This is a genomic window from Piscibacillus halophilus (assembly GCF_900110685.1).
Lineage (GTDB): Bacteria > Bacillota > Bacilli > Bacillales > Alkalibacillaceae > Piscibacillus > Piscibacillus halophilus.
Genome location: NZ_FOES01000019.1, coordinates 1 through 47,822 on the forward strand (window position 1 = coordinate 1; position 47,822 = coordinate 47,822).

Annotated in this window: 48 protein-coding genes; 38 read left to right on the plus strand and 10 right to left on the minus strand. The window is 37.3% G+C overall.

The window, feature by feature from the left end:
* From BMY57_RS09465 to BMY57_RS09480, 4 genes are all read right to left on the minus strand, one after another.
* On the minus strand, positions 1–241 hold a 241-nt coding region (locus tag BMY57_RS09465), incomplete at its 3' end, for a transposase (protein WP_143063817.1).
* A 140-nt stretch (positions 242–381) separates the two neighbouring features.
* A complete protein-coding gene (locus tag BMY57_RS09470) occupies positions 382–1,005 on the minus strand; it encodes a BMQ_0737 family morphogenetic spore coat protein (RefSeq protein ID WP_091773778.1) in 624 nt (207 codons plus the stop codon).
* 276 nt (positions 1,006–1,281) lie between these two features.
* Positions 1,282–1,737, minus strand: coding sequence for a M67 family metallopeptidase (locus BMY57_RS09475; RefSeq protein WP_091773779.1), 456 nt, complete (start codon positions 1,735–1,737; stop codon positions 1,282–1,284).
* A 211-nt stretch (positions 1,738–1,948) separates the two neighbouring features.
* Positions 1,949–2,449, minus strand: a complete 501-nt coding sequence (locus BMY57_RS09480) for a hypothetical protein (protein ID WP_091773780.1) — start codon at positions 2,447–2,449, stop codon at positions 1,949–1,951.
* A 170-nt stretch (positions 2,450–2,619) separates the two neighbouring features.
* On the opposite strand from BMY57_RS09480, the gene BMY57_RS09485 reads away from it, so the two are divergent.
* The 3 genes from BMY57_RS09485 to BMY57_RS09495 all read left to right on the plus strand — a co-directional run bounded on the left by BMY57_RS09485 (position 2,620) and on the right by BMY57_RS09495 (position 4,264).
* Positions 2,620–3,177, plus strand: coding sequence for a hypothetical protein (locus BMY57_RS09485; RefSeq protein WP_091773781.1), 558 nt, complete (start codon positions 2,620–2,622; stop codon positions 3,175–3,177).
* Positions 3,174–3,470, plus strand: coding sequence for a hypothetical protein (locus BMY57_RS09490; protein ID WP_091773782.1), 297 nt, complete (start codon positions 3,174–3,176; stop codon positions 3,468–3,470). Before BMY57_RS09485 ends, BMY57_RS09490 begins: the two co-directional genes overlap by 4 nt.
* A 68-nt stretch (positions 3,471–3,538) precedes the next feature.
* Entirely contained in the window at positions 3,539–4,264 is a 726-nt protein-coding gene (locus BMY57_RS09495) for a hypothetical protein (protein WP_091773783.1), read from the plus strand.
* Positions 4,265–4,359: 95 nt separating this feature from the next.
* Here BMY57_RS09495 and BMY57_RS09500 read toward each other — a convergent pair whose 3' ends face one another.
* Both BMY57_RS09500 and BMY57_RS09505 read right to left on the minus strand, forming a co-directional pair.
* On the minus strand, positions 4,360–5,625 hold the full coding sequence (locus BMY57_RS09500; protein WP_091773784.1) for a metal-dependent hydrolase family protein: 1,266 nt from the start codon (positions 5,623–5,625) through the stop codon (positions 4,360–4,362).
* Between the two features lie 13 nt (positions 5,626–5,638).
* On the minus strand, positions 5,639–6,811 hold the full coding sequence (locus BMY57_RS09505; protein ID WP_091773785.1) for a hypothetical protein: 1,173 nt from the start codon (positions 6,809–6,811) through the stop codon (positions 5,639–5,641).
* Positions 6,812–7,111: 300 nt separating this feature from the next.
* Here BMY57_RS09505 and BMY57_RS09510 point away from each other — a divergent pair, with 300 nt between their 5' ends.
* From BMY57_RS09510 to BMY57_RS09535, 6 genes are all read left to right on the plus strand, one after another.
* Positions 7,112–7,417 carry a rhodanese-like domain-containing protein gene (locus BMY57_RS09510; RefSeq protein WP_091773786.1) on the plus strand — a complete coding sequence of 102 codons (306 nt, stop codon included), beginning with the start codon at positions 7,112–7,114 and terminating at the stop codon, positions 7,415–7,417.
* Positions 7,418–7,569: 152 nt separating this feature from the next.
* Positions 7,570–8,517: a LipP1 family hormone-sensitive lipase gene (gene lipP1 / locus BMY57_RS09515; protein WP_091773787.1), complete on the plus strand. Its 948-nt coding sequence runs from the start codon at positions 7,570–7,572 to the stop codon at positions 8,515–8,517.
* Positions 8,518–8,655: 138 nt separating this feature from the next.
* On the plus strand, positions 8,656–8,877 hold the full coding sequence (locus tag BMY57_RS09520) for a WYL domain-containing protein (protein ID WP_091773788.1): 222 nt from the start codon (positions 8,656–8,658) through the stop codon (positions 8,875–8,877).
* Positions 8,878–8,918: 41 nt separating this feature from the next.
* A complete protein-coding gene (locus BMY57_RS09525; protein WP_091773789.1) occupies positions 8,919–9,872 on the plus strand; it encodes a P1 family peptidase in 954 nt (317 codons plus the stop codon).
* 67 nt (positions 9,873–9,939) lie between these two features.
* Positions 9,940–10,185, plus strand: coding sequence for a YkuS family protein (locus BMY57_RS09530; protein ID WP_091773790.1), 246 nt, complete (start codon positions 9,940–9,942; stop codon positions 10,183–10,185).
* A gap of 118 nt (positions 10,186–10,303) precedes the next feature.
* Positions 10,304–10,984 carry an RluA family pseudouridine synthase gene (locus BMY57_RS09535; protein WP_091773791.1) on the plus strand — a complete coding sequence of 227 codons (681 nt, stop codon included), beginning with the start codon at positions 10,304–10,306 and terminating at the stop codon, positions 10,982–10,984.
* On the opposite strand, the gene BMY57_RS09540 is transcribed toward BMY57_RS09535, so the two are convergent.
* Positions 10,981–11,502 carry a metal-dependent hydrolase gene (locus BMY57_RS09540; RefSeq protein WP_091773792.1) on the minus strand — a complete coding sequence of 174 codons (522 nt, stop codon included), beginning with the start codon at positions 11,500–11,502 and terminating at the stop codon, positions 10,981–10,983. The genes BMY57_RS09535 and BMY57_RS09540 overlap by 4 nt on opposite strands.
* A 279-nt stretch (positions 11,503–11,781) precedes the next feature.
* Between BMY57_RS09540 and BMY57_RS09545 the strand changes: the two genes are divergently transcribed.
* The 21 genes from BMY57_RS09545 to BMY57_RS09645 all read left to right on the plus strand — a co-directional run bounded on the left by BMY57_RS09545 (position 11,782) and on the right by BMY57_RS09645 (position 33,902).
* Positions 11,782–12,981, plus strand: coding sequence for an iron-containing alcohol dehydrogenase family protein (locus BMY57_RS09545; RefSeq protein WP_091773793.1), 1,200 nt, complete (start codon positions 11,782–11,784; stop codon positions 12,979–12,981).
* Positions 12,982–13,080: 99 nt separating this feature from the next.
* Positions 13,081–13,842 carry an SDR family NAD(P)-dependent oxidoreductase gene (locus BMY57_RS09550; protein WP_091773794.1) on the plus strand — a complete coding sequence of 254 codons (762 nt, stop codon included), beginning with the start codon at positions 13,081–13,083 and terminating at the stop codon, positions 13,840–13,842.
* Positions 13,843–13,851: 9 nt separating this feature from the next.
* Entirely contained in the window at positions 13,852–14,307 is a 456-nt protein-coding gene (locus tag BMY57_RS09555) for a MaoC family dehydratase N-terminal domain-containing protein (RefSeq protein WP_439895795.1), read from the plus strand.
* Positions 14,304–14,708 (plus strand): MaoC/PaaZ C-terminal domain-containing protein, encoded by a 405-nt coding sequence (locus BMY57_RS09560; protein WP_091773795.1) that lies wholly within the window; start codon positions 14,304–14,306, stop codon positions 14,706–14,708. Before BMY57_RS09555 ends, BMY57_RS09560 begins: the two co-directional genes overlap by 4 nt.
* 60 nt (positions 14,709–14,768) lie before the next feature.
* Positions 14,769–15,932, plus strand: coding sequence for an acyl-CoA dehydrogenase family protein (locus BMY57_RS09565; RefSeq protein ID WP_091773796.1), 1,164 nt, complete (start codon positions 14,769–14,771; stop codon positions 15,930–15,932).
* Between the two features lie 69 nt (positions 15,933–16,001).
* Positions 16,002–16,565 carry a TetR/AcrR family transcriptional regulator gene (locus BMY57_RS09570; protein WP_091773797.1) on the plus strand — a complete coding sequence of 188 codons (564 nt, stop codon included), beginning with the start codon at positions 16,002–16,004 and terminating at the stop codon, positions 16,563–16,565.
* Between the two features lie 58 nt (positions 16,566–16,623).
* A complete protein-coding gene (locus BMY57_RS09575; protein ID WP_091773798.1) occupies positions 16,624–17,598 on the plus strand; it encodes a quinone oxidoreductase family protein in 975 nt (324 codons plus the stop codon).
* Between the two features lie 12 nt (positions 17,599–17,610).
* Positions 17,611–18,492, plus strand: a complete 882-nt coding sequence (locus BMY57_RS09580) for a 3-hydroxyacyl-CoA dehydrogenase family protein (RefSeq protein ID WP_091773799.1) — start codon at positions 17,611–17,613, stop codon at positions 18,490–18,492.
* 70 nt (positions 18,493–18,562) lie between these two features.
* Positions 18,563–19,792, plus strand: coding sequence for an acyl-CoA dehydrogenase (locus BMY57_RS09585; RefSeq protein ID WP_091773800.1), 1,230 nt, complete (start codon positions 18,563–18,565; stop codon positions 19,790–19,792).
* Positions 19,782–20,555 carry an SDR family oxidoreductase gene (locus tag BMY57_RS09590; RefSeq protein WP_091773801.1) on the plus strand — a complete coding sequence of 258 codons (774 nt, stop codon included), beginning with the start codon at positions 19,782–19,784 and terminating at the stop codon, positions 20,553–20,555. The genes BMY57_RS09585 and BMY57_RS09590 overlap by 11 nt, the downstream gene beginning before the upstream one ends.
* 26 nt (positions 20,556–20,581) lie before the next feature.
* Positions 20,582–21,751 (plus strand): thiolase family protein, encoded by a 1,170-nt coding sequence (locus tag BMY57_RS09595; protein WP_091773802.1) that lies wholly within the window; start codon positions 20,582–20,584, stop codon positions 21,749–21,751.
* 22 nt (positions 21,752–21,773) lie between these two features.
* Positions 21,774–22,838, plus strand: a complete 1,065-nt coding sequence (locus BMY57_RS09600) for a phosphotransferase family protein (protein WP_091773803.1) — start codon at positions 21,774–21,776, stop codon at positions 22,836–22,838.
* Between the two features lie 12 nt (positions 22,839–22,850).
* Entirely contained in the window at positions 22,851–23,621 is a 771-nt protein-coding gene (locus BMY57_RS09605) for a 2-phosphosulfolactate phosphatase (RefSeq protein WP_091773804.1), read from the plus strand.
* 22 nt (positions 23,622–23,643) lie between these two features.
* Positions 23,644–24,396, plus strand: a complete 753-nt coding sequence (locus BMY57_RS09610; protein ID WP_091773805.1) for an SDR family NAD(P)-dependent oxidoreductase — start codon at positions 23,644–23,646, stop codon at positions 24,394–24,396.
* Between the two features lie 91 nt (positions 24,397–24,487).
* Entirely contained in the window at positions 24,488–26,074 is a 1,587-nt protein-coding gene (locus BMY57_RS09615; RefSeq protein WP_091773806.1) for a long-chain-fatty-acid--CoA ligase, read from the plus strand.
* 21 nt (positions 26,075–26,095) lie between these two features.
* Positions 26,096–26,962, plus strand: a complete 867-nt coding sequence (locus BMY57_RS09620; protein ID WP_091773807.1) for a branched-chain amino acid ABC transporter permease — start codon at positions 26,096–26,098, stop codon at positions 26,960–26,962.
* Positions 26,959–27,969 carry a branched-chain amino acid ABC transporter permease gene (locus tag BMY57_RS09625; protein WP_091773808.1) on the plus strand — a complete coding sequence of 337 codons (1,011 nt, stop codon included), beginning with the start codon at positions 26,959–26,961 and terminating at the stop codon, positions 27,967–27,969. Before BMY57_RS09620 ends, BMY57_RS09625 begins: the two co-directional genes overlap by 4 nt.
* 1 nt (position 27,970) lies before the next feature.
* Positions 27,971–28,744 carry an ABC transporter ATP-binding protein gene (locus BMY57_RS09630; RefSeq protein ID WP_091773809.1) on the plus strand — a complete coding sequence of 258 codons (774 nt, stop codon included), beginning with the start codon at positions 27,971–27,973 and terminating at the stop codon, positions 28,742–28,744.
* Positions 28,728–29,435, plus strand: a complete 708-nt coding sequence (locus BMY57_RS09635; protein WP_091773810.1) for an ABC transporter ATP-binding protein — start codon at positions 28,728–28,730, stop codon at positions 29,433–29,435. The genes BMY57_RS09630 and BMY57_RS09635 overlap by 17 nt, the downstream gene beginning before the upstream one ends.
* Positions 29,436–29,501: 66 nt before the next feature.
* Positions 29,502–30,680, plus strand: a complete 1,179-nt coding sequence (locus BMY57_RS09640; protein WP_091773811.1) for an ABC transporter substrate-binding protein — start codon at positions 29,502–29,504, stop codon at positions 30,678–30,680.
* A gap of 252 nt (positions 30,681–30,932) precedes the next feature.
* Entirely contained in the window at positions 30,933–33,902 is a 2,970-nt protein-coding gene (locus BMY57_RS09645; protein WP_091773812.1) for a S8 family peptidase, read from the plus strand.
* Positions 33,903–33,947: 45 nt separating this feature from the next.
* Here the strand turns inward: BMY57_RS09645 and BMY57_RS09650 are convergent, their stop codons facing one another.
* Entirely contained in the window at positions 33,948–34,781 is an 834-nt protein-coding gene (locus tag BMY57_RS09650) for a MerR family transcriptional regulator (RefSeq protein WP_091773813.1), read from the minus strand.
* A gap of 100 nt (positions 34,782–34,881) precedes the next feature.
* Between BMY57_RS09650 and BMY57_RS09655 the strand changes: the two genes are divergently transcribed.
* From BMY57_RS09655 to BMY57_RS09670, 4 genes are all read left to right on the plus strand, one after another.
* The gene (locus BMY57_RS09655) at positions 34,882–36,090 is read left to right on the plus strand and encodes an MFS transporter (protein ID WP_091773814.1); all 1,209 of its coding nucleotides are present in this window, start codon (positions 34,882–34,884) and stop codon (positions 36,088–36,090) included.
* 107 nt (positions 36,091–36,197) lie between these two features.
* Positions 36,198–37,250: an NAD(P)/FAD-dependent oxidoreductase gene (locus tag BMY57_RS09660; RefSeq protein ID WP_091773815.1), complete on the plus strand. Its 1,053-nt coding sequence runs from the start codon at positions 36,198–36,200 to the stop codon at positions 37,248–37,250.
* Between the two features lie 89 nt (positions 37,251–37,339).
* Complete coding sequence (locus BMY57_RS09665; RefSeq protein ID WP_091773816.1) at positions 37,340–38,923, plus strand: peptide chain release factor 3; 1,584 nt, start codon at positions 37,340–37,342, stop codon at positions 38,921–38,923.
* A gap of 623 nt (positions 38,924–39,546) precedes the next feature.
* Positions 39,547–41,079 (plus strand): AbgT family transporter, encoded by a 1,533-nt coding sequence (locus BMY57_RS09670; protein WP_091773817.1) that lies wholly within the window; start codon positions 39,547–39,549, stop codon positions 41,077–41,079.
* A 146-nt stretch (positions 41,080–41,225) separates the two neighbouring features.
* Here BMY57_RS09670 and BMY57_RS09675 read toward each other — a convergent pair whose 3' ends face one another.
* The gene (locus BMY57_RS09675) at positions 41,226–41,828 is read right to left on the minus strand and encodes a hypothetical protein (RefSeq protein WP_091773818.1); all 603 of its coding nucleotides are present in this window, start codon (positions 41,826–41,828) and stop codon (positions 41,226–41,228) included.
* Between the two features lie 204 nt (positions 41,829–42,032).
* Between BMY57_RS09675 and BMY57_RS09680 the strand changes: the two genes are divergently transcribed.
* Positions 42,033–43,130, plus strand: coding sequence for an NAD(P)/FAD-dependent oxidoreductase (locus BMY57_RS09680; protein WP_091773819.1), 1,098 nt, complete (start codon positions 42,033–42,035; stop codon positions 43,128–43,130).
* A gap of 39 nt (positions 43,131–43,169) precedes the next feature.
* Here the strand turns inward: BMY57_RS09680 and BMY57_RS09685 are convergent, their stop codons facing one another.
* Positions 43,170–43,610, minus strand: coding sequence for an Hsp20/alpha crystallin family protein (locus BMY57_RS09685; RefSeq protein ID WP_091773820.1), 441 nt, complete (start codon positions 43,608–43,610; stop codon positions 43,170–43,172).
* 152 nt (positions 43,611–43,762) lie between these two features.
* Here BMY57_RS09685 and BMY57_RS09690 point away from each other — a divergent pair, with 152 nt between their 5' ends.
* The 3 genes from BMY57_RS09690 (at position 43,763) to glyA (ending at position 47,424) form a co-directional block, all read left to right on the plus strand.
* Complete coding sequence (locus BMY57_RS09690) at positions 43,763–45,316, plus strand: BCCT family transporter (protein ID WP_091773821.1); 1,554 nt, start codon at positions 43,763–43,765, stop codon at positions 45,314–45,316.
* A gap of 104 nt (positions 45,317–45,420) precedes the next feature.
* Positions 45,421–46,074, plus strand: a complete 654-nt coding sequence (locus tag BMY57_RS09695; protein ID WP_091773822.1) for a GntR family transcriptional regulator — start codon at positions 45,421–45,423, stop codon at positions 46,072–46,074.
* A gap of 15 nt (positions 46,075–46,089) precedes the next feature.
* Positions 46,090–47,424 (plus strand): serine hydroxymethyltransferase, encoded by a 1,335-nt coding sequence (gene glyA, locus BMY57_RS09700; protein WP_091773823.1) that lies wholly within the window; start codon positions 46,090–46,092, stop codon positions 47,422–47,424.
* Positions 47,425–47,822 lie beyond the last annotated feature (398 nt).

Here is a 47,822-nt window from a genome sequence, read left to right on the forward strand (position 1 = left end):
GTTCCAATTCTCTCTCAGATCGAATCCCATAGAAATAACCTACAAACATCATCTTGAATAATACGAGTGGGTCGAGCGAAGGTCGACCATTATCTTCAGAGTAATATGAACGAACTTTTTCTGGAATGAAAGAAAAGTCTATGTATCGATCTATTTTTCTTAATAAATGATCATCAGGGACAAGCTCATCAATTGTAACCATTTCTATTTCCATTTGACGCTCTTTATTACTATTAAACATGGGAACACCGCCTTTTATTAATCTAACTATATTATAACAAATTAACGCGGTGAATTGTTAAAGTTTAGGCAAAAAATATAGGCTGTCGAGACTTTCTCGACAGCCTGAGGATCTGACGTTTAGTCAGATCCTTTATCCTTTTAAAACCCGTTTTCTGCATTATTTGGGAAGATAACCGGGCACTGAGGTGGAATTTCTGGAACTGGGCAAGGAGGTAACTCGAGCTGTTCACGTGGTTGACAGAAGTCCGCCACTAATTCTAGTGTGACATCGAATACAGATTGGATACTTTGACATAGACGTACTTGAAGCGCAATATCTAATGTTAAAGCATCCTCATCACAGTCAAGGCTAACAATTGTACATTCTTCTTCTGTGAATTCAACGTTAATGTCAGTTCCTTCTGGAGCACATAAGATCACTTGCTCTGTTCTGCTTAATACTTGAACAATGACTTCAACTCCATCTAGGACTGGGATTTCAATTTCAACTTCAAATGTCTTACGAATCGTTACCAATTGTAAAGTAATTTCTACACCGTCAATGACGAATTCACGATCTTCACGATCAAGAATTTCAACTGCTTGAGGTATAATATTACATGTAATCTCTAATTCGTCAATAAGATCACATGTTACACCAATTGGTAGAGTTAGTGCAGCAAGGTTGATCTCGAATGTTTCTTCATTAAAAATCCAGTCATAGACTTTTTCTGTATTAATACATAATAGTTCTTGCCCACCTGATATATGATTAGGTTTCATTAAAGCAAACACCTCTCTCTTTTCTTTGCAGTAGTTTTGTAAGTCCTTCTAAACTATTGAAGTTCTTACACTGATAGAATATGCTTTAGCCATGAAGTGATGTAGTGAGAGAGCATATTTTAATCATATTTTTTATATAATTATGATGAACGATTATATTAAAAAGGCTCTTTAGTATTTAACCATTATACTAAAGAGCCTCTATTATTTTATTTGCCACAACCACAATTCTTTTTCTTTTTGGTAGATTTTTTTTTCACATTTGTTGGAGTAGCTTTAAACTTTTTTCCCATTTTCATTCACTTCCTTTCCCGAACCATTGTCAATAATTAAAGGACATTCCTTATAATCAAGGTGGTTTAAAATTTCATAACATTTTACAGTTGGTTTTAAATGTTTTAAGGAAACGATGATCATTTTAACATCGGTATCCATATGATTTCTTAAATCAAGAGATGAAGGGACCGCACGTGTGGAAGGGTGTGAATGGTAAATAGCAACCACCTCTTGATTTATGAATGATACCGCTGATAAAACCCGTTCTAATTGCTTAGAAGTGATTTTAAACTGATTTTCATCTTTTGACTCATTAATCAAAGGTAAAAATGTTTGAATTTTCCTTTTCTGACCGATCAATAATCCGCAACCCTCAGACGGTAAAGAATATGTGGCGTGCTCTATCATTTCATTTAATACGTGGCGCTTGATTGTAATTGGATCAGCATGTGTCATTTTTTCTTCCTAAAGAAAGCAGAATTGAGTAGTTGTTCTAATGGTGATTTGGTCTCATTTTTCTTTGAGTTAATAAGAGAATTCCTGTTTTGGGAGGTTTGTTCTTTCGTTTCTGTTTTTTCTACATCAACCTGTTTATCGTTCTTTTGTTTTTGAGGTTGTTTTTCCTCTGATGGTTTAGGATTATTTTTAGCTTTAACATGATATCTATTTACCGTTTTTTTTTATATTGTTGAACAGATCTTGACGAGTTGAAAATTTGTTGTAACTGACTATATCCAGATGCTCTGCTAGGGCGATGTACTTGAGTGTTCATTGATCGGTTTTGGGGTACAGGCTGTTGTTGATTCATCGGCTGGGTAGTTGGTGGTGTTTGATTAACTTCATTTTGTTCTGAAAGTAATTGTTTTATATCACTAAGATCTTGTTGCATGGTTAAGAAAATAGATTTTAATTCTTTTAATTCTTGTTGAATGGAAGGTGACTGATTATCTACATTCTCTACACGCTCCTGTTGATCTTCATTCAATTTCTGTACAGCTCCTTCTATATGATTTATTTTTTTAATAAGTGACTTGAGGTCAGTCTTAATATCCGAATTAATTTGTTGATTGTTTTCTTCTTTTAACATCTTTAGCATTTGATAGGATTCACTTAATTTAGCCTTTAATTGTTCTACATCATTCTTTTCATGGAATTCATGTTTTCCCAACTAGACTCACCTCTTAACATTATTATCATATTGTACATTTAATAGATTGGTGCATTTATAATCTATAAATGTATTTTTGTCATAGATTACAGTCTATTTCATAAACAAATGCCATACGCATAAATATAAAGTAGCGCTTAATCTTAATCTATGAAGGAAGTGTCTTAATCATGAGTGATCATTCGGTTAAACGCTTGAAAAATCAATTAGATTTAGTTGAAAAACAGACGGATGAGTTAATCGGAATTTTAAAAGAAAAAAAGCAAGTACAGACAAAAGGTGTTCAACTCATTAGTTATTTTTCTTATTCGGTTAATATCATGTACGATGGTGGCGAACATCTTTTGCTAGGGAATTTTACTATTCAAAATCTTGGATCTGAGGACATAACCAATCCTTATATTTGTATAAAATTACCTGAAAATGGCTTATTTCAGTTAAATGGGAAAATAGTTAATCCTGAACATAAAAATAAAGCTCAAGTAGATGGTTGGGAACGGTTCACTGAAGAAGGGGAATCGCAAGATTATTGGTTAAGACCAATCAAACATCAAAGAATCACTCCAGAAGAAAACCTTGTATTTTCAAACTTTCAAATCAAATGGCAACCTGAAGCTTCTTACCAAGCAGCTGTTTTAGCTTACGTTTATAGTGACCAAACACCAAAAGGTATTCCCGCGCTTAATTCTATTAATATAAGCGGACAACTAAAAGGAGGAAGCTCATGACTCAAGATCGAAACCTTCTAATTAAGAAGTTGTTACATCAAACGTTAAGTGAACAGGTTGAGAAAATGAAGGAGAATGAGGATCCCGATCAAAGTTTTATTTACTTAGAAGGCGAAAGCATGCATTTATTATTGATGTATTTACTGCTTGGTTTGGAAGATAAAGTGAATGATCAAGGTGTAACCCCACAGTCGGCTCAAGAAATTGAAGAAGTCGAACCTCTTAACGAACAACTAAACCGAATCCATGAAAAAATAAATAAAGCGATTCAAGAACATACGAACCCTAACTAATTAAAGAACTTCTCCTTTGATCAGGGCATATACATAAGTAGCCAGGATGTCAGAAGGGGAGGATGTTTTTGTCTAGAAAAGTACAAGACCCTATTCAATTACAACAAAAACTCATCCATGTTCAATCAGAATTGAAAAAGCAACAAAAGCGATTAAATAATTATAAACAAACCTATAAATATCAGATGATTGAGCAATTAAAACAAGAAAATGCGATCCTTGAATCTGATAATGAGGAGTTAGAAGAGCATTTATATTCATTAGAGGAGAAATTAGATAAGTATAAAAGTCATTTGGATGTTGCGAATATAAAAGTCCATATGTATCAGCAGGCTTTAGAGAAAATGAATCACGAGTATAGTCAGTTAAAGGATGATTACCAAGATTTAAAAAATGACTATAAGAAGCTACAAGATCATTTATTTCATGCTCAATCCTCTAAGCAACAGATAAAAGAGGAATTAGTGAATAAGAATAAAGAAGTCGAACGGTATGTTCAATATAAAGTTCAATATGAACATCGAGTTGAACAATTAGAGACTCAGCATAACGTATTAAATAAAGAAAACGATCACTATCAAAATATGAATGTGATGTTAAAGAATCAAAATCGACGTTTAGAAGAGAACTATAAAAAGTTTTTAATTCGTTATTTGGTTAAACAGTTATTAGCGATCCGTGGTGCGAAACAAATCGCAACCCAACGTGAACCATCATCTAAAGAGCGTTTGATTTTTGAGCTTGAGAAAAAGTTAAATGACATATCGAATGAAATACAAGAACTTGAAAATTAGTACGAGAAAAGTGTAAATCTAAGGTAGTTAATTAAAAAAGTGCTGTCCCAATTCGTCACTTTATATGACTTTGGGATAGCACTTTTTAAATGGTTTTAAGAAACAACTTTTTCTTTGGTATGAAGTAAATCTTTTTCCACTTGGCCATCTTTAATAACATATTGAATTTGATCGTTGTCAGCTAATGAGTATATATTTTCAAGAGGGTTTCCTTTTACAACAACTACATCTGCCATTTTACCTTCTTCAATCGTTCCTATTTGATCTACCCATCCTAAACATTCAGCAGCTGTTTTCGTCGTCGCTACAATGGCATCCATTGGCGTCATGCCAGCATCGACCATTAAACCTAGTTCGCGTAAGTTGGTACCATGTTTCATGACACCTGCATCTGTGCCCATAGCAATTTTAACTCCTGCTTGATAAGCCTTGGTAAAACTAGCTTTGTGCTGTTCAATCACCTCTTTAGATTTATCGACGGCAGATTGTGGCATTCCTTTTTCATCTGCTGTTTCTAAAACGGATACCGGAGCTAGTAAGGTTGGAACAAGGTATGTTCCGTTTTCAAGCATAAGTTCAATTGCTTCATCATCAATAAAGATTCCGTGTTCAATCGAGTGAATCCCAGCTCGAACCGCATTTTTAATCCCTTCAGAACCTTGGGCATGGGCCATGACTTTAACCCCTTTACGGAACTTTCCTTCCTCGACAATGGCTTTTAATTCTTCAAGTGAGAACTGAGTGAATTCAGGGTGGTCTGTAGGGCTAAGGACTCCACCTGTGGCATGCACTTTAATGACTTCAGCACCAGCTCGTAGCATTTCGCGTGTCTTCTTTCGAACCTCAGCGACTCCATCACAACGTCCATCTGGCATGCCGCGATGTCCAGAAGGGAGGATGTCTAATACATCCCCGTTTAATTGTGTCCCATCCCCATGGCCGCCTGTAATGGTTAAGGCGTTAATACTTAGCTGCATTCTTGGACCTTTTATCAAACCTTCTTCTATTGCTTTTTTAACACCTAAATCCGTTCCAAGAGCATCACGGACCGTCGTTACACCAGCATTTAATGTGTTCTTTAAATATTTTTGAGCTTCAAAGTACATGTAAGAAAAAGGTTTAGTCAGACGTTCTGATAAAGGTGAATACTCCATCATCATGTGTACGTGCGTATCAATTAGTCCTGGAAGAATGGTTCCTCCTTGAGCATCCAGTACTTTTTCATTTCCTGTTGCATTATATTCAGATTCAGGACCTACGTAGACAATATGTTGATTTTCTATAACTACGACTTGATCGGATTGAGGGTCACCACCATTTCCATCGATTAATAAACCATTTTTAATTAATGTTTTTGCCATTTGTAAAACCTCCTCATAGAGTTTGAATTAAAATACCTGCAATGATGACTGAAGCCACTGTTACGGTGGTAAAGCCACCAATTAACATAGGTGTTAAAAGCTCATCAAAAATCATCTTTTCTTCTTTTTCATTACGAGCCACACTTCTACTTACTTCTTCACAAAGGATGTAATCTCCTGGAAATCCGAATAATGCTGTTAGTGCAACTGGCATTCCTTTGTATGGATGCCATTTAACTAATTTAGATCCGATAAATCCACCAAGAGCAATACCAAAAGTACCGAGTAATAAAATGGTTAAAATAGCCGGTAAATTATCTAAAACTTGTTGAGGCGTCACATCTGCCATCGTACCAATGACCACGAAGATAATCCCGATCATGGTTAAGGTAAAAGAATTTGCTTTGTTTAATGATTCATTTTCTAGTAAGCCAATTTTTACTGATAGAATTCCGAGACCTAAACACCATAAGCTATAATGAACACCTGTTATTTCACCTAAGATGACTCCAATTGCACCAACAACAAACACTAGGAAAAGTTTAATGGTAGGACTAGAACGTAAAGGACCTTGTTTCTGTTGATCTAGAGGTTGTTTTAGTGCATTTCCATTCATAGGAACAAAAGTCCCATCATCAATTCCCTTGATCATCTTAGCGGCATAGCGTCTCATAAAGTTTAACGCTAATGGCATCCCTAATACTCCTTGGAAAGCAACAATTAGAGCTGGAACCACAATAATGGTGAAAAGGCCAATTTCGGTTAGTTTCTCCTGTGTAATTAATAAAGCCACCACACCACCACTAATGGGGCCGATCCCAGCGACGGCTGTTTCATAATTAAATACAAATGTTACAACGGATAACACGAGGATTCCAGAAATTATAATTCCACTTAAACCAATAATGACAGCTTTATATTGACTTTTTAATACAGTTAATGGGATTAAAGTTCCCATATGAACAATAGCTGGACCAATTAGAATAGAACCCAATAAAGCGAATTGTGAGCGATCCATGATGTCTTCTGGGAAAATCCCAGTCCACGACAGGATTAGGAAGCCCACCATAGCAGTTAATAACATTGGAACTCTAGCTTTCGTTACAATCGATACCCATTCACCGAATGCGATTAAAGTGAAAATGAGTACGGTTGCAATCAATGGGTTATGAAGTAATTCTGTCATTCCTAATCCCTCCTTAGAAAATTTAATAATCACTATAGCACCGGGTTAATGTACTGTCTAGACCTAATTTCTGATTATTTTTTCAAGTTAGAATAATATTAATAATGTTATGGAAGCGATTTATTCATGAAGGTGTTCAAAAAGGAAACGGTTACAAGGGAAGAGGTTTGAACCGCTTACAAAATAATAAAATTTTTTTAATTTACATCTAAATCTAATGGTGTTTGATACCATTACTGTATAAATTAAGATAATAGTAGAAAATTAAGGTAAGAATAATGTTAAAGGAGACACCTAATTATGGCTCATAAACAAATGACACCTGATGAAGTAAGAAAACGATTAGAAAATAACGAAAATTTAAGTATTATTGATGTACGTGAAGATGATGAAGTGGCAGAAGGTATAATACCTGGAGCAGCACATATCCCTTTAGGAGAGCTACATTTACGTTTAAACGAAATCAATCAAGGTGAAGAACACATTATGGTTTGTCGTTCAGGTGGTCGCAGTGGTAAAGCAACCGATTTTTTATTGAGTAAAGGTTTTAAAGTAAAGAACATGCCAGGTGGAATGCTGGAATGGGACGGGAAAGTTGAAAGATAAGCCTAGCCACAATTAAGTAGTTGTTATTATAGTCAAAAACATCTATAAATCTATAAAAAAACGGATGAAGTTAGGTATATCGTATATATTTTAACTTCTAAATAAGGACAGACACCAATATAATAAAACAAATCTAGAAAAGGATGGTGTCTATGGCTAACCTGAATGAACAATCTAAAGTTTATTTAGAGATGTTTAAAGCAATGCCAGACTTGTCAACAATGGAGCCTAACGAGGTTCGAGCATTGTTTAAACAGATTCCAATTGTTGGTGAAAGGCCAGAAGATGTTAAAGAAGTAGACAATAGAACAATTCCTTCGAAAGATGCTTACGAGATTCCAATTCGAATTTATAAACCTGAAGGGCAAGGCCCCTTTCCAGTGTTTATTTATTATCATGGTGGAGGCTGGGTATTAGGTGATTTAGATTTAGTCGATGCAACCTGTCGGATTCTAACGAATGAAACCAAACGGATCGTAGTGTCAGTTGATTATCGTTTAGCTCCAGAATTCCGGTATCCAACTCCATTGGAAGATTGTTATAACGCTTTAGAATGGGTGTATGCTAATCCAATCGAAATTGACGGTGATGTGACGAATATGACGGTTGGAGGCGATAGTGCTGGTGGTAATTTAGCAGCAGCTGTCTCAATGTTGGCAAAGGATCGGGAAGGTCCCCCAATTAAGGCTCAAGTATTAGTTTATCCAGTGACCAATTTATCCTATGATACATCGTCATATCATGAGTTTGCTAAAGGGTATGGATTAGATCGTAGTTTAATGGAGTGGTTTGGTCAGCAATATATAAGAGATGAAGACGATTATTATAATCCCTATATAGCTCCTTTAACGTGTGAGGATTTAAGTGGTCTCCCTCCGGCAATTGTTTTTGTAGCTGAAAATGATGTGTTACGGGATGAAGGGTTAGCGTATGCTAGACGATTAAAAGAAGCTGGGGTTAAGATGGATGCTAAATTAGAATTAGGAATGGTTCATGGTTACTTCACGAATGTTGTCTTATTTGAAGATCGAATTCGTTCGACGATTAAAAAGATGAATCATTTTCTAGAAGAGGTTAGTGATAAAGCATTAGAGAAATAATTGGCATGCCCAGTATTTATGAACTGCTGGGCATTTTTTAGTATATTTAGTTTCCAGTTATTGGGTTATACAAAATGCTTATAGTTCGATTATTAATGTGATATAATACGAACAAACGTTCTTATTTGGAGGTTTACGATGGAACAGATCCTTCAGAGGGCACTAGAGCAAAAACAACGTCTAGAAATGATTTATATAAGTGAACAAGGCGAATATAGTCAACGGATTATTCTTTTAGTTAAAAATAATGAATATGACTTCTTAGCTTATTGTTATACAAAACAAGCAGTCAGGCGTTTTAAAAAAGATCATGTATTATCGATTTTACCTTATAAAAAGGGAAAACGTTTTGAAGCATAGAAAAGCATAACCAAGGTTGTTTATACCTAGGAGGTGCTTGAATGAGTTTTGATAATATTACGGATGTCCCAGGTGTAAAAGTAGGACATATAGAAGATTTAAATGCTCTAACAGGTTGTACGGTCATTTTGACTGAACAAGGCGCAGTAGCGGGAGTTGATGTTCGAGGAGCAGCACCTGGAACAAGAGAAACGGATTTACTTCATCCTGTTAATATGGTCCATGAAGTTCATGGAATTTGCTTAGCGGGAGGAAGTGCATTCGGTTTAGATGCAGCGAGTGGCGTGATGAAATTTTTAGAGGAGAATGAAATCGGACTAGATGTAGTTGTTGCGAACGTTCCAATAGTTCCATCTGCTATATTATTTGATTTAGCTGTTGGTGACTCTAAAGTGCGCCCAAACGCTGATATGGGTTACAAAGCGGCTGAAAAGGCTGCTAGAGGAATCTTCCAACAAGGAAATGTTGGAGCAGGGTGTGGGGCAACAGTAGGAAAAGTAATGGGATTTGAGCATTGCATGAAAGGTGGATTAGGCAGTACGGCGATTTCATTAGAGAATGGTTTAGTCGTTGGAGCAATTGTTGCGGTGAATGCCTTGGGAGACATTCGTGACCCTAAGACGGGTTCAATCTTAGCAGGTGCGATTAATCCAGAAACAGGTGATCTTGTTGATAGCGAACAATTTATGAGAACACAAGTCGAGTCCTTTGGTCGAGTTGGTCAAAATACTACGATAGGCGTGATAGCTGTAAATGCTAAACTGTCAAAGGCAGAGGCAACAAAGGTCTCACAAATGGCGCATAATGCTATAGGACGTACGATTTATCCAGCTCATACGATGTTTGATGGAGATACGATATTTACGGTGGCAACAGGTGACAGACAGTACTCTCTAGACTTAATTGGAAGCTTAGCGACTCAAGCATTAGAGAAAGCGATTATCAGGGCTGTTACAGAGGCTGAGTCGATTCAAGATATAAAAGCGTACCAATAACTCAACTCACTTGTATAATTTTCCTGTGACTGTAAAAACTAAGTCAGGGAAAATGGAGGTGAAGTTGATGGCAAAAGTAGGAGTAGAAGACACTCTAACTGATGTAAAGGAATTGCTTCAAGAAAATGGTCATGAAGTTGTCACATTAACAGGTGATAATGCAGCTGAGTGTGATTGTTGCTGTATATCGGGACAAGATCAAAACGTCATGGGAATGAGTGAGACAACATCAGATGCATCAATTGTTAACTGTGATGGAATGACAGCTGAAGAAGTACTTAATGAAGTGAATGAAAAACTACAACAAAGATAGTTTGAAAGCTCCTTACATAACTAGTAAGGAGCTTTATTAGTTATTAACTTAAGCATGAAAAGTAAATCCTGAATGTGATATTCTATGGACAAAAGCATATAAAGGAGAGTTTCAGCTAGTGGAAATCAACGTTTTGTATGAAGATAACCATCTTCTATTTATAGAAAAACCAGTCAATATACCCGTTCAAGCCGACCAATCGAACGATCGGGATTTATTAACGATTCTTAAAGAATTTATTAAAGAAAGGGATCGCAAACCAGGGAATGTTTACTTAGGTCTGGTTCATCGTTTAGATCGACCTGTTGGAGGAGTGATGGTTTTTGCTAAAACATCCAAAGCCGCCTCACGTTTATCTGATCAAATTAGAAGGAATGTTATTCAAAAACAATATTTAGCTGTTGTACGTGGAACGCCAACTGATCAGGAGGCCTATCTTAAAGACTTTTTACTCAAAAACAGAAATGAAAATAAAGTTTATGTATCATCATATAAAAATAAAAAAGCTAAAAAAGCATTATTAGATTACAAAATTTTAGGGTCTAAAAAAGGATTATCCTTACTAAAAGTGGATTTACATACTGGAAGACCACATCAAATACGAGTTCAATTATCCTCTCGAGGTTGGCCACTTTACGGTGATCAAAAATACGGGGAGAAGGTTAATAAACCAGGGCAACAAATTGCATTATGGTCACATTCATTAACAATTGAACACCCTACAAAGAAAGAAGAAATCCGGGTGGATTCTCAACCACCTGCGGAATTCCCTTGGTCTTTGTGGAAAAGCATTGATTAAAAACGACTGACTAATTGCTCAATTGAATGAACAAGCTCATCAATTAAAGAATCATCTAACACCATAATTAAGAGAATCACAATTGAGCTGACAAAAATAATAGATTCTGAGGTACTACTTGTTCTATACGTAAGAAATGAAGGTGGGCTAAAGGGCTTTTTTATAATGGGATAAAGAATTGGAACACCTCTATTGGAGAAAAAGTCTCCAATAATATGGCCTATGTACCCAATCAATAATCCATATGTAAACGCTGATGGATAATTTAGACAGATTATAGAGATTATGACCCAGCAGAGGACTGAATGGGTAAACCCCCGATGCCCAAACAACATTTGAACAAGGTGAGATATCCCTAATGATCGTTGTCCAATAAACGAATCTTTTTTATCGATATCGGGCAAAACGCTCCCTAGTACCGTTCCTGCCAAGTAACCAACAGTAAAGGGCAATGCTAAATACTTTGAAATTCCTGCAGCAAGTGTTAATGATGTTGTAATGTGTGTTTTTGCTTCCATGTTGTCACCTATTCTAGTTGTTTTTTGCTACAGACAATATTCTATCATATTCATGAAAAGACATAATATAAATTTTAAATAAACCCCATATCTATTTGGGGTTTTATTTGATCTCGCATATTGAAAGTGAATTTTTGCAAGAGTGGTAGAGAACCAAGATTGAAAATTCTGAATAAATATTGACATATTTATTTTATAGAATTAACATAAATTTTAATAAAAGTAACTTTTATTTTCATTAAATGTAAGCGATTTCAATGATGGGAAGGAGGAAAAAATGTGAATTTAAATGAGTTTACTTTTTTTAATCCTAATAGGATTAGTTATGGAGTGAAAAAATTAGACCAAACGATTACGAAAGAAATTAAAAGAACTAAGAAATCACATGCATTCTTAGCAACGGATTCAGGACTCGTTCAAACGGGAATGGTTGATCGAATCTCGAAACTCCTAAAAGATCAAGGTGTGGCTGTTCATGTGTTTTCGGATGTTGAACCGAATCCCCATGCTGGCACCGTTATGAGAGGTGTAAGTGAATACAAAGAACATGGCTGTGATTTCTTATTAGCTGTTGGTGGTGGGAGTCCAATGGATTTTGCCAAGGCAGTTGGTGTGGCTGTCAGTCATGAAGGCTCTGTCTTAGATTATGTATATGGGAGAGAGCCGATCGTTCATAAGCTTCCACTTTTGATCTGCGTTCCAACAACAGTAGGAACAGGTTCTGAAGTAACTTCGGTCGCTGTTATTACAGATGAACAACAAGAGCGAAAATATGTACTGGCTTCACCGTTCCTTACACCAAATTTAGCGATTGTAGACCCAACACTGACTTTAACATTGCCTCGACATGTTGTTGCTGCGACAGGTATGGATGCATTTGTTCATGCCATCGAATCTTATACTTCGACTCTTGCTAATCCAATCACGGATGGCATCGCCCTTCAAGCGATGAAAATGTTAAAAGAACATTTACTGCCTAGTTATGCTCATCCAAGCAATATGGAATCAAGATCACAAATCCATTTAGCCAGTACGATGGCTGGTATAGCCTTTAATACAGCAGGTCTTGGGGTTGTTCATGCGTGCTCACACCCAATGTCGGCAGTTTTTCAAGTACCACATGGACTAGCTAATGCTATTATTCTGCCAAAAGCTATAGAATATAATTTAATCTCTAACTATAAAAAATATGCTGATATAGCTAGAATATTAGATTCTTCACTAAATGCTGTAAGCGACGAACAGGCGGCAAATGCTTTAGTTGATTTACTCGAAAAATTTAACGAACAATTAGATATCCCAACAGATTTTAGCTATATTGAAGGCGTTGAACCTGAACACTTAGAGGTTTTAACACATGACGCACTACATGATCAATTAACCATTCCAATGAATCCTAGAAAAGTAGAAAAAACTGACATCGAAAAAATTTATAAAACCTTAATACCTCAGTTCAATAAGGAATTGGCCAATTATTAAAACTATTTTAAGATAACAAATGTATTTAGAAAAGTTGTAAATTTCTGATTTTTTATCATATAATGATATTTGTATAAACACACTAGGAGGGATTGACGAATGGGAAGATTTGAAGGAAAAGTAGCCCTAATAACAGGAGGAAGCCGTGGAATCGGTAAAGGAGTTGCAGAGAAATTTTTAGAAGAAGGAGCAAAAGTAGGCATCATTGACATCAATCAAGAAGCACTCAATGAAGCTGAACAAGATTTTAGTCAAAAAGGTTATGATGTGTTCACGAAAGTTGCAAGTGTGACAGAAGTAGATCAAGTAAAAGTGGCGGTAGAAGCACTTGTTAACCAATTTGGAAGCGTTGACATTTTAGTCAATAATGCGGGTGTCATCAGAGATAATATGTTATTTAAGATGACGGATGATGATTGGGAACTTGTCATGGACGTCCACCTAAAAGGGGCTTTTAATTGCTCACGTGTCGTTCAACAGTACATGGTTGAACAAAAATACGGACGAATTATTAATATTTCATCCACATCAGCACTAGGAAACAGAGGGCAGGCGAACTATTCAACTGCCAAAGCTGGACTACAAGGATTTACTAAAACGTTAGCAATCGAATTAGGAAAATACGGTATTACAACCAACGCTGTCGCTCCAGGTTTTATTGAAACAGATATGACAAAAGCAACAGCTGAACGCATTGGAATTACATTTGAACAGCTGGTTGAACACAGTGTAAGTCAAATTCCAGTCGCTCGAAGTGGTAAGCCATCTGATATTGCTAATGCTGTTGCATTTTTTGCTGATGAGGCGTCATCATTTGTGAATGGTCAAGTGATTTATGTTGCAGGAGGGCCAAAAAATTAATAGAGGGGGATGGAAGTGTTATACGAATTTATAGGGAACCGTTCGAGTAAAGTAACCAATGTCATTGAAAAAGGGGCTGTTTTAAAATTCGCTAAAGCCATTGGCGAAACTCATCCCATGTATATTGACGAAAACTATGCTAAGAATTCTTCAATTAGCAATTTATTAGTTCCTGCTACATTTCCAGTTACGCTGGATTATGGAACGATTCCGGGATTAACTTTACCAAGTGTTGGGTTAATACACGGGGAACAAAGCTTTCATTATCATCGCCCCTTAGTCGTAGGTGATGTCGTTGAATGTTACCGTGAAGTAAAAGATTACATGGAAAAGGAAGCTAAAAGCGGAACATTAGGAATGTTGACGTTCACAGATTATGGTGAAGATGAACAGGGCGAACTCATTTTTGAAAATGAACGGGTCATCATTCTAACAGAAACGGTTAGAAAGGAGTTAAGCTATTGAGCAATCTAAAATCATTAAGTATTAATGATGTTGTGGAACCAATCGAATTAGAACCGGTTAACCGTTTAGATTTGATTAAATACGCTGGTGCTTCTGATGATTACAACCCAATTCATACGATTGATCGTGAAGCTGAAAAAGCAGGTTTGCCAGGAATTATCGCGCATGGAATGTGGACGATGGGAAATTTATCTCGATTGTTTTCTCAGCATATTGAGGAAGGCTATATTGAAGACTATCGTGTCCGATTTACAGGAATGGTATTTTTAGATGATGTCTTAACGCTACAAGGTAAATTAGTAGACCGAGAAGATTCATTACTTATTTTTGACGTGAACGTAGCAAAACAAGATGGTCAAAAGGTTATTCAAGGTCAAGTGAGTTTTCGATTATGGGAGTAAAATATTTTTTTAACATCAACATACTAACCGGTCAGTAAAATATATCAAGGAGTGATCAACATGCAATTAAGATTAACGGAAGAACAAAAAATGGTTCAACAAACGATTCGAAAATTTGTGGAGAAGGAACTGATTCCTTTAGAAAATGAAGTCCTTAAAAATGAGCGTGAAGGACGCCCTGGAATTTCTAGTGAAAAATTAAAAGAGTTGCAATTGAAAGCTAAAGAAGCGGGTTTCTGGGGGATTAATACTCCGGAGGAATATGGTGGAGCTGATTTAGGACAAATGATGATGGCCATTGTTCTTATGGAAGTTTCAAAGACGTTCGTGCCATTTACATTTGGAGGGTCTGCTGACAATATCCTCTATTATGGAAATGAAGAACAAAAGAAGAAATATTTAATTCCGACGATTAACGGAGAAAAGAAATCCTGCTTTGCGATGACAGAGCCAGATGCAGGTTCAGATACTCGTAACATTAAAATGACGGCTGTTAAAGATGGGAATGAATGGGTTCTAAATGGCGAGAAAACATTTATAACTGGTGGAAATGAAGCTGATTTTGTAATGGTCATCGCTGTTACAGATAAAGAAAAAGGCCCTGACGGTGTCACGTGTTTTATTGTGGACCGTGATATGGGATGGGTATCAGAATACATTCATACCATGGGCGAGTGGGGACCAGCTTCATTAATTTTTGATAATGTCAGAGTTCCAGAAGAAAATGTACTTGGAGAGGTTAATGGAGGCTACAAATTAGGTCTTGAATGGATCGGTTTTGCTAGATGGGTCGTTGGTGCAAGAGCTGTTGGTGCAGCCGAACGACTGCTGCAAATGGCCATCGATTATTCAAAAGAACGTAAAACATTTGGTAAACCAATTGCAGACCGTCAAGCTATTCAATGGCAGATCGCTGATTCAGCTGTTGAAATTGAAGCAGCTAAATGGTTAGTTCTAAATGCTGCTTATACGTTAGATGCTGGAGAAGATAACCGTCACTTAGCTTCGATGGCTAAATTATATGGAGCTAATATGGGTAATAACGTCGTTGACCGTGTATTACAAATTCATGGTGGTATGGGATATACTCGTGAATTGCCAATTGAACGCTGGTACCGTGAGGCGAGACTTTGGAGAATCTATGATGGTACAGATGAGATACAACGTTTAATCATTTCTCGAAATCTATTAAAAGGACATGTAAAAGTCGGACAATTTGTATAATTCAGTCCCAAGCGGAGGTCTTAAATGGTATAATCATACTAAATTGAAGAGTTGATGGGGGCTTTTATTTTGAAAGATAAAATTATGCAAACTAGTATCCAACTATTCGGAAAGAAAGGTTTTACCGAAACCTCCGTGCAAGACATAGTCAATGAAATCGGTGTGACGAAAGGAACGTTTTATTACTATTTCACGAGTAAAGATGAATTACTGGCAATGATTCATTATGAATTTATTAATAATATACTAGATAAGCAAGAAGAGGTATTAAATAATCCTAATATAGATTCAAAGGAAAAGCTAGATCAAATCGTTAAAGTATTAACTTATGAAATTAAACATAGTGCTCAAAGTGCCAGAATCTTCTTTCGCGAAATGCGTCATATCAGTGAGGAACACTTGGCCAAAATTTCACCGAAACGCCATCAGTTTAGAAAAAATTTAGAAAAACTAGTTACAGATGGGATGGCAAATGGCGAGTTTCAAGAACATGTGAGGCCTGATATCCTTTCTTACGCCATACTCGGAATCACTAACTGGAGTTATTTTTGGTACGATCCATCAGGTCCTATAAAAGAAAAAGAGTTAGCTGAAGGATATGTTGAATTTATCTTAAAAGGTCTACTTAAGTAAAAAGTAGACATTTGTAACTTAGACATACTAACTGGTTAGATAATAGGAGGATGATGATATGAAAGCCGTTCAGTTTAAAGAGTTTGGAGGTCCAGAAGTCCTTCAGTATGTTGATTTAGAACAACCTAAACCCTCAGGGCGTGAAGTTGTACTTGATGTAAAAGCAATCGGTGTCAATTTTGCTGATACAGCACGTCGGGAAGGACAATATGTAGTTGAAACGAAGCTTCCGTTTATCCCAGGGGCAGAAGTTGCTGGAGTCGTGGCTGAAGTGGGGCCAGATGTAAAACATGTTAAAGTTGGAGATCGTGTCGTTACATTAATAGAATCAAAGGGCTATGCTGAATACACGCTAACACATGAGAAAACATTAATACCAATTCCAGAAGGTGTTGATTTTGAAACAGCTGTTGCTCTGCCTTTACAAGGATTAAGTGCGTATCACATTTTAAAAACAATGGGAAGATTGGAAGAAGGAGAGACGGTATTAGTTCATGCTGCAGCCGGTGGTGTTGGAACCATTGCAGTACAACTAGCCAAAATCTTTGGTGCCGGAAAAATCATTGCGACGGCTAGTACAGATGAAAAGTTACAACATGCTAAAAACATGGGAGCAACTCATTTAGTTAATTACACGCAAGAAGGCTGGGAACAAGAAGTATTAGATCTAACAGACGGAGAAGGTGTAGATGTTGCATTAGAAATGGTTGGCGGTGATATTTTTAAACAAACTTTAAAATGTTTGGCGCCTTTTGGTCGTCTAGTTATCTATGGGGTCGCTAGTCGTGTCCAGCCTAAACTCAATCCATCTTATTTAATGGGGAAAAACCAATCTGTTATTGGCTTCTTCTTACCACAAATCATGCGTAAACAAGAACTGTTCCAACAAAGTTTAAAAGAGTTATTAACTTATCTACAAACTGGTCAACTAAAACTCACAATAGGTGGTGTATATGAACTATCTGAAGCTCAGAAAGTTCATGAATTATTAGAAGGTCGTCGAACAAAAGGGAAGCTAGTGTTAAAGCCTTAGGAGGGATAGGTGATGAAACGGATTGAGAAAGTAGGTGTCGTTGGTTCAGGAACAATGGGAGCCCAAATTGCCATGGTGTGTGCCATGGCAGGGTATCAAGTTGTTTTACAAGATATTCAGAAAGATCGTCTCAAAAAAGCCGAAGAATCATTACATTTTCATATGAACAATCGTATTGCTAAGGGTAAATTAACAGAAGAAGAAGTGGAAAAAGCATTTCGTCTATTGACTTATACAACTTCTCTAGAAGATTTCCAAGATGTAGATTTCGTTATTGAAGCCATTGTAGAAAAGCTAAGTGTGAAGCGTGATGTGTTTGCAGAACTTGATCAAATAACGCCTCAACACACAATATTAGCAACCAATAGTTCAACGATTGTTAGCTCTAAAATTGCGAGTGCAACCAACCGTCCAGAAAAAGTTTGTAACACTCATTTTTTCAATCCTCCATTAGTAATGGAGCTAGTTGAAGTTGTATGCGGTGAACATACATCAGCAGAAACAGCTGATACCGCTTTTCAGTTTATAAAGAATATTAATAAATTACCTGTTTTATTAAATAAAGAAATCTCAGGCTTTGTTGCTAACCGAATTTTAGGAGCCCTACTTGATGAAGCCGTATATCTATTGGAAAACGATTATGCCTCACATGAAGAAATTGATTTAATTGTACAGAAAGCATTAAAGCATCCAATCGGTCCATTTGCATTACTCGATTTAACGGGTTTAGATGTTAGTTATTATGTGAAACAAGAACGTTATGAAGAAACGGGGCTAGAATCGGATCGCCCGTCTAAATTAATTGAGCAAAAAGTCAAAAATGGTGAACTCGGTCGAAAGACGGGGAAGGGATTTTACTCCTATCAAAATAAAATTACAACTTTAATAGACTGAATATTTTTTATATTATAAAATTAATATACTAACCGGTCGGTTAATAATTTAATAAAAAGGGGTCTTCAATATGAATTTTGACTACTCGGATCGGGTTAAAGAGTTGCAAGCCAAGCTGGAGAGGTTTATGGATGAGCATATATATCCGAATGAAAGAGTTTTTGCTGAACAACTGGCAGAGCAAGAATGCAGATGGTTCAATCCACCAATCTTGGAAGAGTTGAAGGAAAAAGCTAAACAAGAAGGATTATGGAATCTTTTCCTCCCTAAGAGTGAATATGGTGCAGGCTTAACGAATTTAGAATATGCTCCATTATGCGAAATTATGGGAAGGTCAAGTATTGCGCCAGAAGTATTCAATTGTAATGCTCCAGATACAGGAAACATGGAAATCTTAGAACGGTATGGTACAGAAAAACAAAAAGAAAACTGGCTAAAGCCTTTATTAAGAGGTGAAATTCGTTCATGTTTTTCAATGACTGAACCTGATGTTGCTTCATCGGATGCAACGAACATTCGCGGCAGTATTGTCCGTGATGGGGATGAATATGTGATCAATGGTCATAAATGGTGGTCATCAGGGGCTGGTGATCCGAGGTGTAAATTTTCTATCTTTATGGGGAAATCCAATCCAAATGGTCCCAAGTATGAACAACAATCCATGATTATTGTACCGTTAGACGCACCTGGAGTACATATTAAGCGTATGCTCCCGGTTTTCGGTTACGATCACGCACCGCATGGTCATGCAGAGATCGAATTTAACAATGTTCGTGTTCCAGCTTCTAATATCTTATGGGAAGAAGGAAAGGGCTTTGCGATTGCTCAAGGTCGATTAGGGCCCGGTAGAATCCATCATTGTATGAGAACAATTGGTGCAGCAGAGCGAGCACTTGATATAATTTGTAAGCGTATTCATGAACGAGAAACATTCGGTAAGCCATTAAAAGACCAAGGAGTTATTCAAGAATGGATTGCAGATTCAAGAATTGAAATAGAGCAAGCTAGACTTTTAACTTTAAAGGCGGCCTATATGATGGACACAGTAGGTAACAAGGAAGCTAAAACAGAAATCGCCATGATTAAAGTCGTAGCACCCAATATGGCTCTAAACGTAATTGACCGCGCCATTCAAGTTTTAGGAGCGGCAGGTGTTAGTGAAGATTTCCCATTAGCATCTAGTTATGCCTCCATTCGAACTTTACGAATTGCTGATGGTCCAGATGAAGTTCACCGTCGAACCATTGCTAGACAAGAATTGAAAAAATATCAGAAAAGGAGTTTTTCACATGCACGTTAAAGAGCTATTTGACTTGACAGGGAAGGTTGCCATTGTAACGGGTGGCGGTAGAGGACTTGGCGAGCAAATTGCTGTAGGTTTTGCAGAGGCAGGAGCCGATGTCGTCGTCTGCTCGAGAAAACTAGAAGCTTGTCAAGAAGTAAGCGAGCAACTAACTAAGATTGGCGTTCGTTCGATAGGCTTGAAATGTGATGTGACGAATCAAGATGATATTAAAAATGTTGTTGATCGAACCCTAGAAGAATTCGGTAAGATTGATATTTTAGTTAATAACAGTGGAGCTACATGGGGAGCACCAGTAGTTGACATGCCTCTCGAGGCTTGGAACAAAGTGTTTAATGTCAATGCGACAGGTACATTTTTAATGTCCCAAGCTGTAGGGAAGGTCATGCTCGAACAAGAACAGGGAAAAATCATTAATATTGCTTCAATTGCAGGGTTGAAAGGCTCTGATCCTAAGTTAATGGATACCATTGGTTATAACTCTAGTAAAGGGGCGGTTATCTCGTTTACTAGAGACTTAGCAGTAAAATGGGGGCCACATGGAATTTATGTTAATGCGATTGCACCTGGTTTCTTTCCAACTAAGATGTCCAAAGTTCTGATTGAGCAAGGTGGGGATGAGTTTTTAAAAGGAACACCATTAAGAAAATTCGGTTCAGACAGCGATTTAAAAGGAGTGGCTTTATTCTTAGCTTCAGATGCATCTAATTTCATTACAGGTGATGTAATCGAAGTAGATGGCGGCACGCATGCCATGTAATAAATAGATAAATGAGGAGGATGATTATGACGAAAGAAGCAGTTATTGTATCAGCGGTTCGAACAGCCATTGGTCGAGCAGGAGGTTCACTAGCAAGTGTACCTGCCCATAAGTATGGCGCTGAAGTGATTAAGGAAGCTATCAATAGAGTTAATTTGGATGTTGAGTTAATAGATGACGTCATTATGGGAAACGTCTTAAGTGGTGGTGGGAATATTGCTAGATTAGCAGCACTTGAAACAGGTCTAACAGTAGAGTTACCAGGTTTAACAGTGGATCGGCAATGTGGTTCTGGGATTAATGCGATTAACCTAGCTACCCAGGCAATTCAATCTGGTGCTGGAGATGTTTATATAGCCGGTGGAATTGAAAGTATGAGTCGAGCGCCTTATTTAATGGACCGTCCATCTAAAGTATATAGCCCTGTTCCACCTCAATTTAGAAAATCTCAACTCTCTCCAACTGAAATAGGCGACCCACCAATGGGTATTACGGCAGAAAATTTAGTCAAACAATACAATATTAGCCGTGAAGAACAGGATGAATTTGCTTTAGAAAGTCAGAAAAGAATGGCACGAGCGATGGATGAAGGACGTTTTGATGAACAAATAGTACCAATAGAAGTTCCGGTTCGAAAAGGAGATCCAGTCGTATTTAAAACGGATGAACACCCAAGGCCACAAACGACTATGGAAGCATTAAGTAAATTACAACCAGCTTTTCTGATGGCGGGGTCCGTAACGGCAGGTAATAGTTCCGGGTTAAATGATGCGGCATCTGCTTTAGTTATGATGTCTAGAGAGAAAGCTGAAGAATTAGGGTTAAAACCATTGGCGGTTGTTAGAGAGCATACCGTCGCTGGAGTTGATCCAAATATTATGGGAATTGGTCCAGTTCCTGCAACGAAAAAAGTATTAGAACGAGCGAATATGACATTAGATGATATAGATTTAATTGAAATAAATGAAGCATTTGCTGCTCAAGTATTGGCATGTAATCGTGAACTAAATATGGACTTGGATAAAGTCAATGTTAATGGTGGTGCCATTGCCCATGGTCATCCTTTAGGAGCAACTGGAGCCATACTCGTAACGAAAGCCGTCTATGAAATGCACCGAACTGGAAAAACTCACGCGTTAGTGACAGCTTGTATTGGTGGCGGGCAAGGCATTGCAACGATTATAGAAGCGGTTTAATTCGTTATTTGGAGGGTTTTGAATGAGTCCGAAAGATACCATTCCAGTAAGAGAAGGGGAAGAACTCGATCTCAATATTATAGAAGACTTAATTCGCCAGCATATTAGCGGGCTGAGTGATGCTCCATTAGAAGTAGAACAGTTTTTTCTCGGGAGTTCGAACCTTACTTACCAACTTAGAATTGGTGATTGGGAAGCTGTTTTGAGGCGACCACCTCATGGTCCAGTAGCACCTAAAGCACATGATATGGAACGTGAATATAACATACTTAAGGAAATTAACCCCCATTTCCCTGTAGCTCCAAAACCTTACTTCTTTTATCCGAATGAAGAAGGTGGAAAGCCATTTTTTGTTATGGAAAGGAAAAAGGGGATCGTACTCGATTCCAACATGCCAGAAGACATCGAGTTGTCAGAGCAAACTTGTCGAAGTATATCACAAACTATGGTCGATCACCTTGTTAAACTTCACGAAATTGATTATACCCAAACAAACCTTAACGAAATGACGAAGCCAGAAGGTTTTTTGGAGCGGCAAGTACACGGTTGGATCAATCGTTACGAGCAATCAAAAACGGATCACATCGCAGGTGTAGATGAATTAACGCGCTGGATGGCAAATCATATCCCAAAAACACAAGAATCAACCATCATCCATTATGATTATAAGTTGAACAATATCATGTTTGATGAAGATGATCTAACAAAACTCATTGGGTTATTTGATTGGGAAATGACTACTGTTGGCGACCCATTAGCTGATTTAGGAGTGGCCATGAGCTACTGGCAAGAATCATCTGATTCAGAACTGTTAAAAAAAGGATTAGGCAATGAACCAATTACAACACGACCTGGTTTTATGACGCGGGAGGAATTTATCGAAGCTTATGCTAAGAAGAGTGGTCGTGATGTAACAGATATGAATTTCTATCAGACGTTTGCTTATTTTAAACTAGCTGTGATTTGTCAGCAAATCTATTACCGCTGGAAAAAAGGGCAAACACAAGATCAAAGGTTTTCGAAATTAAATTTATTTGTCGAGAACTTAATCGAGTATGCTCTGTATTCATTGGAAAGAAAAGTTTAGCCGAGGTGTTCTATGTCAAAAATTCATCTTTTGTTAAAAAAAGAAGAAATCGATGAAACGAAAATTAATGACCAACAAATTATGGTTGTATTTGATGTTTTACTTGCAACAACGACCATTATTAGTGCTTTAAAAGATGGGGCAAAAGAAGTAATCCCAGTTAAGGACCATGTAGAGGCTAAACGAGAAGCTTACGGTTTAGATCATGACGAGTATATATTGTCTGGAGAGTATGCTGGAGCAACGCTAGAAGGATTTCAATCGCCAAACCCATTAACACTAAGAGATGTTGTGAATAATAAAACTCTTATTCTATCAACGACTAATGGAACGGTCGCCATTAAAAAGTCTGTAAAAGCAAACCGAGTATATATTGCCTCGTTATTAAATGGGGAAGCTGTTTCGGGGCGTATTGTAGATGAACATTTAAATCAATCTATAGTACTGGTCTGTGCAGGTTCGGGAGGACAGTTTAATATAGAAGATTTTTACGGTGCTGGTTATCTCATTGATTTGTTGTTAGAAAAGGCATCATTTGACTTAAGTGATGCAGCACTTGCGGCCTATAAGTTTTATGTCAGTTCAAAAAATGAGCCACAAAAAATTTTAAAGCAATCTGCAGTAGGTCAAATGTTATGTCGAAATCAACTTGAAGACGTCATTGATTATGTGGCATTAAAAAGCAACTTAGATTTAGTTCCTTATTTAATAGATGGTAAAAAAATTGTAGTTGAATCGAATAAGCAAGTTTATTTGGAAGACTTTGACGGAGTACAAAATTGAATGTAATGAGAGGAGGAAACTTATGCGTTTTAGAGATAAGGTGGCGGTCGTAACTGGTGCGGGGAGTGGGATAGGTGCTGCTGTTTCAAAGCGTCTAGCCAGTGAAGGCGCCAAGGTCGTTTTAGTTGGCAGGACAAAAGAAAAGTTACAACAAGTTAATGACGATATTGCATCAAGTAATGGTCAATCCACTGTATTCCCAACAGATGTAACAGATGAAAATGCTGTTCTAGATTTAAAACAATTTGTTGAAAATGAATTCGGTAGGCTTGATGTGTTAGTGAATAATGCTGGAAGTTCCGGAAAGTCATCTATTAGAGATTTAACTGTTGAAGAATGGGATCGAGTCCATAATGTAAATTTAAAAAGTGTGTTTTTAGTGTCAAAAGTATTGAGTGACCTAATGATTGATAGTAAGGGAGAGGATCGATCTATTGTAAATGTAGCCTCATTATCAGGACATAAGGCAGGGGCGAAAATCCCACATTATAGTGCTTCTAAATCAGCCGTGATTAATTTTACAAAAGCTTTAGCAGCCGAATTAGCCCCAGGTGTACGCGTTAATTCAGTATCACCGGGGTTTATTGAAACACCATTAACAGAAGATGGACTTCAAAATGAACGATTTCAATCGGCTATTCAACGACATACTGCGCTTGAAAGAGTCGGAAAACCTGAAGAAATAGCGAATCTTATTGCTTTTTTATCATCTTCTGAAGCTTCTTATATGACTGGATCAGATGTTTTAGCCGATGGAGGCTGGCTTATAACGTAATTAGGGAGGTGTACGATAAAAATCGGTTAAATGACGAATATCGTTTGGATGCTATGGATGATGGGAGAAAATATATAAGGGAGATGAGAAAATGACTTATAGACCATGGTATGACTTTGTACCTGAAGGAAATCTTAAAGAAATTGAAATTCCGAATATTAGTTTAGGAGATTTATTCTTAAAATCTGTTAAAACGTATCCAGAACACACAGCCATCACTTTTATGGGTAAGACGTTCAATTATCAAACGGTTTACGGATATGCTCAGAAGATTGCTGCTTATTTTCAAGACATAGGAATTGAAAAAGGTGACCGAATCGCACTAATGTTACCTAATTGCCCACACTATGTTTTTACTTATTTTGGAGCGATTTTGGCCGGTGCTACCGTCGTACAAGTCAATCCAATGTATAAAGGACAAGAATTATTACATGTGTTAAAAGATTCAAGAGCTAAAGCGATTATTGCCTACGAACCACTGATGCCAATTGTCCAAAATGTCTTATCAGACACCTCAGTTACACACAGTTTTAGTGTTTCTTTCACAACCCCTTCAGACTTTGAACAACTCTTACAACACCAACTAGAACTTAAACCAGTCAATATTGATCCAAAAGAAGATGTTGCCGTATTGCAGTATACAGGAGGTACAACAGGACGCTCTAAAGGAGCGATGCTAACGCATTATAACTTGGTTGCCAATACACTGCAAAGTTTTGCCACAGCAGAAATTAACATTAAATTAGGAGAGGAACGAGTTCTCGTTATTTCACCACTCTTCCATGTCTATGGGATGACGAGTGGTATGAACCTTACATTCTATATGGGTGGTAATTTAATTTTATTACCGCGATTTGAAGTTGAAGAAGCAGTTAAGACGATGCAAGAGTTAAAACCTACTTCCTTCCCAGGTGTTCCAACGATGTTTATTGCTATCTTGAATTATGCAAGAGAACACAATATTGATCTAAGTTATTTAGAAACTTGTACGAGTGGTTCAGCTCCACTGTCAGCAGATGTCCTATCAAACTTTGAAGAAACGACAGGTGCTCCAATTGCAGAAGGCTACGGGTTATCAGAAGCATCTCCAGTTACACACCGTAATCCAATTGAAGGTGTTCAAAAAGCTGGAAGTATAGGAATCCCGATTCCAAATACCGATTCAAAAGTCGTCGACTTGGATAATGGAACAGATGAATTGCCAGTTGGTGAAGTGGGAGAGTTAGTCGTTAAAGGACCTCAGATTATGAAAGGTTATTGGAATATGCCAGAAGAAACGGAAAAAACGATTCGCGATGGTTGGTTATATACAGGTGATTTAGCAAAAATGGATGAAGACGGCTTCTTCTATATTGTTGGTCGTAAAAAAGAAATGATTATAGCGAGTGGATTTAATATTTACCCAATTGAAATAGAAACCGTTTTATATCAAAATCCGAAAGTTTTAGAAGCCGCTGTGATTGGTATTCCAGATCCATACCGTGGTGAAACGATAAAAGCTGTAGTATCGCTAAAAGAAGGTCAAACAGCAACAGAAGAAGAGATCATTCATTTTTGTAAAGAACGTCTCGCGAATTTCAAAGTACCAACGAGTGTGGATTTTATCGATGAATTCCCGAAAACGGCTGTAGGAAAAATCTTAAAACGAGAGTTAAAAGAGCAATATATCTCAAATTAACGGCTCGTAGGAGGTGCGACGATGGATATTTTCTTCCAACAGTTGTTTAATGGATTAACAATTGGAAGCGTTTACAGTCTGGTTGCTTTAGGGTTAACGCTGGTATATGGCATTTTGCACATACCAAACTTTGCACATGGTGCATTGTACATGATGGGTGGTTACATCACCTTAACGATGATGCAAACTCTAGGACTCTATTATTGGTTGGCGATATTTGTATCAATTGTTGTTGTCGGTTTAATTGGTGTGTTAATGGAACGGTTAGTATTTCATCACTTAAGACATGCACCTCCTATTCATGACAAAATAGCTGCCATTGGAATGTTGTTATTTTTAGAAGCATTTGCTCATCGTGTTTGGGGAGCGGACTATTTAGAAATGGCCACTCCCCATGGGCAAGTGGTAAGTGTGTTTGGAATTACTTTTACGTTACAGCGATTAATCATTATTGTAGCAGCTGTCCTAGTTATGTTTACTTTATACCTATTTCTGAAGAAAACTTATATGGGTATGACCGTTATCGCGATGTCTCAAAACCGGGCTGGTGCTAACTTAGTCGGAGTTAATACAAATAAGGTAGCCATGTTAACATTCTTTATTTCAGGAGCCCTTGCTGCCATTGCAGCATCGTTATCTTCTCCTATTAATCTTGTATTTCCTGGTATGGGTCACCTCGTCATTCTAAAAGCTTTCGTCATTATTATTATCGGTGGAATGGGAAGTATTCCAGGAGCTATAGTTGGAGGTTATATTTTAGGATTTACAGAGAGTTTAGGAGCAACTTATATTTCAAGCGACTACAAGGACATCATAGCTTTCATTCTACTCGTTTTAATTCTAACGATTAGACCTAACGGATTGTTTGCGAAAGGAGGTCAATCATGAGTCGATTATTACTTAATAAAAGATTCGCGTTGAGCGGCCTCCTGTTACTAGTACTCGTTCTACCATTAATCACTAGTAATGCATACATGATTCGAATTTTAATCTTGACCTTTATTTGGACGATTGCGGTTTACGGGTTAAATTTATTAGCTGGGTATACTGGTTATTTATCATTAGCTCATGCCGGATTTTTCGCTTTAGGGGCGTATACATTAGCGATCTTAACTGTAACAGTAGGATTAAGTTATTGGTTAGCGTTTATTCTAACATTAGTGTTTACCAGTATAGTCGGAGCTTTAATCGGTATGATTGCTTTGAGGACGAGAGAACATTTCTTTGCCATCTACACGTTATGTGTCGGTTACATTATATATCTAATTATATATAACTGGGAGGGCATGACTGGCGGCGTACGTGGATTCATTGGAATTCCATCGCCGGGTTCAATAGGTCCTTTAGAGTTTAATAGTCAAATCTCAAACTACTATTTAGTGTTATTCTTTTTAGTTCTCACCATTGTTGTGATCTATCGAATTGTCCATTCATTACAAGGAAGGACGTTTATGGCGATTCGTAATAGTGAAGATTTAGCTAAAACAATCGGAATCTCAACGACAAAGAATAAATTGATAGCTTTTATTTTATCAACCTTCTTTGCTGGGTTAGCCGGAGCATTGTTCGCTTCATTTACTCGATTTATTGGACCTGAAATTTCTAATATTACGATGACCTTTGATTTTCTAGTTTACCTACTCATTGGAGGAATTGGTACACTCTCTGGTCCAGTCATTGGTACCTTTATAATTGTTTGGATCTCCCAAGAACTTCAGTTTTTACAAGACTATCGAATGCTTGTGTTTGGGCCAATACTAGTTATACTAATCATTTTTGCACCAAGAGGGATTTCTGGATTTATTATTGATTGGAATTTAAAAAGAAAAGCAAAAAAGCAACAAATAGAAAGCATGAAAGATATGGAAAACAATCAAGAGGTTAAGGAGGGTTAGCGTGTTATTAGAAACCGTCAATTTAACAAAGAAGTTTGGTGGATTAACGGCAGTAGATGACGTTAGTTTCAGCGTTGAAAAAGGAAAGATTAATGCCATCATCGGTCCAAATGGTGCGGGAAAGTCTACCTTTTTTAACTTAGTGAGTGGCTATTACCCACCAACAAGTGGGCAAGTCTTTTTTAAAGGTGAAGAAATTACACGACTCCCTTCTAATAAGATTGCTAGATTAGGTATTGCGAGAACATTTCAGACGACTAATCTTTTTGAGAGAGCAACCGTATTGGATAATATTATCGTCGGTAATAGGTTAAGGACACAGTCGAATCTATGGGACGCGATTCTAAGAACACCAAGGCTGAAAAGAGAAGAACAAAAGTGTCTTGATAAAGCATATGAGGTACTCGATTTCGTAAATTTAACCAATCATGCCCATAGTGTGGTAGAGAATTTAACTCAAGAAGAAAAGAAGAGAGTCGCCTTTGCGTTAGCCTTGGCAACTGAACCAGAGTTAGTCTTTTTAGATGAGCCAGCAGCCGGAGTCAATCCTGATGAAACAGAGGGCTTAGCGGAGCTCATGAAAAAAATGGTCGATCATGGAATAACGGTCTGCTTAATTGAACACAAAATGCAAATGATTATGAGCATTGCTGAGAATATAATGGTTCTTAACTTTGGGAAGAAGATTGCAGAAGGCACACCAGAAGACATCATGAATGACGAGGAAGTCATTAAGGCTTATTTAGGGGGTGAGAGGCATGCTGAAGTTAAATAATGTTTCAGTGAATTATGGAGCATTTACTGCCGTAAAGAATGTCGATATTGAAGTTCATCCAGGTGAGATTGTTGTTTTATTAGGTTCAAATGGAGCTGGTAAATCAACAACGTTTAACTCCATAAGCGGACTAAATAAGCCTTCGAGCGGTGAAATTCTATATGATGAACAAAATATCGTGGGTTTCCCACCTGATCAAATTGTGAACTTAGGCATTATTCAATGCGCCGAAGGAAGAAATTTATTCCCAGGTATGACTGTTCAAGAAAACTTAATGATGGGTGGGTATGTTCATCGAAAAAATAAGATTCATGTTAAGGAACGATTAGAAGAAGTGTATGAAATGTTTCCAATTTTAAAAGAAAAGCATAACGAATCAGCTGGTTCTCTAAGTGGTGGACAACAACAGATGGTTGCTATTGGTCGCGCGTTAATGGGGGATCCTCAATATATGTTGTTAGATGAACCATCCATAGGATTAGCTCCTTTAATAGTTGAACAAATGTTTGCTAAGATCAAGCAAATCAACGATGGAGGCACCTCGATCCTGCTTGCGGAACAAAACGCTAATGCTGCTCTTAAAATAGCTGACCGTGGTTATGTATTCGAAAACGGTCAAATTGCCGTTCAAGGGACAGCAGAAGAACTATTAACAAATGAAGAAGTTAGAAAAGCCTATATTGGTGCTTGATGAACAAGTAAAGGGTGATGACAAGTCATTTAAATTTAAATTTTACAAAAGAAATGGGGAGAAAGTATGAAGCACATTAAGAAAGTTGCATGGTTGTTATTAGTTGTCATGTTTTTATCATTATTGGCAGCTTGTAACACTGAGGGAGAAGAGGGAAGTAGTGGTGAAACTCAAGAAGTAAGTATTGGTTATAGCGGACCTTTGAGTGGACCAGCTGCGTACTATGGCGAGGCTACATTTACAGGGTTAGAGTTAGCTGTTGATGAAATAAATGAAGCCGGTGGTTTTGATGTCGACGGACAGAACTATACAATTGATTTAGTTTCCCTTGATGATCAATACTTACCTAATGAAGCGGCTTCGAACGCCCAACGTCTAGTAGAAGAAAATGATGTTTCCGTCGTCTACACTCCTCACAGTGGTGGGATTATGGCTCAGCAAGTATTAAATGAACAAGAAGAATTTATGATAATGGCTTATTCCAGTGAGCCAGCTATTACGGAACAAGGTAATAGTTTAACAGTAGCGATTCCTCCAAGATATGATGGATATATCGCTCCGTTTACAGAATATGCTATGGAGAACCACGGTAATAAGATTGCTTTACTACCAACATCCTCTCAATACGGAAAAGATTGGAATGAACGTCTCGAGCCATATTGGCAAGAGCAAGGTGGAGAAGTTGTATTTAATTCATCGATAGATTTTAACAAAGATACAGACTTCTTCACGATTCTTACAAACGCTTTAGAAAATGATCCAGATGTCATATTTATTGGAGGGCCATCACAACCAACTGCAAAAGTGGCTCAACAAGCACGTGAACTTGGCTTTGAAGGTGGATTTATCATTATGGATCAAGCCAAACTGGACGAAATGAAAGATGTAACAGGAACGTACGAAACATTTGAAGGTAGTGTTGGTGTCAATCCATTACAATACTCTGACTATCCTGGTACAGCTGAATTTTTAGAGAAGTACCAAGAAGAATTTGATAAAGTACCTGGCTCTGAAGCAGGATTCCATTATATTTCTGCGTATATTTTAGTGGAAGCTATGAAAGCGGCAGGTACAGTTGATGATGCACATGCGATTCGTGAACACATGCAACAAGGTATTGAAGCTCTCCCAGAAGACAAAAAAGTATATGATATTCCAGGAATATTAGATGAAGGAAACTTTGATGTGATACAAAGTATGGCTGTAGTAGAAAATGGTGAAGTCGTTCCAGTAGACATCGATTAATGTAGAAAAGCAGGCAACTAGAAGGTTGTCTGCTTTTTTGTGCAATAAGACCTATCCATAAAAAAGTCTTGTATTTTAAGAACTATATAAATGTCTGATTTTTCTAAAAATATTTGATGAATTTGTACTATTTTTGTCCCTATATCATAACCTTTGTCGATAGTGAAGGTAATACGACTCCCTCCGTTGAATATATAACTTGCAACAAAAGTTGCGAAAATTAATAACCCTTATATGGAGGAGGTTGGTTGAATGAGATCTTTTAAAAGAAGGTCGAAAAAGATAGGTTTAATTGCTCTATCTATTTTGATATTGGTTGGGATGTCTTCCCCAATACAAGCTTCACCAGAAGGTTATCAAGAGGTGGATTTACCTACAATGGATGGGAAAGTGTCACCAGACTTGTTACCTAAAGGTGCAAAAATGGATGAAAAGGTAGAAGTAATCATCCAGTTTGAGGGCGAGCCTGTCTTAAAGAAGTTTACTGAGGCAAAAAAACAAGGTAATAAATTGGGCAAACAAGTTCAAAAGAATCATGCTAAAGATTTAAAAAGTAGTAAAGAGAAGGCAAAAGCATTAATTACTAAAAAGAATGGTAAAGTCATTGATAGTTTTGAAAAGGTTTATAATGGACTTTACGTTCAAGTCGAGAGACGTGCATTAAAGGATCTTTCAAGTTTACCAGAAGTGACAGCGATTCATTCAGTAAAACCTGTAGAATTGCACAATGATACAAGTGTACCATTCATTGGCGCTCCTAATGTATGGGAAAAAACTGTTGACGGTTCTAATGTAACGGGGGAAGGAATTACAGTTGCAATTATTGATACTGGTATTGATTATACTCACGCATCATTCGGAGGAGAAGGCACAGTTGAAGCCTATGAATCTAATAATCCAGCTGTTGTAGAAGAAGGAACATTCCCTACTGCTAAGGTTGTTGGTGGTTGGGATTTTGTGGGAACTGAATATGATGCAAGCTCAGATGACCCTGAAAAACGTATTCCTAAACCAGATGCTGACCCATTAGATGAAAATGGTCATGGCACGCATGTTGCTGCGACAGTTGCAGGTTTAGAAGTTGAGGGTAAAGTTGGACATGGTGTAGCGCCTGATGCCTTATTATATGCTTATAAAGTATTCGGAGAAGGCGGTTCAACGGGTGTCACAGCTCAAGCATTAGAGATGGCGATGGATCCAAATGGCGATGGAGATGTTTCGGATCATGTAGATGTCGTAAACATGTCTCTTGGTTCTCCTTATGGTCATCCAGAAGACCCTTCAGCACAAGCGGCTAATTTAGCGGTTGAAGCAGGAGTCATTGTCGTAGCATCTGCTGGAAACTCTGGTGATGTCCCTTATATTACAGGTTCACCAGCTGTTGCGGATAAAGCCATTAGTGTAGCGGCATCTGTTGATGATGGAATTGTTGTGGGCGCGCTTGATATTAATTCTCCAGAAGATATTGCTGGTCAGTATGAAGCGGTAGAAGGTGCGATTACCACTCCATTGGCTGAAACAGGAGAAATAACAAATGATGTAGTCTATGTAGGACGAGGCTGTTTAATAGACGAGTTTTTAGATGACCCTGAAGGAAAAATTGCCATGATGGACCGTGGCGAATGTTCATTTACTGAAAAATTACAACGCGCTTTGGATGCAGGTGCTGTAGCTGGAATAGTGGCTAATAATGCAGCCGGTGATCCGATTGTTATGGGTGGAGATGATGTTAATATTCCAGGTGTCATGATTCATCAATCAACTGGTAACAACATTAAAGACGCTCTTAACGACGGAGAAACAGTAAATATTTCACTTTCAGATGATATTCAAGTAGCTAAGCCTGAGTTAGCGGATACAATTGCTGACTTTAGCTCTAAAGGTCCTGGTCGCGGTGATATCGGATTTAAACCTGAAATCTCGGCACCGGGATACAGCATTAGCTCTGCAGATGTAGGTGCAGGAGATGGCGCAACTCAAAAGAGCGGTACGTCTATGGCAGCGCCACATGTTGCAGGGGTAGCGGCACTATTAAAACAGCTTCGCCCGGACTGGAATGCAGAAGAAATTAAATCATTAATGATGAATACGTCTACTACCATTGCTGATTTAGACGGTGAGATTTATCCATTATCACGCCAAGGAGCAGGACGTGTTCAAGCAGATATCGCTGCTGATACGACGAGTGTAGCTTACCCTCAAGCAATTTCACTTGGCTATATGCCTGTAAGTGATGAAATTACAATCCAAAAGAATGAGAAAGTTACCATTACAAACAAAGGTGATGCGACTAAGACCTATACTGTTTCTTGGGAAGACCGTTTTGGAACACAGTCTGGAGCAGTAAACGTTGATCTTCCAAATAACTTAACGGTTAAACCTGGTAAGAGTGCTAAATTGAAAGTTGATTTTTCAATTGACGCGAATGAGGTTGGTAATGATGGATTACAAGAATTTGATGGTTATATTGTATTAACTGAAGAAAATGGAGAATCGTTACGTGTACCATATCAAGCAGTGGTTGAAAAAATGAATCGTGTCCAAGCAAGTTCTAATAACAAGTCCATTAAATTGAAAAACAAAGGTGAAATTGATGCGATCACTGACTTTTTCGTGTATGGCGATGAAGACGCGACAGAAACTGGAAGTCACTTTGATGTTAAAGCAGTAGGTGCACGGTCTGAAAGTGGCGTAACGGAATTTGTCGTAACAAGTGAAAGTTCTTGGGAAACACCAAATATGATTGAGTATAATATCTATATTGATAATGATATGGATGGGGAAGAAGATCATATTTTATTTAATATTGACTTAGGTACGTATTCAGGTGTTGACCCAACAGGAGAGCAAGTATCGGTGCTTTATGATTTAGAGACAGAGACTATGACACCACTTTACTACATTACCCTTGGTGGCTCTTATAATGATAACTATATGGGCTTACCAGTTTCTAATTCAATTGCAGGTATTGATGGTGAATTCCAGTATCGAGTAGAATCATTTAATAATTTAACTAGTGATTTCGATATGAATGATTCAGGTTGGATCAAGTATGAACCATCGGTAGAGTTTGAAGAATTAAGTGTTGAAGTTCCTGCCCATAGTAAAGTGGATGTAGGTTACAATCTTGATTCAGGTAAAGAAAGAGTACTAGTCATTAGTAACTCTGAATCTCCTTACAAAATCCTTAACTTGAATAATAAAAGTAAAGGTAAAAAATAACATAAAAAATCAGCCGTTTAAACCACGGCTGATTTTTTATGTTGCCTATTTTGATTTAGGTATAACTTGAACCATAATTTTAATAACGTATTGTTCCTCACTATTTTTTACAACTGTATCATAAATGAATTCTTCTAATATATAATCTCCCACCAATAAATCTAACCGATCTGCTTCAGACAAAAGCCGTTCATATGTATGATATGAAGCTTTCTCACTCCCAACATGGTATCCAATTAGGTAGTAACCTCCCTCAGTTTTAAAATAGGGGTATCCCTCTTTAGGGTTTGGTTGCTGCATATATAAGTAACTGTAGTTAGTGAAATCACCTTTTTGAATTTGCTCTCGTGTCGTAATACTACCAATAGGATATCCTGTATCAAGTTGCGATTCGTATAATTCATCAATAAAATCTACTAATGCTTCAAAAAATTCATCATCTGATATATTTTCTATATTTTTACTTAAATAAAATGTTTGTTCTGGTAGCTTTTCGAGTTTGATTTGATCGAAATCAATATGTGCTGCGTTAATCATGACTTCGATTTTTGCATCAATCATTTTTTCCTTCATTTCTAACTCTCTTCGTTGTTTCGCAACCTTTTCTTTCTGTTGATACATAATTGATAAAAATTTCTCGGGAGATTTATTTTCTACATATTGTCGTATGTCATTTAAAGACATGCCCAGATCTTTTAATAGATCAATTACTGTAAATAGTTCTATTTGACGAATGGAATAATAACGATATCCTTTTTCATTTTTAAAAACGGGAGTTAAAAGACCGATTTGATCATAATAAAAAAGCGTTTGTTTATTTACTTTACAAAGTTTCGCAAATTCTCCTGTAGTGAAATACTTCTGACTTGTATCATTCATAGCTAATCGCCTCACTCTTGACTATATAGTAACTATATACCATAAGATAATCTTGTATTCAACGAAAAGCGAGTAGTTCTTAAGATGAAGGAGAAAATTAATGATGAAACAATCAATATTTCGTAATCGAACATATATGTTGCTGTTAGTTGCTGGAATTTTTGCAATTGTCGGCTTTAGTATGTTTTTAACAACGACTTCATGGTATATTATCAACGTTCTTAGTTCACCTGGAGTCCTGGGAATCGCTTTAATTACGGCAACGGTTCCACGTTTAATATTAATTACGTTTGGTGGAGTGCTAGCAGACAAGTACAAAAAAACAACCATTATGTTTGGTACTAACTTACTTCAGGCATTCGTTTTGCTTTGTATATATTGGTTGATTGCAAGTGACGCCATGACGTTAACTTTATTATTTATTACGGTTGGTCTATTTGGTATGCTAGATGCCTTTTTTGGACCAGCCAGTTCATCACTTATACCAAAAGTAGTGGAAAAATCACAATTACAACAAGCCAATGCCTATTTTCAAGGTATCGATCAAATATCGTTTATCATTGGTCCAATTCTTGCCGGGCTGATCATGGAAACAAGTGGAATCGCCACAAGTTACCTGGTTGCAACGATATTGGTTCTACTATCTGCTCTAGTCGTCTTCCCACCGTTAATTAAAGAAGGACCGGTGGAACATAGTGGAAATCAAAGTACGGTAGAAGACTTCCGTGAAGGGATCGCTTATATGAAATCCTCCAAATTTTTGCTAATAGGGATTATGGTCTTAATTACTTTAAACTTTTTTGTTTTTGGTGGATTACAAATTGCCATGCCGCTGTTAGTCGATCTCCTTGGAGGAACACCAATTAATTTAAGTTATATGGAAGTTAGTTTAGGAGTAGGAATGGTCATTGGGACACTCATTATGAGTGTGGTTAAGGTGAAGCGTAAAGGTTTTACATCTTTAATAGGGTTATTTGCTTCATTATCATTTTTAATCATCTTTAGTTTTGCGACGAATTTAACCATCCTAACAGCTATACTATTCCTAATTGGATTTTCGGTTGCTTTTGTATTTATTCCTTTTTTTACAGCTGCCCAGGAAAATACAGAAAACCGTATAATGGGGCGAGTGATGAGTATTATTTTCTTGGCTATGAATGGATTTGATCCTATTGCATACGCTGTTGTAAGTGCTTTAGCTTCAGCAGGAGTCAATATCCAACTCATTTTGTTTACATTTGGAGTAATAGGGATGTTGATTGCTATTTCGGTTTGGTTTAAAGGGAAAATTTTTGTTCAAACTTACTAATGGTAAGAATTTAGCAAGGTGGTCCTCAAGGCTACCTTGTTTTTCTTTGGGAAAAGGGAATCGTTCTGTTAAACTGTGGGTACGATTGAACCTGAAGGAGAGTGGATATGAAACCATTTGTCATCATAGGAGCGGGGATTCTGGGAGCTTCAACGGCTTACCATTTAGCTAAAAAAGGAGCATCAGTCCTCGTAATTGATAAAAAAGACCAAGGTGAAGCAACTCGCTCTGCGGCTGGGATTATAAGCCCTTGGTTATCTCAGAAGAAGAATGAAACTCTCTATAATATCGTAAAAAATGGGGCCAATTATTATCCGAAGTTGATACACGAACTCGCCGATATAGGCATTACCAACACGAGTTATGCTCAAGTCGGGTCCTTACATTTACATAAAAGTGATGATAAATTAGATAAAATGATCGCTGATGTAGGGGAAAGGCGCCTAGAAGCCCCTGAGATAAACGAAATATACAAGCTGTCTGGACGTGAAGTGGAGCAATCTGTATCTATCATGTCAGATCGTATGGGAGCTATAAAGATTAGTGGTGGTGCTCGAATAAATGGAGATTTGATGAGACAAGCCTTAATTGAAGGAGCCACCCAATATGGTGCCGAGGTGATTCAAGGTGAAGCTGAGTTTATGGATGAAAAAACGATCAAAGTTAATGGGGTTCAGGTAGAGGCAGAAAAAGTGATTGTGACAAGTGGAGCGTGGGCAGGAAAGCTTTTAAAACAAGTAGGAATCACGCTAAATGTAACTTCTCAAAAAACACAAATTTTACACTTAGAAATGCCTAATAATGACCCGTCTAAGTGGCCAGCTATTATGCTTCCGAATAATAAATATATAGTAGGTTTTGAAGAACATAAAGTGTTCGTAGGTTCAGCACATCAGGAAAATTATGATTTTGACTCAACTAGCTCAGCAAACGGAGTAATTGAAATTCTAAAATCAGCTTTCAAATTTGCTCCTGGTTTAGAAAAAGCTAAATTTATTGAGTCACGTGTTGGATTTCGTCCAATGTTGCCAGAAAAAGCTCCTTTCATTGGCACTTTACCTGGAAGCGAACGAATATTAGTGGCGAATGGTCTTGGAGCGTCAGGCATAACGAGTGGTCCATACCTAGGTAAAGAAATTGCTAATATGATTAGTGTATAATAAAATATCCTTGGAATTTATCAAAAAGGAGAATCAGCCAATGTAAGATAAAATCCCAAAACATAAAAAAAATAGAAGGGATTTTTAATATGTCAATTAAAGAAGAAATGCAAAAGCGTCGTACATTTGCGATTATATCGCACCCAGATGCAGGGAAAACAACTTTAACTGAAACTTTATTAGTATTTGGTAACTTGATTCGTTCTGCAGGGACGGTTAAAGGTAAAAAATCTGGAAAATTCGCGACATCCGATTGGATGGAGATTGAGAAACAGCGTGGAATCTCTGTCACATCGAGTGTGATGAACTTTCCGTATAAAGATTTACAAATCAACATACTAGATACACCTGGACACGAAGATTTTAGTGAGGATACGTATCGAACTTTAACTGCAGTTGACAGTGTTGTGATGATTATTGACGCAACCAAAGGGATCGAAGCACAAACGAAAAAGTTATTTAAAGTGTGCCGTATGCGAGGCATTCCAATTTTTACATTTATAAATAAATTGGACCGTGAAGGGCGAGAACCATTTGACTTGTTAGAAGAAATTGAAGAAGTGTTAGATATTGAAACTTATCCTATGAACTGGCCAGTTGGAATGGGGAAAAGATTTTTAGGAATCTTTGACCGGCAAGGAAAACAATTTGTTCAGTATCAAGGGAATGAAGATGAAACGTTTATTCCTTACGAGGACCTTGAAAAACCTGAATTTGACGAGTTGAAATCATCGGATGAATATCAAACGGCAGAAGAAGAAGTTGCCTTATTAGATGAGGCGGGAGACCAGTTCTCTATCGAATCAGTGTTAAAAGGTGAACAGACTCCTGTATTTTTCGGAAGTGCATTAGCTCCATTTGGGGTTAAAACGTTCTTTGATACGTTCGTTTCAATGGCGCCTCCACCTGCACCAAGAAAAACAACAGATGGAGTCGTTCAACCTGATAATCCTGATTTTTCAGGATTTATTTTTAAAATACAAGCCAATATGAATCCGCAACACCGTGATCGTGTAGCTTTCTTAAGGGTTTGTTCTGGAAAATTTGAACGTGGCTTGAGTGTGAAATTAGCGAGAACAGGGAAAACCATAAACCTGTCTCAATCCCAACAGTTCGTTGCTTCATCAAGAGATAACATCGAAGAGGCTTACGCAGGCGATATTATAGGGATCTATGACCCGAATATTTATCGAATTGGAGATACTTTACTTGAAGCAAAGGATCAGTTTGAATATGATGAATTGCCTCAGTTCCCACCTGAAATTTATAAACGAGTTACAGCCAAAAACGTCATGAAATCCAAACAGTTTAAAAAGGGAATTGAACAGCTTGTACAAGAAGGCGCCATCCAATTATTTAACAAAAACAAAGGCGAGTCCTATATCATTGGAGCCGTCGGTGAACTCCAATTTGATGTGTTTAAATATCGAATGAAAAATGAATACAACTCTGAAGTTATTCTAGAAACTCTCGGTGAACGAGTTCCGAGATGGCTTCCTGATGATAAAATTAATAAAAGCTTATTCGATGAGCGGAATATGCTAGTTCAAGATCGCGAAGGAAATTACGTCGTTTTATTTAAGAATGATTTTGCATTAAACTGGTTCAAAGACCAACACCCTGAAGTAGAACTCATCGATTTGTATGAAGTTAACCAATATGATCAATCCTAAAAAAAAGCTGTATCCAACAGGATGCAGCTTTTTCATAATTTTAAAAATGGAAACGTGCCGATAGAAATCAGAAACGTGCCGATAGAAATTGGAAACATGCCGATAGAAATCGGAAACACGCCGATAGAAATCGGAAACACGCCGATAGAAACCAGAAACGTGCCGATAGAAACCAGAAACGTGCCGATAGAAATCAGAAACGTGCCGATAGAAATCAGAAACGTGCCGATAGGATCCGGAAACACGCCGATAGAAACCCAAAACATACCTATATAATAGAAAAACATGCCGATTGAATTCTGATAGAAACACCCATAGCCATAAGTTTTACACTTATTGAAACTGGAAAAGGACCCATAGAATTTGGAAATGCACCTATAGAAATCCAAAATACCCTATAGACTACTGATAACCTCCTATAGAATAAGGGGGGTGAAATACCTTATATAATCGCAATATCTAATATTAGTGACAATGTTGTGAATTTTTTTTCTAGTAAGAGTTTTGGAAAGGGTGTTTAATTTTAAGCGAATACCCCTTATAATGTTTCACGTCACTAAATTAATTGAAAACAAACTTTTCAGAAAAATTGAAATCGGGAGAATGAAAGGAGATTATACATCATGGAAAAACAACGCAAAGGTCTTTTTCAGCGTTTTCTTGATATGATTGAGAATGTAGGTAATAAACTCCCACACCCGATTACATTATTTGCTATTTTAGCTCTAATTGTAATCGGATTATCTGCAGTCGTCTCAATGTTTGGTGTCAGTGTTGAGCACCCAGGTGAAGAAGGGGAAATAGTTGAAGTTAAAAACTTGCTTAGCACTGAAGGAATTCAATATTTATTTGAAAGCATGGTAGACAACTTCATTGGATTCGCACCACTAGGCGTAGTATTAGCAACTATGCTAGGTATTGGTATTGCTGAGCGCACAGGGTTAATTAGTGCCAGCTTACGTGGGTTTGTTTTATCTGTACCACAAAAACTAATTACTGCAGGTCTTGTATTTGCAGGTATTATGTCAAGTGTGGCTTCTGACGCAGGTTACGTAGTATTACCACCATTAGGTGCTGTGATCTTCGCTGGACTTGGTCGTCACCCATTAGCAGGTCTTGCAGCAGCATTTGCTGGTGTGTCAGCTGGTTTCAGTGCGAACTTATTCTTATCGGCTACAGACGCAATGTTAGGTGAGCTAACCATTGATGCGGTAAAAATCATTGATTCAGCATACGCTGAAACGATGAACATTGCGATGAACTACTGGTTTATTATTGCATCCGTATTCTTACTAACATTCGTTGGTGCTTGGGTAACTGAAAAAGTTGTAGAACCTCGCTTAGGTGAGTATAAAGGTGACTATCGTGAAAACCTAAATGGTTTAACTGCTATTGAGAAAAAAGGTCTTAAGTGGGCTGGTATTTCACTACTAGTATCTGTTGTCTTAACATCTCTATTAATCGTACCAGCAGACGCACCATTACGTGGCGAAGAAGGCGCAATTATTCAATCGCCATTCATGTCATCACTAGTACCAATTATTATGTTACTGTTCTTTATCCCTGGTTTATTCTACGGAATTGCCACTAAGAACATTAAGAGCGACAAGGATGTTGCGAAACAGTTAACCGATACAATGGCATCAATGGGAATGTTTATTGTACTAGCCTTCACAGCTGGTCAGTTCGTCGCTTATTTCGCGGAATCGAATATGGGACTAGTTCTAGGTGTGTTAGGTGCTAATTTCTTAGATGCGATTAGTTTACAAGGTATACCTTTAATCACTTTATTTATTATCGTTGTAGGGTTTATCAACCTATTCATTGGTAGTGCATCAGCAAAATGGGCGATGCTTGCACCAGTATTCGTACCAATTATGATGCAGTTAGGGTATTCACCTGAAATGACCCAAATGGCATATCGTATTGCCGATTCAGCTACAAACATTATTACACCATTAATGACCTACTTTGCGATTATTATCGCATTTGCACAAAAGTATGATAAGAAGATGGGTATTGGTACGCTAATCTCCGTAATGTTCCCATACTCAATTGCATTTATGATCTTCTGGACAATAATGTTAATTGTATGGATGCTATTCGGAATCGAATTAGGACCAGGTTCACCAATTCTTTATGATTACAATGGGTAATATAGTAAAAACTCTCAGTCAAAAAGGCTGAGAGTTTTTTTATGTAGCTACATATAATTCACGGATAACAAATAGGAAAAGTTGCAATTATAGTTAAAAATAATAAAAGCCTTGACCCATTAATTTGGGTCAAGGCCTCATATGAATTATTCTTCTTCATCTTCTTCGGTTTGATCGTCTGGATGTTCACCATCTAAGTATTCGAAGTCTAAATCATCAATTAACCATTCGTCATCTTCTTTGACAAGGTTGTAAGTATAATCACCACGGTTTTCTTCGGCATCTCCAGCAATTCTAAAGAAGAAGAATTTATGATCGTCTGCTAATGAGTAAATATCAAATGTATCCGCATCGACTGTAACGGTGAAATCTTGGTCTACCCAAGTTAATTCGCCGTCGTTTTCTTCAACAATTGTTTCAGCAATGTTGTGCGCATACGATTCAGTGACAGGTGCATTTTCTATGAAATAATTAGCCACTTCTTCAATTGAAGTGAATTCCTGAACTGTTGAATCTTCAACATATTCTTCTTGGAATTGCTCCATAGCTTCATTGTAAGCATCCATCGCAGATTCTACTTGTTCTTCATCGCTAGCCTCTGTATCAGAGTCTTCATCTGTGTTTTCTGTTTCTTCGTTATTTTGTTCAGAACCATTCGTTGATCCTTCTGATTCTTCAGCGTTGTCGTTACTACCACAAGCTGCAAGAATTAGCATAAGAGTTACTAAAAGTACCCCTAAATAACGCATGAAACTCCCTCCCTTTAATTGTGATATTTGTGACTCCGAGAGAAATTATATCGTGTGCCGAAATAAAAATCAATCAAAATAGTACCGTTTTTCCCAATTTTTTCACATTTTCTATAACAATCGACATTAAGACTTCAACACATTAAAAAGTGTTTGTTATAATAAACTAAATTTAAATGAAAAGATACAGGGAGGGTGATTTGAATGACTCATGTAGTAATCGGTGCAGGAATTGTTGGTGCATCAGCTGCTTATCATCTTGTGAAAAAGGGGCATGACGTTGTATTAATAGACAATAATCTGGAAGGTAGAGCTACTACAGCAGGTGCTGGAATTATTTGTCCGTGGGTTTCAAGTATTGACGATCAGGCGTGGTATACGTTAGCAAGAGGTGGAGCTTTATATTATCCGAATTTGATCAGTGAATTGGAAAAAGACGGTGAGACCAATACAGGCTATGGTTTAACAGGTGCACTTGCTGTCAGTGAAGATGATAAAGAAATCGATGAAATCTATCAACATGTACAAAAAAAGAAGAAAGACACAGAGTTTATTGGTGAAGTAAAAAAACTAGATCACGATCAAGCTAAAGAACTTTTTCCGCCATTAAATAAAAAATTAAAAGCCCTTTATGTAGAAGGTGGAGCTAGGGTAGATGGAAAATTGCTTACTCAGGCTTTAGTCAATAGTTTTGTAAATAATGGTGGTAGATTAGTAGAAAATACAGCTCAATTAGAAAGAAAAGATGACCAAGTTTTAGTCAAAATAGGCAAGGAAACGATTGAAGCAAATGAAGTAATCGTCGCTGCAGGGGCTTGGTCAAATGACTTACTGGATCCATTAGATTTAAAAATTAACCTTGAAGCTCAACGTGGTCAGATTGTCCATTTGAAAGTTGACGAAGATACCTCTAAATGGCCGGCAGTGTTACCGCAATCTAGTCACTACATGGTGGCCTTTAATGATTCAAGAATCGCTTTTGGAGCCACACGAGAAGATGGAAGTGGCTTTGATTATCGAATGACAGCAGGTGGAGTCCAAGAAGTGTTGAATGAAGGTTTAAGTGTAGCGCCAGGATTGGAAGATGCGACATTAGGAGAAGTACGTATTGGTTTTAGGCCAAAAAGCCCAGATTTTAAACCTTACTTTGGTAAAGTAGAAACGTATGATAATCTCACAATCGCAACAGGTCTGGGTGCAACGGGTCTAACAATCGGACCTTACCTAGGAAAATTAGCTGCCCAGTTAGTTAGTGGGGAAGAGCTAAAGATTGAATTATCAAACTATAATCCATTTAGATAAATAAAATTGGCTGTTGAGAACAATGTCTCAACAGCTTTTTTAATCATCAAGGAGAATGCGGTAAGTTTGAGAATTGTTTTGTTTGTTGTATGGTTTTGGTACTTTTAATTGTAATAACCCGTTTTCAAATGTTCCTTTGATTTGTTGTTCGTCGATTTCACCGATATAAAAGCTACGTTCGAATGATCCATACGTACGTTCTTTTCGAATGTATTGTTCATTATCGTTATTAGTTTCATATAATTCGTTTTTCTGACCTTTGATAGTTAAATATTCATTTTTGTACTCAACGATTAAGTCATTTTTAGAGTAACCAGGTAATTCAGCACTAATTTCGTATTCATCACCTTTGTCTATGACATCTACTTTTGGGATTTGTACATTAAACTGACTGAATAAGGATCTATCTTCAAGGTCTCTGTCAAATAATTTTGGTATAAAATCAAGGAAATCACGTTTGTTTGGAAATAGATTTGCCATTGAAATCACCTCCTAAAGATTCCTTTCATTAATTTATTATCACGTTATGGATCCTCTTAAACCTTATTACCAAGAACATTCATATGTTTAATCTACATTGTAAGTGGTATATATCACACTATCTTGAAACAAAGTTTAGGAGGTTAAAGTGTATGAAACAGAGATTCCTAGTTAATAAGTGGAAGATGATCGATTTTCGTATATTTTTACCCTCAATTCTACTAATCATATTGATTAGTATTCCATTCTCATTATATGAATCTGAATCATTGGAGTTACTTAACTCAATTTTTGATTCCATTGTAAATGCATTTAGTTGGGGTTATATTTGGTATGCGATAATATTACTAGGTGCAGGACTCTATTTATCATTTTCTAAATATGGAAAAGTAGTCTTTGGAGATCCAAATGAAAAACCTAGATTTACGTTGTTTCAATATGCAGCTATTTTAATTGCCATGGGTGTAGGCTCAACAATCATGAGAACAGGTATGGTGCAATGGTCACAAGTGGTGAATGACCCACCATTTGGATTAGAGCCGGGTTCACAAGAGGCTTTATTATGGGGAAACGCTTATAGTATGTTTCTATGGAGTTTCCAAGTGTTTGCGATTTTTGTGATGGCAGCACCAGCTATGGCTTATGTGATTCACGTAAAAAAACGTCCTTTAATGCGCATTTCAGAAGCTTGTCGCGTTATTTTTGGCGACCGTTTTACTGATGGCATTGGAGGAAAAGTTATTGATATTCTATTTTTAGTGAGTATTTTATCTGGAGCTGCTGTGACGCTCGGCCTTGGAACCCCGATTATTACATCGAATTTATCCGCTTTGTTAAATATTGAAATTACATTTGGATTAACCATGATTGTGACTTTTATTTGGGTCTTCATGTTTTCGGTCAGTGCGTATTTAGGAATTGAAAAAGGAATTAAGAGATTAAGTACGTTTAATATTTATCTTGCTGGTGGACTCGCTGTATTTATATTAGTTGCAGGTCCGGGAATTTTTATATTAGATTACTTTACCGATACAGTTGGGCATCTATTAAACAATTATTTAAAATTATCATTTTACACAGAATCTGTTGCCAGTGAGACAACATCGCATATTCAAAGTCATATGATTTTTTGGTTCGCCTATAGTGCGACATGGGCTATGCTTCATAGCGTATTTGCTGCGAAAATATCGAGGGGACGGACTGTAAAAGAGATGATTTTAACCTATTTATTAGCACCGACAGCCCTCTCCTGGATTGCAACAGGTATTTTGGGTGGACTAGGTGTTCACTCTCAGATAACAGGTCAAATAGATGTGCTAAATCGCATTGAAGATACTGAACCTGTTAATGTGATTCCTCATATTTTATCAGCTCTTCCATGGTCGAGCGTGATTATGATCATATTTATTGTAGTGTCAATGATATTCTTGACGACGACGCTCGATTCAACAACGTATACGATTGCGGCTTACTCTAGTAAAAGAGATATGAGTCGTAAAGAACCTTCTAAATACGCACGAATTTTAACAGCCGCGATTATTACGACATTGGCGCTCATTCTGATGCAGATTGGTGGATTAGCCCCACTGGAAGTAATATCAGGGTTGATGGGTCTGCCAATCATTATTCTTCAATTCTTAACCATTTACGCAGCTAAAAAAATGATGGATGAAGATCAAGCGTGGATTCATAACGTAAGAAAATAATTTATAGCCTGTCTATTCTCAATGGTTAAAGGGAGTAGACGGGCTATATTTTATTACGAATATTCACAATTGACTTAATATTAAATATGCGATATATTGGTTTTATGAAAACATTAAATTCAATAAAAACCATTCAAAGACAATCTTTAAGAGAACAAATTTATCAACAATTAAAGGTTGCCATCATACGGCTTGAGCTAGAACCGGGGGAGAAAGTTAATGACCAGGAATTAGCAAAGCAGTTTAATGTAAGCCGTACGCCAGTACGCGAAGCTTTACGCCGACTAGAAGATGAAGAACTCGTCTTTACCAACCCTGGAGCGTACACACGTGTTGCGAAGATTGATTTAGAGGAGGTGAAACAAGCAACGACTGTTGTAGCTTCACTTCATGCACTCGCCGCAAAATTAGCCCTACCAAACCTTGCCCAATCTGACTTAGAAAAACTTGAAACTATAAATTTAAAATTAAAAAATGAATTAGAAACTAAAAACATTATCAATGCTATAGAAGCTGATGATGAGTTTCATAAAGTGTTTTTAGATCTGTCCCAAAATATCCAGATACAAAAAGCATTAGATCCCGTGGAATCAAAAATTCGACGTTTAGAATTTGCTAAGTTCAACTCTGTTGAAGGAATAAACTCGGTTAGTGATCACCAACTCATAATAGAAGCATGCCGAGATTCAAAAATAGATACAGTCACAAGCCTCGTAGAAAAGAACTGGATGAGTTTATTCGATTTATTAACTCAATGATTAGGAGGTATTTTAGTGAGTGTGACAGGTGACAAAACAGAGGTTCATGACGAAAAGGTATTGGATTGGGCGAGAAAACTGATTGAAAAGAGTCAATCCGAAAGACTCGTTGTAGATGAAGTCTTTAATTCGGTTCGGAGAAATGAAATTTGGCGCGGGAATGAATGTTTAAATTTATTAGCTCCCGAAGCCCCTACTAGTCCGCTTGTAAGAGAACTTTTATCTTCTGAAGTTGGGACACGAGCAGCAGAAGGTCATATTGGTAAATTAGAACGTTGGTTTGCTGGAACACAGTTTATTGATGAAATTGAAGCATTATGTATAGAGCTTCTGAAGAAGGCATTTGGAGTAAGTTATGCTGATCATCGATTAGTTGCAAGCATGATTGGAAATATGACGGTATATACAACTTTAACTGAACCAGGAGATTCGATTATGAGTTTAACCCAACCATTTGGAGGTCATTCTAGTAATCGATATGATGGTCCAGCAGGAGTGAGAGGGGTTCGGGTTTATGATATCCCAATAGATGAAAAAGAATTAACAGTAGATTTAGATGCATTTGAACGAGTTGCACGCGATATAAAACCAAGACTCGTATCACTAGGTGCTTCTATGACATTATTTCCACTACCAGTTAAAGAAATTTCAGAAATTGTTACTGAATGGAATGGAAAGGTCTACTTTGATGGTGCTCATCAATTAGGGTTAATTGGGGCAGGGTTATTTCAAGATCCACTAAATGAAGGAGCAGATGTTATAACGGGCTCAGCAGGTAAAACCTTTAGTGGACCTCAAAGTGGAATCATTTTGTGGAATGATCCAAACTTAACCAAGCCTTTGACTGATACAATTTTCCCAACTCTAGCTGCCACTCACCAAGTTAATCGTGTTGCGGCGTTAGCAGTTGCAGCTGCTGAGTTTATTGCATTTGGCGAGGAATATATGAAACAAATTGTTAGCAACTCTAAAGCTCTTGCCAAAGCGCTTCATGAAAGAGGTATTCCAGTCCTAGGATCTCATAAAGGATTTACTGAGACTCATCAAGTCATTGCAGATGTAAGTGAATTTGGTGGGGGATACCATATTGCAAATAAGTTAGCTGAAGCTAATATAATCGTTAATAAAAATTTAATTTCTAAAGATCGTCCAGAAGATTGGGATAAACCAAGTGGGATTAGAATTGGTACGACAGAAGTGACTAGATTGGGTATGAAAGAGTCAGAAATGGACGTAGTTGCAGAATATATTTCAGGGATCATAAAGGATGAAAAGACAATAGATCATATTAAGAAAAAAGTTTTAGGTTTAAGGGAAGAATTTAATAAAATACATTATTGTTTTGAATGAAAATTTATAGGGTGTTCCAAATACTTTTAAAAGAAAGAACCACCGTGATAATTTATGAACTATACCCCAGTTAGTGGACTAATAAAAAAAAGTTCCTAACTGGGGTTTTGTTATGTTGATTATCTCTCATTGTTATAATGAAATTAGTCATAACTAGGACGATTTATCAAAAGAATTTTATGATCTGCCGCAGTGGAAATACACTTCGCTTTCCACGGGCACGGCTTCAACTTCCCAAAGTTCACTAACGTTCACTTTGGGTGATTTTCAGCTCGTGCTGTTCCCGTAGGAGTCTCGTGTATTTCTACTGCTGGTAAGGATTAACGATAAAGAGGTGTTTAAACATGAGTAATACAATTTTTAATGCTAAACAAATGGACCTACTTGAACAAAACCCA

Bases quoted from the DNA above. Each gene is read 5' to 3' on its own strand.
- BMY57_RS09470 (WP_091773778.1), bottom strand. From the start codon at position 1,005: ATGAAACCTAATCATATATCAGGTGGGCAAGAACTATTATGTATTAAT.
- BMY57_RS09475 (WP_091773779.1), bottom strand. From the start codon at position 1,737: ATGACACATGCTGATCCAATTACAATCAAGCGCCACGTATTAAATGAA.
- BMY57_RS09485 (WP_091773781.1), top strand. From the start codon at position 2,620: ATGAGTGATCATTCGGTTAAACGCTTGAAAAATCAATTAGATTTAGTT.
- BMY57_RS09490 (WP_091773782.1), top strand. From the start codon at position 3,174: ATGACTCAAGATCGAAACCTTCTAATTAAGAAGTTGTTACATCAAACG.
- BMY57_RS09500 (WP_091773784.1), bottom strand. From the start codon at position 5,625: ATGGCAAAAACATTAATTAAAAATGGTTTATTAATCGATGGAAATGGT.
- BMY57_RS09505 (WP_091773785.1), bottom strand. From the start codon at position 6,811: ATGACAGAATTACTTCATAACCCATTGATTGCAACCGTACTCATTTTC.
- BMY57_RS09510 (WP_091773786.1), top strand. From the start codon at position 7,112: ATGGCTCATAAACAAATGACACCTGATGAAGTAAGAAAACGATTAGAA.
- lipP1 (WP_091773787.1), top strand. From the start codon at position 7,570: ATGGCTAACCTGAATGAACAATCTAAAGTTTATTTAGAGATGTTTAAA.
- BMY57_RS09520 (WP_091773788.1), top strand. From the start codon at position 8,656: ATGGAACAGATCCTTCAGAGGGCACTAGAGCAAAAACAACGTCTAGAA.
- BMY57_RS09525 (WP_091773789.1), top strand. From the start codon at position 8,919: ATGAGTTTTGATAATATTACGGATGTCCCAGGTGTAAAAGTAGGACAT.
- BMY57_RS09530 (WP_091773790.1), top strand. From the start codon at position 9,940: ATGGCAAAAGTAGGAGTAGAAGACACTCTAACTGATGTAAAGGAATTG.
- BMY57_RS09540 (WP_091773792.1), bottom strand. From the start codon at position 11,502: ATGGAAGCAAAAACACACATTACAACATCATTAACACTTGCTGCAGGA.
- BMY57_RS09550 (WP_091773794.1), top strand. From the start codon at position 13,081: ATGGGAAGATTTGAAGGAAAAGTAGCCCTAATAACAGGAGGAAGCCGT.
- BMY57_RS09555 (WP_439895795.1), top strand. From the start codon at position 13,852: ATGGAAGTGTTATACGAATTTATAGGGAACCGTTCGAGTAAAGTAACC.
- BMY57_RS09565 (WP_091773796.1), top strand. From the start codon at position 14,769: ATGCAATTAAGATTAACGGAAGAACAAAAAATGGTTCAACAAACGATT.
- BMY57_RS09575 (WP_091773798.1), top strand. From the start codon at position 16,624: ATGAAAGCCGTTCAGTTTAAAGAGTTTGGAGGTCCAGAAGTCCTTCAG.
- BMY57_RS09580 (WP_091773799.1), top strand. From the start codon at position 17,611: ATGAAACGGATTGAGAAAGTAGGTGTCGTTGGTTCAGGAACAATGGGA.
- BMY57_RS09585 (WP_091773800.1), top strand. From the start codon at position 18,563: ATGAATTTTGACTACTCGGATCGGGTTAAAGAGTTGCAAGCCAAGCTG.
- BMY57_RS09590 (WP_091773801.1), top strand. From the start codon at position 19,782: ATGCACGTTAAAGAGCTATTTGACTTGACAGGGAAGGTTGCCATTGTA.
- BMY57_RS09595 (WP_091773802.1), top strand. From the start codon at position 20,582: ATGACGAAAGAAGCAGTTATTGTATCAGCGGTTCGAACAGCCATTGGT.
- BMY57_RS09600 (WP_091773803.1), top strand. From the start codon at position 21,774: ATGAGTCCGAAAGATACCATTCCAGTAAGAGAAGGGGAAGAACTCGAT.
- BMY57_RS09605 (WP_091773804.1), top strand. From the start codon at position 22,851: ATGTCAAAAATTCATCTTTTGTTAAAAAAAGAAGAAATCGATGAAACG.
- BMY57_RS09610 (WP_091773805.1), top strand. From the start codon at position 23,644: ATGCGTTTTAGAGATAAGGTGGCGGTCGTAACTGGTGCGGGGAGTGGG.
- BMY57_RS09615 (WP_091773806.1), top strand. From the start codon at position 24,488: ATGACTTATAGACCATGGTATGACTTTGTACCTGAAGGAAATCTTAAA.
- BMY57_RS09620 (WP_091773807.1), top strand. From the start codon at position 26,096: ATGGATATTTTCTTCCAACAGTTGTTTAATGGATTAACAATTGGAAGC.
- BMY57_RS09625 (WP_091773808.1), top strand. From the start codon at position 26,959: ATGAGTCGATTATTACTTAATAAAAGATTCGCGTTGAGCGGCCTCCTG.
- BMY57_RS09635 (WP_091773810.1), top strand. From the start codon at position 28,728: ATGCTGAAGTTAAATAATGTTTCAGTGAATTATGGAGCATTTACTGCC.
- BMY57_RS09640 (WP_091773811.1), top strand. From the start codon at position 29,502: ATGAAGCACATTAAGAAAGTTGCATGGTTGTTATTAGTTGTCATGTTT.
- BMY57_RS09645 (WP_091773812.1), top strand. From the start codon at position 30,933: ATGAGATCTTTTAAAAGAAGGTCGAAAAAGATAGGTTTAATTGCTCTA.
- BMY57_RS09650 (WP_091773813.1), bottom strand. From the start codon at position 34,781: ATGAATGATACAAGTCAGAAGTATTTCACTACAGGAGAATTTGCGAAA.
- BMY57_RS09655 (WP_091773814.1), top strand. From the start codon at position 34,882: ATGATGAAACAATCAATATTTCGTAATCGAACATATATGTTGCTGTTA.
- BMY57_RS09660 (WP_091773815.1), top strand. From the start codon at position 36,198: ATGAAACCATTTGTCATCATAGGAGCGGGGATTCTGGGAGCTTCAACG.
- BMY57_RS09665 (WP_091773816.1), top strand. From the start codon at position 37,340: ATGTCAATTAAAGAAGAAATGCAAAAGCGTCGTACATTTGCGATTATA.
- BMY57_RS09670 (WP_091773817.1), top strand. From the start codon at position 39,547: ATGGAAAAACAACGCAAAGGTCTTTTTCAGCGTTTTCTTGATATGATT.
- BMY57_RS09675 (WP_091773818.1), bottom strand. From the start codon at position 41,828: ATGCGTTATTTAGGGGTACTTTTAGTAACTCTTATGCTAATTCTTGCA.
- BMY57_RS09680 (WP_091773819.1), top strand. From the start codon at position 42,033: ATGACTCATGTAGTAATCGGTGCAGGAATTGTTGGTGCATCAGCTGCT.
- BMY57_RS09685 (WP_091773820.1), bottom strand. From the start codon at position 43,610: ATGGCAAATCTATTTCCAAACAAACGTGATTTCCTTGATTTTATACCA.
- BMY57_RS09690 (WP_091773821.1), top strand. From the start codon at position 43,763: ATGAAACAGAGATTCCTAGTTAATAAGTGGAAGATGATCGATTTTCGT.
- BMY57_RS09695 (WP_091773822.1), top strand. From the start codon at position 45,421: ATGAAAACATTAAATTCAATAAAAACCATTCAAAGACAATCTTTAAGA.